This window comes from Chryseobacterium gossypii (assembly GCF_041361455.1).
Lineage (GTDB): Bacteria > Bacteroidota > Bacteroidia > Flavobacteriales > Weeksellaceae > Chryseobacterium > Chryseobacterium gossypii.
Genome location: NZ_JBGCUR010000027.1, coordinates 1 through 48,093 on the forward strand (window position 1 = coordinate 1; position 48,093 = coordinate 48,093).

The 48,093-nt window shown below is 39.3% G+C and carries 45 protein-coding genes; 29 read left to right on the plus strand and 16 right to left on the minus strand.

What is annotated here, in order from left to right:
* Window positions 1-119: 119 nt before the first annotated feature.
* From ABMQ40_RS13475 to ABMQ40_RS13485, 3 genes are all read right to left on the minus strand, one after another.
* The gene (locus ABMQ40_RS13475) at window positions 120-566 is read right to left on the minus strand and encodes a VOC family protein (protein WP_370900462.1); all 447 of its coding nucleotides are present in this window, start codon (window positions 564-566) and stop codon (window positions 120-122) included.
* A gap of 204 nt (window positions 567-770) precedes the next feature.
* Window positions 771-1,061: a helix-turn-helix domain-containing protein gene (locus ABMQ40_RS13480; RefSeq protein ID WP_370900464.1), complete on the minus strand. Its 291-nt coding sequence runs from the start codon at window positions 1,059-1,061 to the stop codon at window positions 771-773.
* 43 nt (window positions 1,062-1,104) lie between these two features.
* The gene (locus tag ABMQ40_RS13485; protein WP_370900466.1) at window positions 1,105-1,530 is read right to left on the minus strand and encodes a transposase; all 426 of its coding nucleotides are present in this window, start codon (window positions 1,528-1,530) and stop codon (window positions 1,105-1,107) included.
* 525 nt (window positions 1,531-2,055) lie between these two features.
* Here ABMQ40_RS13485 and ABMQ40_RS13490 point away from each other — a divergent pair.
* From ABMQ40_RS13490 to ABMQ40_RS13525, 8 genes are all read left to right on the plus strand, one after another.
* A complete protein-coding gene (locus ABMQ40_RS13490) occupies window positions 2,056-3,594 on the plus strand; it encodes a SulP family inorganic anion transporter (protein WP_370900468.1) in 1,539 nt (512 codons plus the stop codon).
* A gap of 174 nt (window positions 3,595-3,768) precedes the next feature.
* A complete protein-coding gene (locus ABMQ40_RS13495; RefSeq protein ID WP_370900470.1) occupies window positions 3,769-4,437 on the plus strand; it encodes an HAD family hydrolase in 669 nt (222 codons plus the stop codon).
* A 7-nt stretch (window positions 4,438-4,444) separates the two neighbouring features.
* Window positions 4,445-5,269, plus strand: coding sequence for a phosphoribosyltransferase family protein (locus ABMQ40_RS13500; protein WP_370900472.1), 825 nt, complete (start codon window positions 4,445-4,447; stop codon window positions 5,267-5,269).
* A complete protein-coding gene (locus tag ABMQ40_RS13505; protein ID WP_370900474.1) occupies window positions 5,259-5,813 on the plus strand; it encodes a TerD family protein in 555 nt (184 codons plus the stop codon). Before ABMQ40_RS13500 ends, ABMQ40_RS13505 begins: the two co-directional genes overlap by 11 nt.
* Window positions 5,814-5,819: 6 nt before the next feature.
* On the plus strand, window positions 5,820-6,905 hold the full coding sequence (locus ABMQ40_RS13510; protein ID WP_370900476.1) for a toxic anion resistance protein: 1,086 nt from the start codon (window positions 5,820-5,822) through the stop codon (window positions 6,903-6,905).
* Window positions 6,906-6,922: 17 nt separating this feature from the next.
* The gene (locus ABMQ40_RS13515; RefSeq protein WP_370900478.1) at window positions 6,923-7,870 is read left to right on the plus strand and encodes a hypothetical protein; all 948 of its coding nucleotides are present in this window, start codon (window positions 6,923-6,925) and stop codon (window positions 7,868-7,870) included.
* Window positions 7,871-7,937: 67 nt separating this feature from the next.
* Window positions 7,938-8,546: a TerD family protein gene (locus tag ABMQ40_RS13520; RefSeq protein ID WP_370900480.1), complete on the plus strand. Its 609-nt coding sequence runs from the start codon at window positions 7,938-7,940 to the stop codon at window positions 8,544-8,546.
* A gap of 100 nt (window positions 8,547-8,646) precedes the next feature.
* The gene (locus ABMQ40_RS13525) at window positions 8,647-9,696 is read left to right on the plus strand and encodes a TerC/Alx family metal homeostasis membrane protein (protein ID WP_370900482.1); all 1,050 of its coding nucleotides are present in this window, start codon (window positions 8,647-8,649) and stop codon (window positions 9,694-9,696) included.
* Window positions 9,697-9,756: 60 nt separating this feature from the next.
* On the opposite strand, the gene ABMQ40_RS13530 is transcribed toward ABMQ40_RS13525, so the two are convergent.
* On the minus strand, window positions 9,757-10,755 hold the full coding sequence (locus ABMQ40_RS13530) for a catalase family protein (RefSeq protein ID WP_370900484.1): 999 nt from the start codon (window positions 10,753-10,755) through the stop codon (window positions 9,757-9,759).
* Between the two features lie 159 nt (window positions 10,756-10,914).
* Here ABMQ40_RS13530 and bamJ point away from each other — a divergent pair, with 159 nt between their 5' ends.
* The 5 genes from bamJ to ABMQ40_RS13555 all read left to right on the plus strand — a co-directional run bounded on the left by bamJ (window position 10,915) and on the right by ABMQ40_RS13555 (window position 14,762).
* Window positions 10,915-11,349 carry a BamJ family beta-barrel-assembly machinery protein gene (bamJ, locus tag ABMQ40_RS13535; RefSeq protein WP_370900486.1) on the plus strand — a complete coding sequence of 145 codons (435 nt, stop codon included), beginning with the start codon at window positions 10,915-10,917 and terminating at the stop codon, window positions 11,347-11,349.
* A gap of 85 nt (window positions 11,350-11,434) precedes the next feature.
* Window positions 11,435-12,385 (plus strand): hypothetical protein, encoded by a 951-nt coding sequence (locus tag ABMQ40_RS13540; RefSeq protein WP_370900488.1) that lies wholly within the window; start codon window positions 11,435-11,437, stop codon window positions 12,383-12,385.
* Between the two features lie 61 nt (window positions 12,386-12,446).
* Window positions 12,447-12,857, plus strand: a complete 411-nt coding sequence (locus ABMQ40_RS13545) for an Rrf2 family transcriptional regulator (RefSeq protein ID WP_370900490.1) — start codon at window positions 12,447-12,449, stop codon at window positions 12,855-12,857.
* 40 nt (window positions 12,858-12,897) lie between these two features.
* Window positions 12,898-13,566 carry an NAD(P)-dependent oxidoreductase gene (locus tag ABMQ40_RS13550; RefSeq protein ID WP_370900546.1) on the plus strand — a complete coding sequence of 223 codons (669 nt, stop codon included), beginning with the start codon at window positions 12,898-12,900 and terminating at the stop codon, window positions 13,564-13,566.
* A gap of 17 nt (window positions 13,567-13,583) precedes the next feature.
* Window positions 13,584-14,762 carry a MoaF-related domain-containing protein gene (locus ABMQ40_RS13555; protein ID WP_370900492.1) on the plus strand — a complete coding sequence of 393 codons (1,179 nt, stop codon included), beginning with the start codon at window positions 13,584-13,586 and terminating at the stop codon, window positions 14,760-14,762.
* 37 nt (window positions 14,763-14,799) lie between these two features.
* On the opposite strand, the gene ABMQ40_RS13560 is transcribed toward ABMQ40_RS13555, so the two are convergent.
* Window positions 14,800-15,804, minus strand: coding sequence for a M23 family metallopeptidase (locus ABMQ40_RS13560; protein ID WP_370900494.1), 1,005 nt, complete (start codon window positions 15,802-15,804; stop codon window positions 14,800-14,802).
* Between the two features lie 229 nt (window positions 15,805-16,033).
* On the opposite strand from ABMQ40_RS13560, the gene ABMQ40_RS13565 reads away from it, so the two are divergent.
* The 8 genes from ABMQ40_RS13565 (at window position 16,034) to ABMQ40_RS13600 (ending at window position 24,820) form a co-directional block, all read left to right on the plus strand.
* Window positions 16,034-17,074, plus strand: coding sequence for an NAD(P)H-dependent glycerol-3-phosphate dehydrogenase (locus ABMQ40_RS13565; protein ID WP_370900548.1), 1,041 nt, complete (start codon window positions 16,034-16,036; stop codon window positions 17,072-17,074).
* Window positions 17,075-17,233: 159 nt separating this feature from the next.
* Window positions 17,234-18,739: a malate dehydrogenase (quinone) gene (mqo, locus tag ABMQ40_RS13570; RefSeq protein WP_370900496.1), complete on the plus strand. Its 1,506-nt coding sequence runs from the start codon at window positions 17,234-17,236 to the stop codon at window positions 18,737-18,739.
* A 59-nt stretch (window positions 18,740-18,798) separates the two neighbouring features.
* Window positions 18,799-19,203 carry a hypothetical protein gene (locus ABMQ40_RS13575; RefSeq protein ID WP_370900498.1) on the plus strand — a complete coding sequence of 135 codons (405 nt, stop codon included), beginning with the start codon at window positions 18,799-18,801 and terminating at the stop codon, window positions 19,201-19,203.
* On the plus strand, window positions 19,203-20,066 hold the full coding sequence (locus ABMQ40_RS13580) for an AadS family aminoglycoside 6-adenylyltransferase (protein WP_370900500.1): 864 nt from the start codon (window positions 19,203-19,205) through the stop codon (window positions 20,064-20,066). Before ABMQ40_RS13575 ends, ABMQ40_RS13580 begins: the two co-directional genes overlap by 1 nt.
* 11 nt (window positions 20,067-20,077) lie before the next feature.
* Entirely contained in the window at window positions 20,078-20,695 is a 618-nt protein-coding gene (locus ABMQ40_RS13585; protein ID WP_370900502.1) for a DUF1684 domain-containing protein, read from the plus strand.
* Window positions 20,696-20,702: 7 nt separating this feature from the next.
* Window positions 20,703-21,176 carry a GNAT family N-acetyltransferase gene (locus tag ABMQ40_RS13590; RefSeq protein WP_370900504.1) on the plus strand — a complete coding sequence of 158 codons (474 nt, stop codon included), beginning with the start codon at window positions 20,703-20,705 and terminating at the stop codon, window positions 21,174-21,176.
* A gap of 72 nt (window positions 21,177-21,248) precedes the next feature.
* The gene (locus tag ABMQ40_RS13595) at window positions 21,249-22,058 is read left to right on the plus strand and encodes a glucose 1-dehydrogenase (protein ID WP_370900506.1); all 810 of its coding nucleotides are present in this window, start codon (window positions 21,249-21,251) and stop codon (window positions 22,056-22,058) included.
* A 101-nt stretch (window positions 22,059-22,159) separates the two neighbouring features.
* Window positions 22,160-24,820 (plus strand): MGH1-like glycoside hydrolase domain-containing protein, encoded by a 2,661-nt coding sequence (locus tag ABMQ40_RS13600; RefSeq protein WP_370900508.1) that lies wholly within the window; start codon window positions 22,160-22,162, stop codon window positions 24,818-24,820.
* A 52-nt stretch (window positions 24,821-24,872) separates the two neighbouring features.
* On the opposite strand, the gene recO is transcribed toward ABMQ40_RS13600, so the two are convergent.
* From recO to ABMQ40_RS13620, 4 genes are read right to left on the minus strand one after another with little or no spacing between them, the layout of a single operon-like run.
* Window positions 24,873-25,559, minus strand: a complete 687-nt coding sequence (gene recO, locus ABMQ40_RS13605; protein ID WP_370900510.1) for a DNA repair protein RecO — start codon at window positions 25,557-25,559, stop codon at window positions 24,873-24,875.
* Window positions 25,559-27,826 carry a type IX secretion system anionic LPS delivery protein PorZ gene (gene porZ, locus ABMQ40_RS13610; protein ID WP_370900512.1) on the minus strand — a complete coding sequence of 756 codons (2,268 nt, stop codon included), beginning with the start codon at window positions 27,824-27,826 and terminating at the stop codon, window positions 25,559-25,561. Before porZ ends, recO begins: the two co-directional genes overlap by 1 nt.
* Window position 27,827: 1 nt before the next feature.
* Entirely contained in the window at window positions 27,828-28,778 is a 951-nt protein-coding gene (locus tag ABMQ40_RS13615; protein WP_370900514.1) for a bifunctional metallophosphatase/5'-nucleotidase, read from the minus strand.
* Entirely contained in the window at window positions 28,778-29,536 is a 759-nt protein-coding gene (locus ABMQ40_RS13620) for a 5'-nucleotidase C-terminal domain-containing protein (protein WP_370900516.1), read from the minus strand. The genes ABMQ40_RS13615 and ABMQ40_RS13620 overlap by 1 nt, the downstream gene beginning before the upstream one ends.
* 107 nt (window positions 29,537-29,643) lie before the next feature.
* Here ABMQ40_RS13620 and dapA point away from each other — a divergent pair, with 107 nt between their 5' ends.
* The 4 genes from dapA (at window position 29,644) to ABMQ40_RS13640 (ending at window position 32,440) form a co-directional block, all read left to right on the plus strand.
* Window positions 29,644-30,519, plus strand: coding sequence for a 4-hydroxy-tetrahydrodipicolinate synthase (gene dapA, locus ABMQ40_RS13625; RefSeq protein WP_370900518.1), 876 nt, complete (start codon window positions 29,644-29,646; stop codon window positions 30,517-30,519).
* Between the two features lie 98 nt (window positions 30,520-30,617).
* On the plus strand, window positions 30,618-31,121 hold the full coding sequence (locus tag ABMQ40_RS13630) for a GNAT family N-acetyltransferase (protein WP_370900520.1): 504 nt from the start codon (window positions 30,618-30,620) through the stop codon (window positions 31,119-31,121).
* A gap of 295 nt (window positions 31,122-31,416) precedes the next feature.
* Complete coding sequence (locus tag ABMQ40_RS13635) at window positions 31,417-31,998, plus strand: helix-turn-helix domain-containing protein (protein ID WP_370900522.1); 582 nt, start codon at window positions 31,417-31,419, stop codon at window positions 31,996-31,998.
* Window positions 31,991-32,440 (plus strand): response regulator, encoded by a 450-nt coding sequence (locus tag ABMQ40_RS13640; protein ID WP_370900524.1) that lies wholly within the window; start codon window positions 31,991-31,993, stop codon window positions 32,438-32,440. The genes ABMQ40_RS13635 and ABMQ40_RS13640 overlap by 8 nt, the downstream gene beginning before the upstream one ends.
* A 553-nt stretch (window positions 32,441-32,993) precedes the next feature.
* Here the strand turns inward: ABMQ40_RS13640 and recG are convergent.
* The 6 genes from recG to ABMQ40_RS13670 form a co-directional block, all read right to left on the minus strand.
* A complete protein-coding gene (recG, locus tag ABMQ40_RS13645; RefSeq protein ID WP_370900526.1) occupies window positions 32,994-35,078 on the minus strand; it encodes an ATP-dependent DNA helicase RecG in 2,085 nt (694 codons plus the stop codon).
* A 105-nt stretch (window positions 35,079-35,183) separates the two neighbouring features.
* A complete protein-coding gene (locus ABMQ40_RS13650) occupies window positions 35,184-35,717 on the minus strand; it encodes a thioredoxin family protein (protein WP_370900528.1) in 534 nt (177 codons plus the stop codon).
* 42 nt (window positions 35,718-35,759) lie between these two features.
* On the minus strand, window positions 35,760-37,271 hold the full coding sequence (locus tag ABMQ40_RS13655; RefSeq protein ID WP_370900530.1) for a peptide MFS transporter: 1,512 nt from the start codon (window positions 37,269-37,271) through the stop codon (window positions 35,760-35,762).
* Between the two features lie 109 nt (window positions 37,272-37,380).
* The gene (locus ABMQ40_RS13660) at window positions 37,381-39,135 is read right to left on the minus strand and encodes a peptide MFS transporter (RefSeq protein ID WP_370900532.1); all 1,755 of its coding nucleotides are present in this window, start codon (window positions 39,133-39,135) and stop codon (window positions 37,381-37,383) included.
* 133 nt (window positions 39,136-39,268) lie between these two features.
* A complete protein-coding gene (locus ABMQ40_RS13665) occupies window positions 39,269-40,924 on the minus strand; it encodes a peptide MFS transporter (RefSeq protein ID WP_370900534.1) in 1,656 nt (551 codons plus the stop codon).
* A gap of 139 nt (window positions 40,925-41,063) precedes the next feature.
* Entirely contained in the window at window positions 41,064-43,193 is a 2,130-nt protein-coding gene (locus ABMQ40_RS13670; RefSeq protein ID WP_370900536.1) for a S9 family peptidase, read from the minus strand.
* Between the two features lie 165 nt (window positions 43,194-43,358).
* On the opposite strand from ABMQ40_RS13670, the gene ABMQ40_RS13675 reads away from it, so the two are divergent.
* Both ABMQ40_RS13675 and ABMQ40_RS13680 read left to right on the plus strand, forming a co-directional pair.
* Window positions 43,359-43,832 (plus strand): hypothetical protein, encoded by a 474-nt coding sequence (locus ABMQ40_RS13675; RefSeq protein ID WP_370900538.1) that lies wholly within the window; start codon window positions 43,359-43,361, stop codon window positions 43,830-43,832.
* Between the two features lie 10 nt (window positions 43,833-43,842).
* Window positions 43,843-44,031 (plus strand): DUF6496 domain-containing protein, encoded by a 189-nt coding sequence (locus tag ABMQ40_RS13680; protein ID WP_370900540.1) that lies wholly within the window; start codon window positions 43,843-43,845, stop codon window positions 44,029-44,031.
* A 78-nt stretch (window positions 44,032-44,109) separates the two neighbouring features.
* Here ABMQ40_RS13680 and glgP read toward each other — a convergent pair whose 3' ends face one another.
* The gene (gene glgP, locus ABMQ40_RS13685; RefSeq protein ID WP_370900542.1) at window positions 44,110-45,774 is read right to left on the minus strand and encodes an alpha-glucan family phosphorylase; all 1,665 of its coding nucleotides are present in this window, start codon (window positions 45,772-45,774) and stop codon (window positions 44,110-44,112) included.
* A 202-nt stretch (window positions 45,775-45,976) separates the two neighbouring features.
* Between glgP and ABMQ40_RS13690 the strand changes: the two genes are divergently transcribed.
* Both ABMQ40_RS13690 and ABMQ40_RS13695 read left to right on the plus strand, forming a co-directional pair.
* Window positions 45,977-46,774, plus strand: coding sequence for a hypothetical protein (locus ABMQ40_RS13690; RefSeq protein ID WP_370900544.1), 798 nt, complete (start codon window positions 45,977-45,979; stop codon window positions 46,772-46,774).
* Between the two features lie 132 nt (window positions 46,775-46,906).
* Window positions 46,907-48,093: FIDD domain-containing protein (locus ABMQ40_RS13695; RefSeq protein ID WP_503128622.1), on the plus strand; the 1,187-nt coding region annotated here is incomplete at its 3' end.

A 48,093-nucleotide genomic window follows, 5' to 3' on the forward strand; every position in this document is an offset into this window, starting at 1 on the left:
AAAAGTAAATGATGGTCAATTATTTTTAAACTTCGCTTAACCCGAACTCAGGTTATATTTAGCATTAACGGAAATAAGGGGGATATTATTTCTTTTGTCTCGGTAGTATATTACAATGGTTATAGGTACTTCAGCCATTCCTCATAAGAGATCACTCCGAGCTCTGGTTTGCCGTTACCTTCGAGAATAGAAATAAACTCCAGTTGATTCCCGTCCGGATCATTAAAATAAATTGCCAAAGCAGGCATCCAGGCGAAAACCATGGGCTTATTTGTGCCGTCTTTCAAAAAGTTGTAAGGTTCCAGATTGCTTTTTTTCAGAAACTCAACGGAATAGTTCAGGATATCCTCCTTGTCGGCAGAGAAGGCGAAATGTCTGGTTTGCAAATCTTTTTTCTGTTCCCATAAGCCAAGCATGGATTCTTTATTTTTTCCGATCCATAAAAATGCTATCGGGCGGGTTTCATCCATATGGGCAAACTGTAATCCCAAAACCTCAGTATAAAATCTGATGGAATTTCCCAGGTCGCTTACCTGAACATGTGTTTCATATAGTCCTCTGATCATAGCTTAATTTTAATATAGCAAAGCTAGGAAACAATCTTCCGGGATTCCCGTACAGTTGATTCCTTTATTTAAAATAAAAGATAGAAATTTTTTATGAGCTCATTACAATGTTTGCAGGATAACTTCGTAGGTCTTTACCTGCAATAAAGAAAGCAGCCTGAATGGCTGCCTTCTACTCCTTGAAAAAATTACCTTATAAAAACTTTAGATTTCTTCTTCAAAAGTTTTCTTCCATTTAGATAGGGTAGTTCTGCTTATATTATATTTTCGTGACATATAGCTCGTTGAAAATCCATGCTTTTTCTGATATTTCAGCAGTTTCATCATGGTTCTCCTGTCATAGGTCTTCAGCTTCTGATTTATCTTCTGGCTTTCCCCGGACACTTTGAAGACCTTCTCATTGAAGCTCAGAATGTCTTCAGTGGTATTAAGGTTTTCCAGAAGCTTTTTAATTTTCGGTTCTTTTAATTTTTCCGGATTTTGCTGTTTCAGCATATCCTGAAAGATTTTCGCATAATTAGGCCGCATACATGAATTTTTATTCCGTTATTGTTATTTTTTGAAGCCAACGATGTAATGTGCTTTTAGGAATAGAGTATTCTTTGATGACATCATTTTGAGTCATTTCCCCGGACCGGATGCGTTTGATGATGAAGTCTTTGATTTCCTGGGTATAGATATTTTTTCTGAAATAAGGTATTTTCTCAGATTTCTGAGCAGTTTTGTTGACGGCAGAAGGAGGAGAATATAAAATAAGATGAGAGCTGTAAAGCCGGAAGAAATCATACTCCAGTAATTTACTCCATCTTAAAAGTAAGTCCGTATCTATTGATCTGCTGTTGTAAACCTTTTCAACGAACTTCTCATCTTTCTTAAGGAAATTACAGATTCTTTCCATTGTGATCCCCTGTTCGGCAACTCTTTCCCTGATGAATTGTCCTATGTGTATTTCTTTATATAACATTTTAATTTAAAACTAGTCTTTAAACTTAATGCATTAAAGAAACAGGATATATTGTAATTCAGGAAGCCGGATATTCCCGGATTCTATTGATCAAACATTATAGCGGTCTGAATCACTACAATTTTTATCAACATATTAAAATCGAATTTCGGTACAATCTATCATCAGGTGATAGCACCTGACTTATTTTATAGTTATTCAAACTTTTGATGATTCCTATGTCAGCAACCGTTTGATCATTCACCAGCTAAAACCATATAAATATATTGCCTGTCAAAGCCTTTTCATGCACTACTTTAACAAATGTATGCTGTTAATATCAGCATTTGCTTCAAAATTAATGAAAATAGAAATTAAACACAAAAAAATTATTAAAAATTATTACTATGAACTTATTTTGAATGAAAGATTAATACAATAAATGGATATGGGTGTGAAATATTTAATTTCAACCGGATGTGAATTTCCTGTACAGAATAAAACAATAATTGTACGAAAGCTTTTAAGTGTATACCTTTGTATCCGATGGGAAATAATACTGCATTATTCGATGTTTCGAAAAAAATAAACTTTAAAAATGAACTATTGGCCGGCCTTACGGTGGCAATGACCATGATTCCCGAATCACTTTCATTTGCAATTCTGGCCGGACTTTCACCATTAACCGGACTTTATGCGGCTTTTCTGATGGGGCTGGTCACTGCTGTTATGGGTGGCCGGCCAGGGATGGTCTCGGGGGGAGCAGGGGCCACAATAGTTGTTCTTATTGCCTTGATCAAATCCCATGGTATAGAATATCTCTTTGCAACGGTGATTCTGGCAGGGATCTTTCAGATATTGGTAGGGGTCTTTAAACTTGGGAAATTTGTCAGGCTGATTCCGCAACCTGTAATGTATGGCTTTTTAAATGGTCTGGCGGTTATTATTTTCATGGCTCAGATCGAACAGTTCAAAATTACAGATCATAATGGAGTGGTAAGCTGGCTTCACGGCACATCTCTATATATTATGGCAGGTCTCACAGCCCTTACCATAGCCATTGTATATTTCTTTCCTAAGATCACTAAAGTAGTCCCGGCCTCATTAGTAGCCATTCTGATCGTCTTTGCTGTAGTATTAGGGTTTGATATCAATACCAAAACTGTGGCAGACATTGCCTCTGTAAGCGGGCACTTGCCAGACTTTCATCTTCCGGCAGTCCCTTTTTCACTGGAGACATTGAAGATCATTTTCCCCTATGCCCTGATTATGGCCGGAGTGGGATTAATAGAATCTTTACTTACCCTTTCAATGGTAGATGAGATTATCAATTCTAAAGGAAGCGCAAACAGGGAGTCTGTTGCCCAGGGAATAGCCAATATTACCAATGGCTTCTTCGGAGGTATGGGCGGATGTGCCATGGTTGCCCAGACTCTGGTAAATATCAATGCAGGCTCGAGGGCGAGATTGTCAGGTATTATTGCATCAATTACCATTATGGTCATCATCCTCGTAGGGGCCCCGTTCATTGAGAAAATCCCTATGGCCGCTCTGGTAGGGGTAATGATGATGGTAGCCATAAGCACTTTCCAGTGGGTATCTATCCGGATTATCAATAAAATGCCGAAATCCGATATCTTTGTGGGGATCACGGTCGCTCTGATCACCATTATCCTCCATAACCTGGCTTTGGCGGTTTTGGTAGGCGTTATTATTTCGGCTTTGGTTTTTGCGTGGGACAACGCAAAAAGAATCCGGGCAAGGAAATATACTGATGAAGACGGAGTAAAGCATTATGAGATTTATGGCCCGTTGTTTTTCGGTTCCGTAACGGCGTTCACGGATAAGTTTGATCCTTTGAATGACCCGGATCAGGTGATTGTAGATTTCAGGGAAAGCCGTATTGTAGACATGAGTGCCATAGATGCTCTGGATAAGCTGTCCAAACGGTATAATGAACAAAATAAAAAACTATATCTGCGCCATCTGAGTGAAGATTGCAGAAAACTGCTTAAAAACGCAGAAACAATAGTGGATGTAAATATTCAGGAAGATCCTACCTATAAAGTAATGCCCGGAAAATAACTGGTTAGGGTACGGAAAACTTAATTAAATCTTAAAAAGTTATAAAAAAGTAGCGGTTAACTTTAAAAATTTTATCTTTGAAAAGAATTGATAAATTCAGCATTAAACTAATGATGAAAGCATGCGAATTGGAATCTTTTTCAAGAAAAGCTAAAAATTTTAACTTGTAATATTTTGAAAACAGATATCGACATCCACAATCACTCACATTTTTCCTTTGATCTATGGCTTACTCTAATCAAATCTCACCCTGAATTTAAAGCGAAAAGAGTTGAGCTGTTCACCTCATTTTTTGATGTTGACAAATCCATCGATGAAGTTGCCGGGACTGTAAAATACTATGATAATCTATGCAACCATATTAACGAGGTTACAGGAGGCAATATAGATACCTTTGAGATTTATTTATTGATTTTAGGCTCGTTGGGTGTTAATTTAGAAGATATTAACAGACAGAAGCTTAATGATTTTTATCTGAAAAGCGAAGAGCTGTTCCTGGAATACAGGCCGGTAATCATTTTTGAAAATATTCATGATTTTTTTGATGAAATTAAGAGCCGCGGAAAGACGATCAATATTCTGAGCAATACCGGCTTTATCAAAGGAAAAACCATGAGAAAGTTCCTTATTCAGGAAAACCTCGATCAATACATTGACTTCCATGTCTATTCGGATGAAATACGATGCTCCAAGCCTAATCCCGTTGCTTTTCAGGAAGTGAAAAACAACCTCAGGAACCAGGATTTGCAGCTGGACCAGGTCCTGCATATAGGGGATAATCCGGTGGCAGATTACAAAGGAGCAAGAGATTTTGGTTTCAACGCACACTTATTAAAACACTGAATATAATATGAGCAGGAGATACAGTTTACATCATATACATTCTATGGACGAATTTACGTTCTCGCCCACGGAATACAGCTATTTCAAATACGGAGACAAATCGTATGCTGAGAAGTTTGCAAGAGAATTATTCGGCGGATTCATTAAGGAGCATGAGGTGCTTTTGGATACCGGCCAGGAGATCGTGGTTTTGCCAAGCCCGTATATGGCCATTCCTACCGCTTCTAATTTCCTGTGTTTTTATTTCAAAAAGCACCTGGACTTTTATTTATTCCAGAAAAATAAAAGATCAAGTATCCTGTCTAAGATCAACCGGAACCATACCTATATCACAGATTACGGAAATCTCAATTTCGAAGACCGTAAAAATCTGATCGCCAACGATACTTATTATATTGATAAAGATTTTTTAAAAGGAAAACTTTGTATTTTTATAGATGATATAAAAATTACCGGAAGCCATGAGTACACGGTGAATAAAATTTTAAATCAATATGAGGTAAAAGCGGATTTCATCTTCCTGTATTATGCTGAACTGATGAATCTGGATATCGACCCCAAAATTGAAAACTTCTTCAATTATTACGCGGTAAAGAACGTTGAGCATATTGCGGAAGTAATGCTGAGACCCAGTTTTCAGTTCAATACAAGGATTGTAAAATATATTTTAGGGTTAGATTCAGGTAAATTTGAATATCTTTCGTCTAAAGTAAAAAAGGAACAGATGGATCACCTGCTGGAGCTGGCAATCAGTAACAACTACCATTTGATAAAAGAATATGAAAATAACATCAATACTTTAATACAAACTGAATTATATTATGGCTATTAACTTACAAAAAGGACAAAGAGAAAATATAAATGCCCCTAAATTTACAGTAGGTTTAGGGTGGGATATCAACAATACTTCTACGGGATCTTCATTTGATTTGGATGCATCCCTGTTCCTGCTGGGAGAAAATAAAAAACTTGTCTCAGACAATCATTTCATTTTTTACAATAACCTGGAATCTCCTGATAAAGCCGTAATTCATTCAGGAGACAACCTTACGGGAGACGGTGACGGTGATGATGAACAAATTAAAATCGATCTGACCAAGATAGATGCTGCCGTGAAGGAGATCATTGTAGTTGTTACAATCCATGAGGCAGAGTCTAGAAAACAAAATTTCGGGCAGGTAAGAAATTCTTTTATCAGAATTTTCAATACAGAAACCAATGAAGAGATCCTGAAATATGAACTGGATGAAGATTTTTCCATAGAAACGGCTGTAGAATTTGGAAGGATCTATAACAGAAACGGAGAATGGAAGTTTGAGGCTGTAGGAAGCGGGCAAAGAGAAGGTTTAGAGAAATTTGTATCAATGTATCAATAATTTATTATGGATATCCAACCAACACCCAATACTCCGGCTTTAGTTGACAGAGACGGAAACGTAAACCTCAGTCAGTTGCAGGGAGAAGAACGCCAGAAATATGAAGCCCTGGCCAATTCAATTGATGAAACCAATCCCGGATCTATTGTAAACTTCGGTGCTGATCTGCAAAAAACTCTGGCCAACCAGAGTGACAGTTTCTTAGGAAACGTAAGAAGATCAAATTCGGGAGAAGTGGGAGAGCTGATCAATAATCTATTGGTTGAGCTTAACTATGTAGACGTAGATGAACTGAACAGCAGCAATAAAGTAAAAGGATTCCTGAGCCGGCTGCCTTTTATGAAAAAGGTGATGACACAGGTGGAAAACCTTTTTGCAAAATATGATAAGATCATCAATAACATTGACCAGATCTCACATAAGGTAAATGCAGGAATCATTACCTCTACAAAAGATAATGCCGTATTGCAGACCATTTTCGACAGCAACGTAAACTCTATCAAACAGATTGAGGACCTCGTTATTGCAGGAAACTTGAGAATGCAGAAAGCAGAAGAGGAGCTTGCCGAAATGGAAGCAAATGCCCAGAACTATGCAGATTACCAAATTGCTGATAAAAGAGACTTTATTGCAAGATTAGACAGAAGAATGGCTGATCTTAAGGTGGTACGCCTCATTATGATGCAGTCTCTTCCCCAAATCAGACTGGTACAGAATAATAACGTCTCCATTGCCGAAAAAGCACAGACAATCCTTACCACAACATTACCGGTCTGGAAGAATCAGCTTTCTCTGGCAGTTGCCATGTACAGGCAGCAGCAGAATATCGAGATCCAGCAGAAGGTATCCTCCACAACAGAGGAAATCTTACGGAAAAATGCTGAAAGGCTCGGGCAAAATTCGAGAAACGTTGCAAAAGCCAATGAGCAAACCATCGTGTCTGCTGAAACATTGAGAGAAACAACCAATATGCTCATCAATACACTGAACGAGGTAAAACAGATTCAGAAGCAGGGTGCAGAAAACAGAAGGAAGCTGGATCAGGATTTACAGACACTGGAACATGAGCTGAAAGCCAATATCAGAGGTTAATAATACAGTAATAAAAGGTGGAGGATGAAGCTGTAACCATAATGTCCCAAAGCAAAAGAAGATTAACAAAGCTTAAACTTCTTTCCAACTTCTTTGAAAACGTTGACATCATATCGATTTATATTAGAACAGAGATTATACATAAGCTTTTCGAAGAAAATAAGACATTGGATTATAGCAAGCTGGAGCTCTTCCATCTTCAATACACAGACAGTTTGACGGAACTGCTGACCAAGATCAAAAAGAAAAAAGAAAATGATCTGTTGGCAGTAATTAATGAGATCAATATTAATAACCAATATATATCAGGCTTTGAAGAAAGAAAGGCAGATAGTTTTGAAACGGACAGGAAGATCTACAGCGGAATTTTTTCCCGACATCTGAAAAGTCTGTATAAAGATCTTACGGAAGACCAATTTTCCCTGGACTGGAACGACGTCCTGTATTTTCAAAAAAAATATGCGGCAGAGTTTTACAGGATGGAAGCTGATGAGACCAAACTTAAGCTCCCTCCTGTGCCGTCTTACCGGTACCAGGATTATTCCATAGAAAGAAAATTGCTGGGTAAGCTCAATATACAGAATTTTAAAGTACGTTTTGTGTGCGGATACCGGATCGGAAGGAACGAATATGAACTGTTTAAGATTTTTCAGACAGATGAATATTTTATATTTAATGTTGAAGAAAAAAGGATGTATTTAATTGATGATGAAAAATTGTCTTTTTTAAATACTTCCGAAAATGTATCCGACCAGATTTCAATCATTGATCAGCTTAAAAAAAGGAATGAAGAGCTGGAAGAAAACATCCATGAGAAAAAACGGACTTTGCCGGATGATGTGGGTACGGTTTTAAAAGACTATCTCCGGAATCTGGAAAATATTGATATCATGAGTAAGATATTTGATGTAAATGAAGAAACGAATATCCTGCGTGCCATGCTGAATTTAAACTTGAATAATTAAAAAAAACAAAGCCGGAAAAGGATGGTTTTGTTTGATGAAAATAATAATAACAACTAAACATACAAAAATGGCTATTAACTTACAAAAAGGTCAAAGAATCAACCTCACGAAAGAAAATGGAGCAGTCCTTACCCAGGCCTGCGTAGGAATAAACTGGGGCGCAATTGAAAAGAAAAGCTTTTTTGGCACCAAAAAAGAAGCTGTAGACTTGGACGGAAGCTGTATCTTATATGATTCCAATAAAAATGCTACCGAAGTTATTTATTTCGGGAACCTTAAGTCTAAAAATGGTTCCGTAAGACATAGTGGGGATGACCTGACAGGTGATGTGAATGGAGATGACGGTCTGGACAATGAGGTGATCACAGTGGATTTCAGCAGCCTGGAACCAAATGTAGATTATGTGGCCATGGTTCTGAACAGCTACCGAGGACAGGATTTTGGAACAATCCCCTTTGCGTCTATCCGTATTTACGAAGGTACTCCTACCAATGTGAAAGAGGTTTTTGCCAGATATGATATTGCTAATGATAAATCTTTCAGTGGTCATGTCTCTATGGTGATGGGCGTTTTCTACAAGAGAAACGGCGAATGGAAGTTCAATGCTATCGGAGATCCTACGGCAGACAGGAAGCTGCAGGAGACCATTGAAACAGTGAAGCAAAAATATTTGTAAACTGGCCTATTGACCGGCTTATCCTGAGAATTAATTAAAATCAGCAATAATTGTACTTGTACAGCTATTGCTTTTATCTTATAATAATAACACAATTAAAGTGGACAAACATCAAAGTATTTTAGAACTTCACCCGGGGCTTGTCTGGGGATTTGCGATAACAGTGATTATCATGCTGCTTCTGGATTTGGGAGTTTTCAATAAAAAAAGCCATGAGGTCTCCTCTAAGGAAGCCACAATCTGGTCTATTGTATGGATTTCTCTATCCATGGTTTTCTCTGGTGTGGTGTATTGGGTCTTCAATACAGACGGAAGCCCTGCCAGTCATGCACTGGCCGTGGAAAAGTTTACACAATATCAGGCTGCTTACTGGATCGAAAAGGCCTTGTCTGTAGATAATCTGTTCGTATTCATTCTGGTTTTCAGCTTCTTTAAGGTTCCCAGACATCTTCACCATAAAGTATTGTTTTGGGGGATCATAGGAGCCCTTATATTCAGGGCAATATTCATATTCGCAGGGATCGGGATCATCAATCTGACCTATCTGCCTGAGATGAATATTTTCGGATCACCGGTTAAAATCAATGTAGTGATGACTCTTTTCGGGCTCTTCCTGGTTTATGCGGGAATAAAATCCTGGGGAGAAGGGGACGATGATGATGACGAAGATTTCAGCAATTCTGCGGGGGCAAGGCTGATAAAGAGCTTTTGGAAAGTTTCTCCCAATTATGACGGAGACAAGTTCTTTACCATTCAGAATGGCGTTAAAATGGCAACACCGCTTTTAATGGTAGTTGGGGTCATTGAATTTACGGATGTTCTTTTTGCGGTAGATTCCATTCCTGCGATCTTTGCTATTTCAAATGATCCATTCATCCTGTATACATCGAACATCTTTGCCATCCTCGGGCTCAGATCCCTGTATTTCCTGCTGGCGAATTTTATTTATATGTTCAGCAAACTACCTTACGGGCTTGCCATTATCCTCTCATTTATCGGGATCAAGATGCTGATTGCACCGTGGATCCATATTCCATCCCCGATATCATTGGGAATTGTTGGGGGAGTATTGGTGATCTCGGTACTCTTATCAATTATGTTTCCGGATAAAAAGGACACTGACAAAAAAGAAGAACTAGAAGACAATTAAGATAATATAAGGCTGCCCAAAGGCAGCCTTATTATTTAAAATTTGTTTCAAAAAAATATCCTATTTATATTTCCAAAGCGTATTGATCTTTAGCCGAGTCTGTAAAGACACCTTATAAGCTTCATCACGCAGCTTCTGGATCTTACCTACAGGCTGGAAAAAAGGCCTGCTTTCAAAAGGATTGAAAGAAAGCTGTTCATTGTCACACCCATGAGGCTCAAGAAGAGATCCTTTGGCAATTTTTAATTCTCCGATTTTTATAAAAGGAGAACGCCTCCATTCCACATTAAGCTTGTTAATGGGTTGGTCTTTGAGATTATAGCAGATCTGAATCAATACGTCAGCCACAAAATCATTAGTTTTAAAATAGCTTTCGATGGCTTCTTTAACGCTGACATTTCTTCCGAAATTTTTATCAAAGATTTTTGGGACCAGCCTTATCTTGATCATATTTTCCCCCAAACGGTAGGCTCCCACGGAATGGTAATCAAAAGACAGAATGAAATCTTTTCTTTTAGCTGTCAGCTTTGTGATATTCTTTAAAAAAGATATCGTAAAGAGATATGGAACCGCTTTCAGCATTTGTGCCATTACCGAAAACAAGCTCCATTTTTTAAGGAAAGACCGGTTGATTGAGGTGAATAATTTCAGGAAAGTACTCACCGAATTAATAGGGAATAGCGGAAAGTTGACCAAAGGATAATTGGCAAGGGTATCCCCGCTTTCGTCTTTTATCTTGACCGCAAAGCCATAAGCCGGGATATCTTTTACCGTATTTTTTATTTTCAAATGAGCGTTGGAGAATCTGATGATAAGATCATAGCTTTCTCTGTCAAAAAATTGCTGTAAGTCCTCCGGAATGTCCCGGGCGATGATGAACTGCCCCTTGGCTATGGCATAGGTTTTTGCATGGGCGTTTCTGGTGGCGTAGTTTACATCACTTATTGCAGGAGATTGCTCCACAAAATCAGCAATACTTCTTTTGTTGATTTCAAGGAGTTCTTTTTCCTTTTCTGTCAACTTATCAAACTTCTTATTATATTTTAATGGATTTGGCATTAGTTTTTAAATCCAATTATAGAGCCAACTTTCGAGATTTACGTTAAAATAATATTAAACTTGTTTGAATTTTAATTTAGCGAAAAGTGGCATGGTACGCCGGAACTTATCAGATTGGATACTTCCGTTTACAACACTTATCTTTGTGAAAAAATAATTATGGGAGTAGCAGATTTATTATTCAGACGCAAAAAAGAACAGGCAGAGAAAAACCTGAACGAAGGAAAAGCGTTCATGGAAGAGAACGGTAAGAAACAAGGTGTGATCACATTACCCAGTGGCCTGCAATATGAAATTCTTACAGAAGGGAGTGGTGAAAAGCCCAAAGTGACCGATACAGTGAAATGCCATTATCATGGTACAACCATTAAGGGAGACGTTTTTGACAGTTCAGTAAACAGGGGTGTTCCGGCTTCTTTTCCCCTGAACAGGGTCATCCAGGGATGGACGGAAGCGCTCCAGCTCATGCCGGTCGGCAGCAAGTGGAAATTGGTAATTCCCCCTCACCTGGCCTATGGCGAACAGCAGATCAGTAAAGAAATCGGTCCAAACAGTACACTGATCTTTGAGGTGGAACTATTGGGTATCATCTGATCCCTTGTGAAATATCTGAAAAATTTATCCGGAAACGGGTAAATTTTTTATTTGTATTAAATTAGTACTGGAAAATTATTGATGAATGAAAAAAATATTTTATTTCCTTATCGCTTCATGTCTCTTCATGTCTTGTGTTTCAAGAAAAAACCAGGCCATCAAACAAAACATTCTTACACTTAAAGACAGCTATTGCAAAGCCCCTTTCAAATATAATTATAATGAAAGGCTGCCCTCTTATAATTCAGATTCCATTTTATTGGCCAACCAAAGCCTGAGAGGGATATTTTCTGATCAGAGTATATTGATTCTAAATGCTTTGGGAAATCTGGATGAGGTGCGGCAGATAATAGAATACAAAAAAGACTCTTCAGTATCCTCACAGCTGAAAGTATTACAGCTCAAAAGTAAAATCAACAGTAAAATAACCATTGCCCTTACCGAATTGGATGCTGTAGCTGCAGAATTTGACTGTGAAGGAGAAAGAGTGGCCCAGATCGGGAACTATGTGGATAACCTTAATGACTCAAGGAATAATAAGCTTATTCTGTATTCCATTGTTGCGGGGGCGGCGGCTTCCATTGCCGGAGGAATTGTAAAAGACGAAGGATGGAGTAATGCGATAGATATCAGTGGGGGAGCCTTGGGAGCAGGCTTGGGACTGGCTACCCTTAACCCAAAAGGAAAAAAAGTGGAATTTATCCATCAGAGAAATCTTTTGCGCGATATCTGGCGTGAAAAACTGGAAGCCCCGAATTTTCCACCATTTGTATGGTATATGTACACTGAAAAGAAATTTTCCGCTAAAGAAGACAATTCCATTATCCAGGGAATCAAAAAAAGGTGGCTGCACTTCCAGTTCGATAACAATAAGGAAGCGGCTGATAAATCCATAATTTTTAGTGACGGAGGATATTACCATGCCGATGATCTGCATAACAGGGCTGCCATGCTGAATCAGATGCAATCGGCAACACGCACGATTAATCAGAGTATCAATTATCTTCTCCTGGATCTGGATAAACTGATCTTGTAAAAAATAAATGTAATAAAATTTGTTACATTTAAAAAAAGTCTTATCTTTGTATCAGATTACAATGAACAATACAAGATTTGCTACGGCAATACATATTATGACATTATTAGCGAGAAATCCGCAGGAATGGCTGACTTCTGAATGGATTTCCGGAAGTATCAATATCAACCCCGTGATTGTCCGTAGGGAGGTCAGAGTATTAAAAGCAGCGGGATTGATCGTAAGCCGGCAAGGAAAGGAAGGAGGAAGCCAGCTCGCAAAAAAGCCGGAACAGATTAATATTGCCGATATATATATTGCAGTAAAGAATACGGAGGCTTTAGGAAAGAAAAATCAAAACCCTAATCCCGATTGTAGCGTAGGGAAAGAAATCAACCTTCATCTGGAAAGACTATTCGGAGAAACAGATCAGTTAATAAAAGATTTTCTTGGAAACAGGTCGCTGAAATCGTTCAGTGATCAGTTTGGGTAAATTTTTTTAAATATAAATATAACATAATTTATTACAATTAATTCAAAAAAACATTCTTATGAAAAAAGTAGCAGTAATCGGTGCAACAGGATTTGTAGGCTCTCACGTAGTAAAGGAGCTGGAAGACAGAGGATACCAGGTAGAAGCCATTGCAAGAGATGCCTCTAAAGTTCAGCAAAATGCAAATTTAACAGCAAAAAGCATTGATATAAACAATGTAGATGAGCTGGCAGAAAGCTTAAAAGGGAACGATGCCGTAATCAGTGCATACAACGCGGGCTGGACAAACCCTAATCTTTATAATGATTTCCTTACAGGATCAGAAAACATTGAAAAAGCGGTTGAGAAATCCGGTGTAAAGAGATTTATTACCGTTGGGGGTGCGGGAAGCCTTTATATTGACGGAAAACAGCTTGTAGACTCTCCTGACTTTCCTGAAGCATATAAAGCAGGAGCCACAGCAGCAAGAGATTACCTGAATAAAATTCGGGAAAATAAAACTTTGGACTGGACACTCTTCAGCCCGGCCATTGAAATGAATCAGACAACAGCGGGAACCAGGACGGGGAAATACAGAACTTCATTGGAAACACCTGTTTTTGATGAAAACGGAAGAAGCATTCTGTCTGTAGAAGATGTAGCTGTGGCTTTGGTAGATGAATTAGAACAGAATAACCACATTCGTGAGCGTTTTACTGCGGCATATTAATCTAAAAATAAAAATAAATGATGATAACAAAAAAATTATTACAGATTATGACCGTTTTAGGATTTACAGGGATTTTATTGGCCGGAAACTTAAAAATAAAAGTTTTCAATCCGGGTGCAAAAGCAATTTTCCCGATTACGTCAACAATTATTTATGGTGAAAAAGATGCAATGCTTGTGGATGCACAATTTCAGAAGCAATATGCTCAAGCGCTTGTACAAGAAATAAAAGCAACCGGTAAAAATTTGAAAACAGTTTTTATTTCCAACAGCGATCCCGATTTTTATTTCGGATTGGATGAGATTAAAAAAGCTTTTCCTAATGTAAAGATCATATCAACAGCTCAAACGGCATACCTGATCTCAGCTTCTAAAGACGATAAGCTGGCAGTATGGAAGCCTCAGTTAAAAGATGATGCCCCTTCAGAAATTATCATTCCGGAAGCAGTCAATACAATTCCTGACCTGGAAGGAAATAAAATAGAAATCAAGCAAAATCCTGATGATCCTGCACACAGCTTTCTTTGGATTCCATCCTTAAAAACAGTTTTAGGAGGAATTTCGGTTTCGGTAGACTCCCACATCTGGCTGGCAGATACTCAGAATAAGGAAGCAATCAATAAATGGATCGGACAGATTGATGCCATGAAATCTCTGAATCCGCAACAGGTAATACCTTCACATTTTATAAAATCAGATTTTTCTCCAAAATCATTAGATTTCGTTAAAGGTTATCTTGAAAACTATAAAAAGGCAGTTTCCGAATATAAAACTTCTGATGAAATCATAGCTTTTATGATTAATAAATATCCTGATCTACCCGGAAAGAGCGCGTTGGAAATGGGTGTAAAAGTATTCTTAGGAGAGATGAACCGGGATTTAAAGTCGCCATACCCGGCAATCGGAAGAAAAGTTGAGGTAGATTTTGGCGGAACTAAATTTGTTCTGGATTTTAAAGATAATAAAACAATGTCCTTTGTAGGAACCGAAGGAAGTTTTAAAGGTATCACAGATACCGTTCAGTACACTGCTGTGGAAGTGGCTAAAAATGTTTTCATGGTTTACTGGCATGAACCGAAGTATGGAAGTAATGTAACCCATGTTCAGGATTATAACAAAAATATAGTTTATACCAATATTGCAGGAACCGACGGATCATTCACACATCTCAAAGGAAAGCTCAGTATTGTAAAATAAAAAAAGCCCCGGCTGTCGAAGACAGCCGGGGCTTTTTTTATAGGCTCATAAACAACTTCGGATTCACCGGAGTGTTGTTTCTGTGAACTTCATAATGAAGGTGTGGGCCCGTAGAACGCCCGGAATTTCCGGATTTGGCAATAACCTGTCCCACTTTTACCTTATCGTTTACCTTAGCAATAAGCTCAGACAGGTGGCCGTAAAGAGTAGCCAGACCGTTGCCATGTGAAACAATTACACAATTTCCGTATCCTCCCTTTTGGCCGGAAAAAATCACAGTCCCGGCAGCTGCAGCCCTTACATCAGAACCGTAAGGAACCGCAATATCCAATCCTTTATGGAACTGCATCTGGTCTGGTTCCGCAGGAGGATTATTCTTTTCGGCAGGGATTGTTTTAGAGACTGTATTGCCGGCAACAGCCTTTGCAGAACCGGCGGAAGGATTAGGAGCTTTTGGCGTTACCATTACTTTTACCTCTCTTTTATTCCCATAACTGTCCGTCACTTCAATGATCTTCTCAACAGGTTCTGCTTTTACTTCAGGTGCAGCAGCAGGAGCCTTGGATTCGGCAGCAGTATTTTTTACCGAAGCATACGTGGTCTTAAAAGGGATAGGATTCTTTCTGATCCCGAAATTCGATGAGATATATCCGTCTGTAGGCATTCCCAATGGAACCTGCATCAGTTTATTCTGCAAATCCATCAGATATTGGCTGTATCTGTTGGCCTGCTTCGCCAGATAAACCGAATTTGAAATACTATCTTCGCTCAGAGCCATCAGCTTCACATTCGGAATATTTTTAGACTTCAGGAAAGAATTAAGCTGTGCTACCGTCTGATCTACCAGGCTGAGATCCGTTTTCATTTTTAAATAATCTACACTGTCTTTCTCCGTATTTATCTTTACAAGGTTTACTTCATACTGTTTATGATCCCTTTCGGAAAACAGTTTGGCAATGAAAATACCCTGTATAAAAACTATCAGCGAAAGACCACCGATGAGAATATTTACATTCTTTTTACTGCTTAGAAATTTCTTCATTTTTTCTCTTAGTATAGTAATATTGGGGATAGTTCTTAAGCCTGCAAATTTAATTAAAATAAACTTTATGAGTTTTTTTTAACAAAACTTTAGTAATTGCTGTATTTAACGGATAATTAAATATTTAATTGTGTTGAAGTGTTAATTTTTTTAAAAAATGACTGAGATCATTACTTTAAAAAGTACTGCTAAATCATTGTTTTATATATTTGCAGTTCATATTTCAATTATGGCCAAAAAGAAAACGATTTCAGAATCTTCGAATCCGAAAAAGAATAAAAAGGATATTGCTGTAGGGGTGGTAGGAAGCGGAAGTTTTGCAACCGCCATTGTAAAAATGCTTGTTGAAAACTGCAAAATAGTACACTGGTGCGTTAGGAATGAGTTTGTGAAAGGAGCCATAGAGCTTCGGGGCCATAACCCCACGTACCTTACCGCTGTAAACTTCAACCTTAAACACCTGAAACTGACTACGGATATTAACGAGCTTGTTTCCGCCTGTGATGTGATAGTACTTGCAACACCATCCATTTATCTTTCCGATACTTTGGATAAGATGAATTGCGACTATAAAGACAAAATTTTCGTATCAGCCATTAAAGGGATCATTCCTAAAGTGAATGATGTGGTTGCCCATTACCTGAGAGATGAGTTTAAAATAGGCTTCAGGCACCAGGCTGTTATTGCCGGGCCGTGCCATGCGGAAGAAGTGGCTATGGAAAGACTTTCTTATCTTACCATTGCAACCGTAGAAGATGAGGTTTCTGAAAAACTGGAGGCAGTTTTCAGTTCAGACTTCATTAAAGTACATTCCAGTAAAGATATTCTGGGAAATGAATACAGTGCGATCCTTAAAAATATCTTTGCGATCGGTGCCGGAATTGCGAGTGGTCTGGGATACGGAGACAATTTTACGGCTGTCTTTGTTTCCAATGCCATACGCGAAATGGAAACGTTCCTGGAAGCTATTTACGAAGCGCCCAGGGATGTGAATGAAAGCGCTTATTTGGGAGACCTGCTGGTAACAGCTTATTCCCTGTTCTCAAGAAACAGGAATCTGGGGAACCTCATTGGTAAAGGCTATACCGTAAGATCCGCAATCCAGTCCATGAACATGGTAGCAGAAGGATATTATGCTGCAGACTCCATTTATAAAACAGCCAGGCAAAAAGACCTTAAACTTCCGATAATAGACACCATCTACGGAATTTTGTATGAAGGGAAAAACGCGGAAAAACAATTCAGGAAGCTTACAACAAAATTGAATTAGGAAAATATCGATATGATCCGGAAGACATCAGTATAACCTGCTGATGTTTTTTTGGTCCCGGCCTTGATTTTCCATCTAAAATTAACATGTTAAAAAACCTAAAAAAGGCTCTTATTTTCAGAACTTTTCCCGAAATTTGGTTTAATTAAATCTGAAACTATGTCACAATCGCTTATAAGCAGAACGCCGAAACCTAAATATGATGTGGTGTTGATAGGTGGCGGAATCATGAGTGCCACCCTGGCCACATTATTACATGAATTTGATCCCGATCTTGATATTGCTATTTTTGAAAGGCTGGGAAGATTCGCCAAAGAAAGTACGGCAGCCTGGAATAATGCAGGAACAGGACATTCGGCTTTTTGTGAGCTTAATTATACCCCGGAAAAACCCGACGGAACCATTGATATTTCTAAAGCGGAAAGCATTGCGGAGCAATTTGAAATTTCAAAACAGTTCTGGTCTTACCTTGTGGATAAAGGATATATCCAGAACCCTAAAGATTTTATCAATTCCTGTCCCCATATGAGTCTGGTATTTGGAGAGAAAGATGTTGAATACCTGAGAAAACGACATAAAAAAATGACGGAATCCGTTTTGTTCTCCAGAATGGAATTTTCAACAGATCATGAAAAGCTTAAAGAATGGATACCTCTGGTGATGAGCAAGAGAAACAAATCCGAAATAATGGCTGCCACTAAGATGGACCTGGGAACCGACGTGAATTTCGGGACACTTACCCGGAAAATGGGAAGGCATCTCCTGGAAGACTCCAACGTTGAAGTTTTCTTATACCACGAAGTAAAAGATATTGACCCAAGAGAAGACGGAAAATGGGAAATGAAGGTGAAGGACAGGATCCATAACCATAAGCAGGAAGTGGTTGCCGATTTTGTATTCATCGGAGCGGGAGGCTATGCCCTTCCTTTGCTGGAAAGTTCCGATATTAAAGAAAGTGAAGGCTACGGAGGCTTTCCGGTTTCAGGGCAGTGGCTGGTGAGCCATAACCAGGAGCTGGTGGAAAAACACCATGCAAAAGTCTATACCCAGGCTACTGTAGATGCGCCCCCTATGTCTGTACCGCATTTGGATCTCAGAATTATCGATGGTAAAAAAGCCCTTCTTTTCGGTCCGTTTGCCGGATTTTCTACCAAATTCCTGAAAGAAGGAAGCTATCTTGATCTTCCTGAAAGTATCAATACCAAAAACATAAGATCACTGTTCGGTGCCTGGTGGCACAATATTCCCTTAACCAAATATCTGATCCAGCAGGTTGCCATGAATAAGGCCCAAAGGATGCAGCATTTAAGGGAATTTATCAAAGATGCCAAAGAAGAGGACTGGGAGCTGAAAGTTGCGGGGCAGAGAGTCCAGATCATTAAAAAAGATGAAAAAGAAGGAGGAAAGCTGGAATTCGGGACTGAGGTCGTGGTCAACAAAAAAGGAACGATCGCTTCATTGCTGGGAGCTTCTCCCGGAGCATCCACCGCAGTGTATGCCATGCTGAACGTTCTTGAGAAATGTTTCCCTGAAAAGCTTCACGGCGAATGGAAAGAGAAGCTGTTGGAAATGGTTCCTTCCTATGGCCAGAAGCTTGCCGGAAACCCCGAGCTTACAGAAAAAATGAGAAATTATACAAAAGAGAAACTGGAATTAGAATATTAAAACCGAACGGTGGATAGCCAGATGAGATAAGATCCGGCTGTTCACTACTGACCTCCACCATGCCAGAAACAATAGAAAAGCCGGTTATCGCAAAAGAACTCCTCGAAGCTCTTCAGACAATGACGGAGGAAGAGAAACAGGTGATTGTACATTGCTGCTTTCCTGCATCCCCCTTTTTAGGAAACCTGATCAGGATCTGGCATTCAACCTATCTCTTTGACAACGGGTCAGGTCACAGAAGTAAATTGATACATGCCGAAAATATAAGTGTTTTTCCGTATTGGACCCCTGTTCCTTTTATGCAGGACTTCTGGTTTACATTGATATTCTCAGGTCTTCCGAAGGATTGCAAAAGTTTTGATCTAAAGGAAGTGATCCCCGAAGAGGGCGGTTTCTATGTATCATCTATCAAAAGAAACTCTACGGACGTTTACCGGGTAAAACTATCAGAATCCTATGAATAATGAAAGCAAGGAAAGAAAAACTGGAACAGATTATCCATTGGGCGGAACGTAATCCCGATATCCGTGCTATATTGCTGACCAGCTCGCTGGTGAATCCCTACGCGCCAGTAGATGATTTCAGTGATCTCGATATAGAGCTTGTGTTCAAAAGCAGAAATGCTTATGAGACCCATAATGATTGGATCCGTATTTTTGGAGAACCGATAGCTATGATCGAAGAAGACGATAGCGTTTTCAATGGAAAACACGCCATGAAGATGGTACTGTACAAAGATCATGTAAAAGTTGATTTTAAGCTTTACCAGTCTTCCCAATTTGTTGAAGAAGCCCGGGAAGAGTCTCTGCCGGAAGATTGGGATGTAGGTTATAGCGTTCTGGTCGATAAAGATGGTCTGACAAAGGATCTGAAACCGCCTACTTACCAGTCTGTCATGATTACCAGACCTACAGAACAAAAATTCAGGCAACTGATCAATGATTTCTGGTGGGATACGACTTATGTGGCGAAATGTCTTAAACGCGGAGATATTTTTTATGTCAAATTCATGTCAGAGAACATTATAAGAACGGATTATGTGGTGCCTTTGGTTGAATGGTATATTGCAGACTCTTACGGTTGGAAGAACATAACTGCCAATAAGCATGGAAGGCTTTTTAAAAAATACCTGCCCGAGGATTTGTGGAGAAAAATTGAAACTACTTTTTCGGGAAGTGATATTGAGGAGAACTGGAGTGCATTGTTTGCCTGTGCTGATCTGGTAAACGAATTAGGAACTGTCTTGGCAGGGAAACTTGATTTTCCTTACCCCGTTAAACTTGAATATGATGTCAGGAACTATCTCCGTGAGGTAAAAACTAAATAAATGAGAATCTTATGAAAAAATACATCATTATCTTTTTGATTTTTCCATTATGGGCCTTTGCCCAGAAAATGGTTTCAAAGGAGATCAGGGAGGTTAAGAAATTTCAGGAAAGCCTCAATGCCGAATACCTGGACCCTAAAACCACTCCTCTACGCGGAGACCACTTTAAACACTTTAAAGGACATCCTTTTTTTCCTTTCAACACAAAATACAGGGTCGTGGCAAAGATAACAAAAGCCGAAGATCCACAGCCATTTGAAATTCCAACCTCATCAGGAAAAACGAAAACCTACCGGGAATACGGAAAGGCCACTTTTGAACTGGACGGGAAAACTTACCGGTTGACTTTATACCAAAGTCTGGATCTCATCAGACAGAAAAAATATAAAAACTACTTGTTTCTGCCTTTCCGTGATGCTACTAACGGCAAAGAAACTTACGGGGGAGGAAGGTATATGGACCTTACGATTTCCAAAGAAGATACCATGATTCTGGATTTCAACAAATCTTATCAGCCTTATTGCGCATACAATGCTCATGACTATAATTGTCCCGTTGTACCGGAGGAGAACAGATTGCCGGTAGAGATCCGGGCCGGGGTAATGTATGACGATATCTATCACAATTAAAAATTTTATGGTAAACTTGAAGTTTTTCAGGAAGGAAGATCTTCCGGAAGTCAGCTATACTTTAGACAAGGATCAGGCACAATATACCTATACTGCTGACCAGGCGTTGAAAAGAATTAAGGAACGGAATGACCTGCAGGCCTTTCCGGTGACTATTTTTCAGGATGATCGTCCGGCAGGGTTCTTTGTGCTGGATTTCGGAGAGGACAAATTTGACCTTACGGATAATCAGAATGCTGTTCTCTTGCGGTCTTTATCTGTGAATCCTGATCTGCAGGGAAAAGGCGTAGGAAAGTCTGCAATGCTGAAAATTGATGATTTCATAAGGGAAAATTTTAAAGACTGTGATGAGATCGTCCTTGCTGTCAATCATAACAATATGGCTGCCTATGATCTTTACATTAAAACAGGATACAAATACGAAGGCAGGTCAAGGATGGGCAGAAATGGCCCCCAATACCTGATGTATAAAAAACTTTAAGAAATTTTATTCCAAAATTTTAGTTTGGTGTGATACTTTCCTTTAATTTTGAATAACATCAAATAACAAATTATGGAAATATCACTTCATAACCAGGTAGCCATCGTTACCGGGGCTTCCAGTGGAATAGGTACAGGAATCGCAAAATCAATGGCTGTAGCAGGTGCCGCTGTTGTTGTTAATCATTCTTCTGAACGGTCTCTGAAAGAGGCTGAATCTGTTTTAAAAGAGATCACTGATGCAGGAGGAAAAGGGATCACCTATCAGTGTGATGTATCCAAAGAAGACCAGGTTGTGAAAATGTTCCGGGATGTAGTGAAAGAGTTCGGAACAGTAGACATTTTAGTGAATAATGCCGGAATCCAGAAAGATGCGAAATTCACTGAAATGACCCTGGACCAATGGAATGCCGTGATCGGGGTAAACCTTACCGGGCAGTTTCTCTGTGCCAGGGAAGCGATTAAAGAATTTCTCCGCCGGGGCATTGATCTTTCCCGTTCCGTAGCCTGCGGTAAAATTATCCATATCAGTTCAGTTCATGAGGTGATTCCCTGGGCGGGGCATGCCAATTATGCTTCCAGTAAAGGTGCTATCAGAATGCTGATGCAGACCCTGGCTCAGGAATACGGTGCTGATAAGATCCGTGTCAACTCAATATGCCCCGGAGCCATCCAGACCCCGATCAATACCAATGCATGGGATACCCCCGAAGCGCTCAGGTCGCTGCTTACCCTGATCCCTTACAACAGGATCGGAAAGCCGGAAGATATAGGAAATCTGGCCGTATTTTTAGCCAGTGATCTGTCAGACTACATTACCGGAGCCAGTATTTTCGTGGATGGTGGCATGACCACCTTTGAGAGTTTTTCAACTGGAGGATGATTGTAAGTTATGAGTGATGAGTGAGAAAAGCTTTCATGACTAGATCAACCCGCTTATAATAATATCTTATCTATAATTCATTAATTTTTTAATCAGTTCTTATGACCGAAAAGCAAAGACTTTCAGATATTTCATGGAAGAAGTGGGGGCCTTATGTCAGCAACCGTGAGTGGGGAGTGGTGCGGGAAGATTATAGTCCGGACGGAGATGCATGGAACTATACCAATCATGATATTGCCGAAGCGAAGACGTACAGATGGGGAGAAGAAGGGATCTGCGGGATTTGTGACGACCTGCAAAAACTGGTTTTTTCGGTAGGATTCTGGAATAAAAAGGATAAAATGGTGAAAGAACGTTTCTTTGGACTGTCGAATAACCAGGGGAACCACGGGGAAGATGTAAAGGAATATTTCTATTACCTGGATTCCACTCCCACGCATTCATACATGAAAATGCTCTATAAATATCCCCAGAATGCTTTTCCCTACGAAGATTTACTGAGAACCAATGCGGAAAGGAGCAAAAATGAGCCGGAATATGAGCTGATTGATACCGGTATTTTTGATGAAAATGAATACTTCGATATTTTTATAGAATATGCCAAAGAAAGCCCTAACGATATCCTGGTGAGGTTAACCGTGGTAAACAAAGCCGAGAAGGATGCACCGCTTGTTATACTTCCCACGGTCTGGTTCAGGAATACCTGGAACTGGGGATATGATGACTATAAGCCACAATTGAATTCCCAGGAGGCAAATAGCATTACGGTGGTACATAAAGACCTGGAAATAAAAAAAATATATGCCGGGCAGTCCTCAAAAGTATTGTTTTGTAACAACGAGACCAATAATGAAAAGCTGTACCAATCTCCCAATATAACGAAATATTGTAAAGATGGAATCAATGAATTTGTGGTGCATGGTAATTCGCAGGCGGTAAATCCTCAGGATATAGGGACAAAAGCTTCTTTTTTAATTGACGGGCAATTCAGGGCCGGGGAAACCAAGATTTTTGAATTCAGAATCTCGGATAAAGACCTCGCCCTGCCTTTTGAGGATTCAGATGCGATATTTGCTGCAAGAAGGCGTGAAGCAGATGAATTTTATGCGGAGCTTCAGAAAGGAATAAAAACGGAAGATGAAAAATTGGTTCAGAGACAGGCCTTCGCAGGGATGCTCTGGAACAAAATGTTTTATTGCTACAACGTTGAAAAATGGCTGAAAGGTGATCCTGCCGGAATAAAGCCGCCCGGATCAAGGGAGAGAATACGGAATTATGAATGGAAACACCTTAACAATGAGCATGTCATTTCCATGCCGGATAAATGGGAATACCCGTGGTATGCTACCTGGGATCTGACATTCCATGCAATAAGTTTCTCATTGATTGATCCGGAGTTTGCAAAACACCAGCTGAAACTTTTTCTGTTTGAGTGGTATATGCATCCGAACGGTCAGCTCCCTGCCTATGAATGGAATTTCAGCGATGTGAACCCTCCCGTGCATGCCTGGGCGGTTTTCAGGGTCTTTAAAATTGATGAATACTTTAAAAAGAAACCCGATCTGGAATTTCTGGAAAGCGCCTTTCAGAAACTGCTGATGAACTTTACCTGGTGGGTGAATAAAAAGGATAAGAACGGAAACAATATTTTTGAAGGAGGATTTCTGGGACTTGATAATATAGGGGTCTTCGACCGCAATTCTGCGCTTCCGGACGGGGAGCAGCTGGAACAGTCTGACGGAACAAGCTGGATGGCCATGTTTGCGCTGAACATGATGAGAATTGCCCTGGAACTGGCCCTCTATAATAATGTTTATGAAGAAATGGCTATGAAATTTTTCGAACATTTCCTTTCTATCGCCAATTCTCTGGATAATATGGGAGATGAAAATTTCAGTCTCTGGGATGAGGAGGATGAATTTTTTTATGACGCAATCGCATCCAGGGATGGAAACCATATGTATCTGAGGATAAGAACAATTGTTGGCCTGATCCCCATGTTTGCCGTAGAGGTGATAGATGATGAAATGATCGAGAAGCTTCCGAACTTCAAGAGAAGAATGAACTGGGTTCTTGAAAATAAGCCTGAATTGGCAGCTCTGGTTTCCCATTGGGAAGTAAAGGGAAAGGATTCCAAACATCTGCTGTCCCTGCTAAGAGGACACCGCCTGAAAAGATTGCTTCACAGAATGCTGAACCCTGATGAGTTTTTAAGCGATTACGGTGTCCGGGCCTTATCTAAAGAATATGAAAACACCCCTTATACCATAAAGCTGAATGAGACAGAATACTCCGTAAAATATACGCCGGCAGAGAGCGACAGCGGGCTGTTCGGGGGAAACAGTAATTGGCGGGGTCCCATATGGTTTCCGGTTAATTTCCTGATCATAGAAAGCTTGCAGAGATTTTTCTTTTATTATAGCCCGGATTTTTTGGTGGAATACCCTACAGGCAGCGGGAATTATTTGAACCTGGATCAGATCGCCGATGCTTTGAGCAAAAGACTGACCAGGATATTCCTGAAAGATGAGAATGGAAACCGTCCGTTCAACAGCCAGTATCCCAGATTCCAGACTGACCCCGACTTTAAGGACTATATTTTATTTTACGAATATTTCCATGGAGATAGCGGACGTGGGGTAGGAGCTTCCCATCAAACAGGCTGGACGGGACTGATAGCCAAAATACTTCAGCCAAGATTCTCCAAAAAAGAAATTGCCGAATCTGAAACCGAAATGCCGGAAGAAGAAAAGCAGGATTGAACAACCGCAAACTGTTAATCAGCAGATTTATTTCGCTGCTTTACTTTTGGATTTATTCAAAAATTTGTTGGATTACTTCCAATGAAGCCGGAATTTTGAAATCCGTGATATGGTAATGATAATACACCAAAAGACTGTCCAAAAAATCTTTTCTGAACGGCTGGTGAATCTTTACCTGATATGGATTTTCTGAAGAAATGATATTTTTCCAGATGTTCGAGATATCTTCGTTAAATAACTGATGCGTCAGCCCATGAGAGAAGGTTCCCGTTTCGGGGTCCAGATACTTTCCATTATTGATCAGCGGGGCAACGCCCTGAATTTTTAATAATTTAATTAAAAATATAAAATGAGACTGATAGTTATGCCGGCTGAGCTCGTCAATAAATTCCTCGATACCCCGGAATATATTAAGGTTTTTATTCTCCTGTTTCAGGACCTGGTTTAAAAAGTCCGAAATGAAAAAGACGACGGTATTGGTTTTAATATCCGTATAAATGTCATTATTTTTCACGAGTTCAAACTTGGAAACGGTTTGGATGCCGTTCCCTCTTACGGGATTCACGGAAAAGTTAAGTTTGCTCAAAGGGAGAAGCAATGCCTTTTTTTTATTCTTCCTGGAATAAAGCCCTTTGAGGAAATATGCCTGAAAGCCGTCCTCTTCCGTAAAACAATGCAGAACAGCATCATTTTCCCCGTATTTTATAAAAGAAAGTAAAAAACCGTTTTGTGAATTCATTAATTAACTACGGCTATTTTCGCGGTAGCTTTGTCAGAGCCGTCTTCATTGGTCATCAGGACAAAATAGATGCCTGAAGCCACCCGTTTACCCCTTTCATTGTTCAGATCCCATTCATAATAGCCTCCGCGGGCAACTGCTGAATGTACCACATTGCCGGCAGCATCCGTAATTCTGATATTCGTTTTTTCTGCCAGTCCTTTAATTGTCACTTTACCTTTAAAATTGGAATAGACAACAGGATTAGGGTAAACCAGAACATTCCCGAAGCCGGAAGTTACATCGGCAACATCACCCTGATAAGTGACGATTCCGTCATACGATACAAAATATACTTTTCCTGTCTTTCTGTCTACCTTAATGTCGGTAATACTGTTGGTAGGCAATGGTGAGTTTTCTTTTGTAAAATGTTTTATGGTTTGCTGGCCGTCTGAAGAGAGGTAATATACGCCACCGCCATCTACGGAAACCCATTTGTGATCTCCCGCATCTACTTCAATCTGTAGAATCTGCGCATCTCTGAAGAGCTCCTCGCCAAGTCCGTTTTGCTCGATAACTATAGGTTCCACCACAGCATTTGGATCTTTGATGGCATTTACGGCATTAGACAATACCCTGAGGCCGCTGTCCGTTCCTATCCATGCATCCCCGGATTTATCAATGGCCACGGAAACCGTTCCGTTTCCGTTTGCGGAAAAGCCGTTTGACTGGTTCAAAACATAAGTTTCATCATCCGAAACATTAGTGGGAGTATTTTTATAATCATAAGCCATGAAAGTATTGGTCCGTGGAAGCGGAACCCAAAGTAATCCTTCATAGAACAAGGGTTTTTGGGTTGTAATACTCACTCCCGTGTTTTTAATGACAAACTGATCGGCTGTTTTATCATAAGGGGCGATCACGGCATCGGTATTGGCACCGAAACCTGCGGAAGCATATAAGTTGTTCTGATCATCATAAACAAAGCCTACAGGCCTGAAATGAAAAGCATCCGGAGAGGCAAGATCATAATATTTTACGAAATCAAAATCCTTATTGGTGGGATTATAGGCCATCTTATAGATTCCGTGTCCGCTGGCATTGTTATAATTGGCAAAAAATACCTGGCTGGGATTGGCTGGGTCTGCAATAACGTCCAGTACATTGAATGTGGTAGTGTTCCCGATAAAATATGAGGGATAGATCCACTGCATGCCATTAAAGAAGTAAAAACCCGGATTTCTCGGATTGATGATCGGAGGATTAAACCTTCCGTCCCTTCCGCCGCTGGATACCAGGATCTGATTATCACCATACAGGCTTATTTTATAGGCATAATTGAAATAAGGGCCATCAGGCCTGAATACATTATTGTTTTCATCCTTGATTCCGGACAGTATGGTTCCTCCATAAGCCTTTCCACCCATGGTGACTGCCGTATTGCAATCTTCTCCGAAACTTACGGTGCCCGTATAATTTCCGTTGGTATTGAAAAGGTAAATTCTGCTTTGATCGGTTACGACAATATTATTGGCATTTACTACAACATCACGTACGTTGGTGAACGTTTGAGACAGGGGAGTTGCCGTACCATTATTGTAAATATAGACCGAGGTTGGTGATGAAAAGCTGAGTACAGGCTCGGAATCGATGTTTGTGAAAGTGCCGGGCATTTCTGTTGTCCAGGTGGAGAACACAGGGAAAGTAGTATTCATTTCATGGCTTTTCAGTCCCGTATTGGTTACTGAGAATACTTTATTGCCCACTATGGCAGCTTCATTGCTGGCTTCGTAAATACCGCCAGTCATAAAAAATGCGGAATCTCCGAACTCTTTTTTCTTCAGGTCAAAGATGGAAACCCCATATCCTACGGAAATCACCGCTTTGTCGCCGGTAATGGAAATATGATTAATTTTTTTGCTTCCGTTATAACCTGTTGCAATGGGAATATCCACAATATAGGTAATGCCGTCCGGGGTTATTACATCCATGGAACCGTTCTGGTATCCTACAAGTGCGGTCTTAGTTTGCGGATTATAATCAAAAGCGGATATCTTTACCTCATGCAAGCCGTTGGCTTTAGATAGCTTGGTAATCTCTCCGGTTGAAATGGTATAGTAGAAGACTCCGTTTTCTGCAGCTGCAACGAGCCTTCCGTTGTCCTCCTTCAAAGCCAGGACATTGTTATACGAAAAGAGGTCCGCCCATTTTTTTGAAGAGATGACCTGAGCATTAACCCATGACAGGGATGCTAAAATACCAAGAGAGATGAGAGATAATTTTTTCATATTATGCTGTTATGCTGCTATCGATTACCTGATTGTTCCAGGAAATATGCTGTACGTTTTTATTTGAGTCAAAAAAGAAATCTATTCTTCCCAGGAGGAGTCCGGCCCAGCCTACCTGGTTTACCAGTACATTTTTGCCCTGCCTGTTTTTGAAAATCTGGGGCTCCGGTAGAAAAGTATGGGTATGCCCACCCAGAATAATGTCAATATTCTCGGTACTGGCAGCCAGAATTTTATCACTTACCTTGCCGGGATCCTCTTTATAATCATATCCGATATGGGAAAGGCAGATGATAAGATCACACTTCTGATCCTTTTTCAGGAAATTGGAGTAATGCTGGGCGACATCCACGGGATCCGAATATACTGTTTCTCCGTATTGTTTTTTCCCGACAAGGCCTTCCAGCTGGATCCCTACACCAAAGATTCCCACTTTAATCCCGTTTTTATTAAAGACCTTATAAGGAGAGGTTTTTCCGTCAAGAACCGTATTTTTAAAATCATAGTTGGAACAGATAAACGGGAACTTCGCGTTCGGGAGCACTTTTAAAAATCCGTCCAGTCCGTTATCGAAATCGTGATTTCCCATAGTAGAGGCATCATACTTCATCATAGACATCAGTTTAAACTCCAGCTCACCTCCGAAAAAGTTAAAATAAGGTGTTCCCTGGAAAATATCCCCGGAATCAAGCAATAAAACATTTTTCTCCCGATCTCTGATTTGCTGGATCAGCGTTGCTCTTCTGGCAAAGCCTCCCTGATTAGGATTTTTTGTATAGCTGGAATCAAAAGGTTCTATTCTGCTGTGCTGGTCATTGGTATGAAGAATGGTCAGCTTATTTGTAGATTTCAGGATGTTGTGATGCAGTTCCTCCGCCATCATCAGATTAGGGGTTAAAGCCATGGCCAGGGTTCCGCCACCTACTGTTTTTAAAAAACTTTTTCTATCCATTACTTTTTACCAATAAAATTGAGTCGAACATCCGTATTTGGGGTTATCTCAGCGTTCTTTCTGAAATAATCAATGAATAAATCCCTTAGCTTGATTCCTGTGGAGATCAGCTCCCCTTTTGCAAAGAACTTCATGTTATCTCCGCCTAAAGCCAGATAGTCTGAAGTGGCGATATAATAATCCTGTCCGGGATTTACAGTTTTTCCGTTAATTAGGGTTTTGGTTATCTCTCCGTTGTTAGTTTCGATATATAGATGGGAAACAGGATTGTTGACCTGCGTTTTGGCGTAATAATCAAAAAGCCCCTGCAAATCTGTTCCTTTCATTTTTACAATGATCACTTCATTTTCGAAAGGCATTACCTCATAAACACTTTTAAGTAAAATATCACCTTTCCCGATGGTTGTCCGTATTCCTCCGATATTGATTAAAGCGGCATCAATATTTTTCTTCAGATTGGCTTTTGCCCACTCATTGGCTCCGTCGAAGGTATAGTCTGCTAAAAGATTTCCCAGATTGCTGTTGTCTCCCTGCTTCGTAAGATCTACACTGGTATGCGAGATTTTCTGGCTCATCTCCCGGTCCAGTTTCTGTTTATAAGGCTCAATCACCTTTATAAACTCCTGATCATCCTTCAGCTCTTTATTAATAGAAATATTTTCCCTGGTCTCTACATTGGCTACCTGCAAAGAGCCTGTTGTTTTACAGGCGGTAAGCGAGGCCAGAGCAATTCCTAATAATAAGAATCTATTTCTCATAATTTCTTTTAGTATATGCAAATATAATTATATGTATAATAAAACATTGTCATTTATTACAAATTCTTAGTCTAAATTATTAAATTTGACAAAAATAATTCTAACAGATGAGCATTTTAAAAGGAGTAGGTGTTGCGCTGGTGACGCCCTTTAATGAAGATTTATCCGTTGACTTCGACAGCCTGACCAGGCTTGTTGAATATAATATCGAAAACGGAACTGATTATTTAGTGGTACTGGGAACTACAGCAGAGGCTGCAACGCTTTCTGCAGAAGAGAAAAAACAGGTTACGGATCACATCATTAAGGTGAATAATAAGCGTCTTCCTCTGGTATTAGGAATCGGTGGTAACAATACTCTTGAAGTAAAAAAACAGATAGAAGAAGCAGATCTGTCAGCCTTCGAAGCGGTACTTTCTGTATCCCCTTATTATAATAAGCCTAATCAGGAAGGCCTTTATCAGCATTATAAAACTTTGGCCTCCACAGGTAAGAATATTATAATTTACAACGTTCCGTCAAGAACGGGACAAAACATTGAAGCAGATACAACCCTGCGTCTGGCAAAAGAATTTCCAAACCTGTTTTTAATTAAAGAAGCGGCACCTAATATTCTACAGTATTTTGACATCTTGAGAAAGAAACCTGAAGGGTTCTCTTTGGTTTCGGGAGATGATGAATATACATTACCGGTAACCCTGGCAGGAGGAGACGGAGTGATTTCCGTGATCGGGCAGGCCTATCCAAAAGAATTTTCCACCATGGTACAGCTGGCCTTTGAAGGAAAAGTGAAAGAAGCATATGAAATCCATAACAGACTTGTTGATATCACCCGTCTGATCTTTGCGGAAGGAAATCCTTGCGGAATCAAAGCTGTTTTAACGGAAATGGGAATCATTAAAAACTATCTGAGGCTGCCTTTGACACCTGCTTCAGACGGGCTTTATGCCAAAATAAAGGCGGAAATGGCGAACATCCGGTGATCAGCGGTAGCAACAGCTGGTAACAGTAAAATTCATCTATCAACATATGAAGTGAAGAGCTTACCGCTTTTCACTTTTTTTAATCATTAGGTCATATTATGAAACTGATAAAAGCAACAGAAAAAGATATTCCCCTCATTCAGGATCTGGCAAGAAAATCATGGGAAAATGCCTATGCGGAGATACTTTCAAAAGCTCAGAGGGAATATATGCTTATTACCATGTATTCCAGGGACGAAATTTCAAGTCATATGAAAAACCCGGATTATCATTATTATCTTATCCAGGATGAAAACCATCAGTCCTATGAAGGTTTCCTGGGATATGAAAATCATTATGAAGCCCGAACAACCAAGCTTCACCGCATTTATCTGATACCCGAGAGTAAAGGGAAAGGGCTGGGCAAAAAGGCATTGGAGTTTTTAAAAGAAAAGGCTTCGGAAAGCGGTGATGTAAGAATTATCCTGAATGTGAACAAATACAATTCTGCAAGGAAATTCTATGAGTCTCAGGGATATAGAGTATATGATGAAGGGATTTTTGATATTGGCAATAACTTTATCATGGATGACTATCTGATGGGACTTATATTTCACAAATGATTGACTTAAAATTTTGTAACATTTCAGTATAATTCTATAACGGGTGACCTACTTTTTTGTTACATCTTTGTGCCAGACCAAATCACTTTTATAAAAATACATTCATATGCTTGGTTTTAAGCTGTTTTAGCTTTTTATCAGTATATTTTTTTCATCCTTAGTGTTTAAATTCCTGTATTCAACAATGCAGGAATTTTTAGCTGTTAGAAAATATTTTAAAAAAAAGTCTTCCTAATTCACTTTTTAATGAAATAAAATATTATATTTACTAAAAATTTTTACACACTAACTTAGGATGAAATTGTATGTGAAATTTGATTTCAATGCTCTTTGTAAAAAAGTATTGGATGAAAAGCTAAAAGAACAGGGCTTGAAGTACCGGCTGCTGAATTTTGGGGAAGTTGAGTTTTATGAGTCATTTACCCAGGAGCAGCACAAGGCTTTCAAGAAAAACCTTGAAGATTATGGTATTGAAATCATAGAAAACCAAAAGACCACCTTGGTACAAAAGATCAAGGATGCTATTGTGGAGCTGGTTTTCTCTGATGAGGTTATTCCGGTAAAGGCTTCTATTTATATTGCTGAGAAACTCAACCACAGCTATGGGTATTTATCGAATCTGTTCTCGGAAGCGGCCCATATATCCATAGAGAATTTTATTATCCTGCAGAAGATTGAGCATGCCAAAGAGCTGATCATCAGAAACAGGCACAGTCTAACGGAAGTAGCCCAGAAACTTAATTATTCCAGTGTAGCTCATCTGAGTTCCCAGTTTAAAAATACAACGGGAATCACGCCTTCACAATTTCAAAAGATCGTTGCCAAAAGAAGGAAAGTGCAAAGTCTGGTAGTAAATTCTAAAATGGTATATGACTAGGGAGTATCTGAATGTTTTGCTTGCGGATTCAAATGAAGGAAATCTGGTATTGATTAAGAATATACTTCAAGACTTAAAAATAGAAATTAATGCGCGGGATTTTTACAATGGGAAAGATTTAATGGAATATCTGAACGGCAGAGAAACTATTGTTCCGGAAATTATTTTTATGAGCTACGACCTTCCTGGAAAGAATAGCCTGGAATGCCTGGATGCCATTAAGGCGGATCTGAGATTTTCCAATATCATTCTCCTTGTTTATTCCGAATTTCTGCCGGAAGAGCTGATAGAAGAGATCTTTATACGGGGTGCCAATATTTATATGAGAAAGCCGGATAACTATCAGGAGCTGAAAAAAGTAATATCTGAAGCCATAACCGTTAGCTGGCAATACCATACATCAGGCCTGAATAAGGATTATTTTATAATGAAAGTTAAATAAGATAGCCGGGTATTGTACTGTTGCAGGATACTCTTCAGTACATAATATTCACATGAAAGTGAAAATTATATAATTAATGATTAAAATAATATAAAAAAGAATTCAGACCATATCATCATTTTTGTAACATAAAACTTAAAAACACAAATTAAATATATTAAACAAGAATGAACAAAAAATAATTGTTTCAGTCTGGTAAAATTATAATCACAATGTTAGTTAAACAAAATGAATTATAATAATTTCCAATTAAAAAGCGTAGAAGATCTTTAAACAAACGGTACAATCATGAAAACTCATAGTAATTAGAGGAATTCACTTTACTAATCCTTTAATGAAAAACACAGTTAGTTTTTATAATAAGCAAGTTGGAAACATAATTCATTTTGTTTTTTATTTATATAGTAATTAAACTTCAAATAATATTAATATATCACCATTTCACAAAATATTAATCATGTTAAGCTTAAGCTATTAAACAGGAACAAAAGTAATTTCTTCTAAATAACAGTTTTATAAGGGGGCCGCGTAAAGATTTTCTTTTCGCGGTTTTTTATGAAATTTTACTCCATTTGTTTTTCCCTTTGTAATATTTCAGATAATAATTTTTGATAAGCTGATGATCAGGATTGCTTAGCAGGGGATCCGTTGTAAGTATTTTTTCTACGGTAGCCTTCGTTACTTTTATAATTGCTGAATCATATACAAGATCCAGCCTTTTGAAATCCACAACACCGCTCTGCTGGGTTCCCAGGATATCCCCGGGACCGCGCAGCTGCATGTCTACTTCCGAAATTTTGAAGCCGTCATTCGTTTCTGTCATTGTTTTAATACGTGTTCTGCTTTCTGAAGACAATTTATCGGAGGTCATAAGGATGCAATAGCTCTGTTCCGCCCCCCGTCCTACACGTCCACGCAGCTGATGGAGCTGTGACAGGCCGAACCTTTCGGCACTTTCAATAACCATAACTGACGCATTAGGTACATTCACACCCACTTCAATCACCGTTGTTGCAACCATGATCTCCGCTTTTCCGGAAGCAAAATAGTTCATGGCGGCATCTTTTTCATCCGGCTTCATCCTTCCGTGAAGCATGGTTACGTTATAATCAGAAAAAGCATTCATTATATGATCCAGGCCTTCCATCAGATTTTTATAATCTAAAGTTTCTGACTCTTCGATCAAAGGATACACAAAGTATACCTGCCTTCCTTTCCTGATCTCATCCCGGCAGAAGTTGTAAACAAATACCCGGTCTTTTTCCCTCCGGTGAGCGGTGATAACCGGCTTTCTTCCCACAGGCATTTCATCGATCACTGAAACATCGAGATCAGAGTAGAAGCTCATGGCCAGGGTTCTCGGGATGGGAGTGGCGGTCATTACCAGGATATGCGGCGGGATTCTGTTCTTCGCCCATAATTTTGCTCTTTGGGCAACGCCGAACCTATGCTGTTCATCAATAATAGCCAGGCCTAGATTTTTAAATTTAACCTTATCCTCCAAAACAGCATGGGTTCCTACGAGAATGGGAAGTTCACCACTTTCAAGCTCCTGATGAATGATTTTTCTTTCGGAGGCTTTGGTAGACCCTGTTAAAAGCCGGACAGCAATACCGGTTTCTTTTAATAAGTCTTTTATTCCGTTATAATGCTGTTGTGCCAGAATTTCCGTAGGTGCCATCATGCAGCTCTGGTATCCGTTATCCATGGCGATCAGCATGGTTAATAAGGCAACCATGGTCTTTCCGGAGCCTACGTCTCCCTGCAGGAGTCTGTTCATCTGTATCGGCTTTTTCATATCCTGCCGTATTTCCTTTAATACTCTTTTTTGTGCATTGGTAAGCTCAAACGGAAGATGGTTCTTATAAAATTCAGTAAAATGATCCCCCACAATAGGAAACGGATTTCCGTATGCCTGGGTTTTATGATGGAGCTTTTTCAAACCATAGCCCAGCTGGAAAAAGAAGGATTCTTCAAATTTCAACCTGTAATTGGCTTTTTCATAATGTTCCAGATCTTTCGGAAAGTGTATGTTCAGATAAGTGTGCTGTCTTGTCAGAAACTTGAATGCTTTCATCATATAGCCCGGAAGGTTTTCCTGGATCAGGTTAGGGATTTCCTTGCAGATATTCCTTATAATAGTCTGAAAGAATTTTTGGTTCAATCCCCTTTTGGTTAGCTTCTCCGAGCTCGGATAAATAGGCTTCAGCCTGTTGTCACTTTCTTTCTTTTCCTCAATTTCTATCTCGGGATGGGGCATGGAAAACTGTCCTTTGAAAAGATTCACTTTCCCGAAAATATAAATTTCCCGGTTTATGGGAAGCTGTTCTTTCATCCATTTGGAATACTGGAACCACACCAGATCTATCGTTCCTGTATCGTCATTGAATTTGGCGGAGAGCCGTTTGGTTTTTCCGGTCTGGATTTCCTGAAGCTGTGTGATCTTGCCCTTCAGCTGTATCTCAAGGTTGTTTTCCTGAAGCTGTGCTATTTTATATACCTTGTTTTTATCCAGATAACGGATGGGGTAGAAGTTCAAAAGATCTTCTACCGTAGAAATTCCCAGTACATTTTTGATCAGTTTGGCTTTTTCAGGACCTATGCCCTTAACGTATTCTATAGATGTTTCTAAAGTCATTATTCGGTAAAATTAACCTTATCCCGTATGGTAGAATGAATTTAAAGCTGAATTTAAAAAAATAATCTTTCACAAAAAAGACTCCTGTTCAGAGCCTTTATATATTTAATCTTTAATTTTAGATTTGAATCTTTTCTGGTAATCTTCCCATTGTTCTCTGGTCGTGATCTTTTTAAACCAGTCTTTGGAAATCAGTTCCAGATAAGGTTCCAGTTCTTTTGCAGAAAGTTCACCCTGTAAAATAGTGATCGGGTCACCTCTTTCATCCAGAAAAACAGTGCTTGGCACTGCCGCTACATTCATATACTGAGTGAATTCATGAAGCGAATGCCTGCCTTTTCCCTGCTCAGTGTTAAAATTCGAAAACGTTCTCCCATAGATCTCTACCGCTTTTTTTTCTTCGGCATCGAATTTTACGGGATAAAAGCTCTCATTGATAATTTCTGCAATGACGGGATGCCCGTAAGTTTTTTTATCCATAATCTTACAAGGGCCGCACCAGTCGGCATAGAAGTCAATCAATATCTTTTTCGGGGTCTGCTTCTGGGCTTTCAGGGCATCCTCAATGGTCATCCATTTTATCTGGGCGAAGCCGAAGCTAAGCCATAAGAGGCAGATTATGCTTATAATTTTCTTCATGACTTGGTATTTAGAGTAAAAATAAGCATAATTTGCTTATTTTTATTTGACGTCTTGCATTAATCTTTTCACATACGGGGATATCAAAATTAATATAATACCGGCAATTACAGCATATAATCCTAATTGTTTATATCCATCGGTATAAGTGATCAAAGCTTCATAATTGCTGGAATTTTCTTTTGTAGTAGCCATTCCTGCCCCAATAATTCCTGCTACGTATTGGCCATATGCGGATGCCAGGAACCACATTCCCATCATCACTCCCTGAAGTTTGTTGGTGGAAAGTTTCGTCATGATAGAAAGCCCGATGGGAGACAGGCACATCTCACCTAAGGTAATAACAAATAATGCGATCGTAAATATACTTAAAGAGGTGATCCCTAGACTATTGGCAAAATATCTTGTGGCAAAGATTACATAATATCCTAATCCCAGAAAGAGGAAGCCTAATCCGAATTTAATAATGGTATTCGGCTCAATTTTCCTGTTCCCAAGCCATATCCAAAGAAGCCCGAGAGGAACGGCCAATAAAAGGATAAAGAAAGCTCCGCCTGAATTATTCACGCCATTTGGGTTAAGGTTAAGCAAATCCCTGTTAAGGTTTTTGGCGGCAAAAATACTTAAAGAGCCTCCGCTTTGCTCGTAAATCCCCCAGAAAATAACGGAGAAAATAATAAAAACCAGGGCAGCTATTAATTTCTTTCTTTCGGCGGTAGTTACCTTGGACATTTCGTAGAAAAGGTAAAGCAGGGTTAAAGGGCCAACAGTATACATAAAATAATTGGTATACTGAGGAATGGAAACCATAGTCATGATCAAAGGGATGAAGATCAAAGTACCTACATACACTGCAATTTCCTGCCATTTTTTAATTTTTTTATGAGGTTCGTCAGACAGGGGATGTCCCGGTTGCAGACCTATGGGGCCCAGCTTTTTCTGGGTGAAGATAAAATTGATCAGACTGATCATCATAACAATGGCTGCCAGGCTGAATGCTATATTCCATGTCTTATCATGAGGGATAGAAGACGAAAACAGATCACCCTGTCCGATGGCCACGCACAGATAGCCTCCGAGAAGAGCTCCCAGATTGATGCCTGCATAAAATAATGTGAAGCCGGCATCGGTCCTGGTATCCCCGGATTTATAAAGCTTTCCTACCATGGTAGAGATATTGGGCTTGAAAAAGCCCGTTCCGATAATGGTAAATGATATCCCAAAAAAGAAATAATCATGAGGATTAAGGGAAAGAATAATGCTTCCGGCTATCATTAAAAGTCCTCCCCAGAAAAGAGATTTTCTAAAGCCCAGAATCTTGTCGGCGAACAGTCCTCCAATAAAGGTGAAGGCATAAACGAATGCCTGAGTGGCCCCATATTGAAGATTGGCTTTCTCTTCCCCAAATCCAAGCTGGGAAATCATGAATACGACAAGCATACCACGCATGCCGTAAAAGCAAAACCGTTCCCACATCTCAGAAAAAAAGAGGTTCCAGATCTGATTAGGATATTTTCCTTTAAAATTTTGTATTTCGTCTAAAGTCAAGCTCATAGCGATTGATGAATTAGTTTAATTAGCGTATATCGGGATTGATAAGAACATACGAAAATAAAAAAAACCTCTGACTTGGCAGAGGTTTTAATGTATTTATTGATGCGGATCAGCTTACGCCATGCATCATTTTCTTTAATAACGGGGAAATTAACGCCAGAATAACGGCAGCAATACCACAAAGAACCACGAATACCATGAAGAATTCAAACAGATTGTGGATTTCAAATCCTGCAAAGGTTGGGTTCTGTAATGGCAACTGTGCCTTTTCAAACGCTGTAACCTGGGCAGGTGTTAATGTTACTTTTTTGTCTAATACATCTTGTAGGTTTACTCCTATCTCTTGTGCTTTTTTAAATTTATCACCTGTAGCCGGAATAAGTGCTCCCAGTGAACCTGCTAGAGCATAACCTGCCGCGTTAGAAATAAAGAAAACACCATACAATAAGGAAGCAAATCTTTTTGGAGCTAGTTTACCAACCAATGATAAACCGATTGGTGATAAACAAAGCTCACCGCAGGTTTGGATAAAGTAAAGAAGCATTAGCCATTTGATGGCTAATAATCCAGAGTTTCCTAAATCTTTTACATTATGTGCGATAATAAAATAGCTTAAGGCTATTAAAGCCAGACCCATCGCTTGCTTCATCGGTGAAACTGGCTCTTTTCCTCTTGCCCTTAATTTATCCCAGGCCAAACTGAATGGTACAGCTAATAATACAACAAAGATTCCGTTGAAAATCTGAACCATTGAAGGTGGCATGTTCCATCCCAAAATATTTCTGTCAGTTTGGTTGTCCGCGATAAACGTTAATGAAGATCCTGCCTGTTCGAAAGCTGCCCAAAAGAAAATAATAAAGAAAGATACAATGTAAATAACCCAGATTCTTTGTTTTTCAATTTTGTTCTCTGCAGAGCTCATAATTAAGAAAGCCAAAGAAATACCAGCTGCATAGATGAAAGGGTAAATAATCCCTTTAATTAATTGTCCCATTTCCACAGAGTTAAACCCAAACTCTCCTACAAGTAAATACCTGAAAGCAAAGAATAGGACAACAAATAAGAAACCTGTAATACCCAGAGCCTTTCCTGAGAATTTAGCGGTCTGAGTTTCTCCTTCTTCAAAGTCCGCACTTGTATTATGTTTTGGCAGCCCACCGATAGGTCTTCCTTCCGGAGTTACTACATATTTGTTTTTGAGGATAAAGAAAGTTACGGTTCCGATAATCATGGCAATTGAAGCCGCTAAAAATCCCCATTTAAATGCAAAAATATCCCTTACTCCGGTTGTAGCGTCCTTTACATCTCCTAAGTAAGGACAAATAAATTGACCTAAAAATGCCCCAATATTAATTCCCATATAGAAAATCGTAAAGGCAGAGTCTAATTTTGATTTTTCTTGCTTTGGATAAAGGCTTCCAACCATGGAAGAGATATTCGGTTTGAAGAATCCGTTACCGAAAATGATAATGAACAAAGCCAGCCACATGATAAGTTTAGCACTGTCTAGGCTCGCAGAAAAAGTTGAAGCACTGATGAAAAGTAAAAATTGGCCAATTGCCATTAATGAACCTCCAATTAAAATCGCATTTCTGTTCCCAATATACTTATCTGAAATAAACCCTCCCAGAAGTGGAGTTAAATAACATAAAGCTAAGAATCCACCATAGATGATCGCAGCATCAGCTTCTTTAATTAATAAGGAATTAACCATAAAGAGCGTCAAGAGAGCCCTCATTCCATAAAAGTTAAAACGCTCCCACATTTCTGTTCCGAAAAGAACCCATAACCCTTTGGGATGTCTGGAACTCTTATTCTCTACAAATTCATCCGGTTTCGGACTTAATGCTTCAGTATTATCCATTCTATTGTTAATTTTTGTTAAGACTGACAAATATAGTTTTTTTTGTGTTTTCAGCAAGATTTTAATTTTATATTTAAAGAAAAAAGCTGCAGAATCATTCCGCAGCCCGATATTTTTCTAAAAAAGACCTAAATTAATGCCCTTTTTCTTTCATGATTCTATTTAACCTTTTTAACATGGAAAGTCCTAATAACGTTGCAAATATCAATAAAGCGAAATTTACAAGAAAATAATTCACTTTATTATCATAATTGTACCACGTACTGGCAAGGATCCCCGATAGCTTATTACCAACGGAATTGGCCAGGAAAAAGCCTCCCATCATTAAAGCTGTTATTCTTGCCGGAGAAAGTTTGGAAACAAAAGATAGCCCCATAGGAGACAGGCATAATTCTCCAACGGTAATAACCCCGTAACCGGCTACCAGCCACCACGGTGAAACCTTAACAGCACCGTTATCTCCTGCCATCACCGCAGCTACCATTACTAAACAGGATAATCCTGAAATGAACAATCCCAGAACGATTTTTGTGGGGGTAGAAGGCTCCTTTCCTTTCTTCCGCAGCATAGCCCAAAAGCCAACTACAACCGGCGTAAGAACAATTACCCAAAACGGATTGATTGATTGAAATAACTCTGTATTGTACAGATAAACCTGTTTCTCAGGATTTTTTTCCAGTTCAGCACGCTGTCCGGGAGCAATGTTTTTAAAATAAACATCTTTTCCTGTTTCCTTAATGATATTTCCGTCCTTATCCTTTTGAGACTGAAACTGATCGTCATATACGGGAACTTCTTTATCCAGGTAGCTTTTTCCGTCAACCATATAGATGCTTTCCAAAGGTTTTTCCACAGAAGCCGGAACGCTTCTGTCCGTATAATAATTTGCCCACCTGGTCAGAGCTGTTCCGTTCTGTTTGAAAACGGCCCAGAAGAACATACTGATCATAAATATCGAAAGCAGGGCGCCAATGGATGTTTTTTCCTCAGGCTTTGCTTTAAAATACAGGGAGACATAAAAATAAATGACCGGAATACAGGCAAAAATAAATGCATCCGTACTATCACTGCCAAAAATATTGGAAGGAATGAACCATCCTATCGCTCCGGCAATAATTGCAGGTAAAAATACTTTGATCAATATTTCTGAGAGCTTAGTATCACCTTCCTGTACCGGCTTCATTTGTGCGGCGTGAATATAGTGCTTGCGGCCTATTGTAAAAATAATAAGACCTATCAACATACCTACACCGGCGGTAATGAAGGCTTCTCCCCAGCCGAATTTATTACGCATGAAGGCTGCAATGATATTGCAGATAAATGCCCCGATGTTGATCCCCATATAAAAAATATTATATCCCGAGTCCTTATTTGCTTTATATGGCTCTTCAGAATAAAGGTTCCCAAGTAGAGTGGAGATAGTAGGTTTAAAGAAACCGTTTCCGATGATAATCAGAGCTAAAGAGGTATAAAATAAAGGTAAATCTTTGAAAATACCCAGTCCGATATATCCCGCAGCCATTAATATGCCTCCTAAATAGATGGACCTGATATAGCCTAAAACCCTGTCCGCCAGAAAGCCTCCGATAAAAGGTGTCAGGTAGGTAAGCGCGATGTAGGTTCCGAAAATATCATCGGCTGTTTTATCCGGAAGTCCCAGACCTCCTTTCAGGCCGCTGGGTTCAATAACGTAAAGTACAAAAATTCCGAGGATAAGATAATACCCGAAACGTTCCCACATTTCCGTGAAAAAGAGGAAAGGCAATCCTTTAGGATGTTTAGTTTTCATATGTTCAGATTTCGAATTTTCCAAAAATAGGTTTTTAATTTTAATTGGTAAAATGGTTGAACTCCGTTAATGCACGGATGAGGTCATAAAAAATCCCTTCCGGGTGTCGAAAGGGATTGATCCATATCTATTGAGGATTCTATAAATTCTCTAAAATGAAATCCGTCATTTTCTGGTATAGCTGGGGCCTTGTATATCCGCCGTAAATACCATGGTTCTTATCAGGATAAGCCATAAAATCAAATTGCTTCCTGTTTTGGATCAGAGCCTCGGAGAACTCCATGGAGTTTTGGAAATGAACATTGTCATCAGCTGTTCCGTGGATCAGCAAAAACTTTCCTTTCAATAAACCGGCATACTCGGTAGGTGAGTTTTTATCATATCCTTCAGGATTTTCCTGCGGAGTTCTTAAAAATCTTTCCGTATAAACGGTATCATAATACCTCCAGTTGGTAACCGGCGCCACGGCAATCCCGGCTTTAAAGACATCCGCACCTTTTGTCATGGCCAGGCTGGCCATATATCCTCCAAAACTCCAGCCGAAAATCCCGATCCTGTTTTTGTCTATATAAGATTGGTTGCCAAACCATTTTGCCGCTGTAATCTGGTCTTCAATCTCATATTTGCCCAGATTCATGTAAGTTACCTTTTTGAATTTGGAGCCTTTATAGCCGGTTCCCCTGCCATCCACGCAGGCCACAATATAACCTTTCTGTACCAGAAGGTTGAACCACAGGGTGTTTCCGTTATCCCATGAGTTGGAAACCTGTTGAGAGCCCGGGCCTGAATATTGGAACATAAACAGCGGATATTTTTTGTTCGGATCAAAATTTTTAGGCTTCATAATCCAGGCATTCATCTGATCTCCTGCTGTATTGGGAATTGTGAAAAATTCCTTATCAACAAAATTGTCTGCTTTCAGTTTCTGAAGCTGGTCATTATTATTTTGCAGTTCCTTCACTATTTTCCCGTTTCCGTCCTTCAAAACATAGGTGTAGGGTTTAGAGGCAGTAGAAGAAGTTTCGATGAAGTAATTGTAGTTTTTACTGAAGTTGGCGGAGTTATTCCCCTCTGTATTGGAAATCAGCTGAGATTTACCATTCTCAATGTTGACTTTGGAGACTACTTTGTTAACGCTTCCTTTTTCGGTGGTCTGGATATAAATTTCCTTGGATTTCGGGTTATAGCCGTAATAATCTGTCACTTCCCAGTTTCCTTTGGTAACCTGTTTTTTCAGCTTACCGTCTTTATCATACCAGTACAAATGCCGGTTACCGTCCCTTTCAGAGGCCCAAAGGAAAGAATCATCATCCAGAAATTCTATGGTAACATTATCCGTATCGATCCATTTGTCATCTGTTTCGGTAAATAGTTTTTGCACTGTCCCTGTCTTTGTGTTTACCTTCAAAATATCGGAAGCGTTCTGGATTCTTTCGGAGGTAATTAAAACCATTTCATCCGGTTTAGCGGTCCGGATGATATTCGGGATGTAATAATTCTTAAAAGAGTTCAGGTTCAATGGTATCGTTTTGCCTGCATCCAGACGGTACAGCTGTGCGGTGACCACAGAGTTTTTCTCTCCTGCTTTCGGGTATTTATAGCGCATTTCAGCAGGGTACAGGTTTTTACCGTAGATCGGGATATAAATTTCCGGAACCTCACTTTCGTCAAATTTTACAAACACGATGGCGTCAGAATTTTTTGTCCATTCATATTGCCTTGCATGGCCGAATTCTTCCTCATACACCCAGTCTGCCAAACCATTGATGATAGAGTTTTTCTTGCCATCATTGGTGATCTGTATGATCTTTCCGGAATTTAGATCCTGGTAATATAAATTGTTGTCTGCAACAAAAGCCGCCTTTGTGGCATCAGGGGAAAATCTCGGTTCCTGAACGGGTTTACCGTCATTCAGGCTGATCACTTTTCCGGATTTTAGATCTTTTACATCAAATTTTCCAAGGAAAGAATGCCTGTAGATCGGCTCGCTTTCCTTCAATAAAAGAATTTTAGATTCATCATCGGAAAACTCATAGCTTTCGAACTGTCCGTCAACAATATTTCCTTCTTTTTGAGAAGTTTTATAAGAGTATTTTGCAATTCCGGTAGGTTCAATGACCAGATAGTTCTCACCGTTTTTCATGGAAGTGATTCCTGCAATACCTTTTCCGAGGTAATATCCTGAATATATTTTATTAAAAGTAATCTCCTGTGCTGCCACGCCCTGAAAAGCTACAGCAACCGTAAGCGTTAGTAAGAATTTTTTCATTGTAAAAATCGAAGTTTCATAAGATGCCAAATATAGTGATTTTATAAAAAAGCCGGCAGAAAATGATCTGTATCCGGGCTGATTGAACGCTATTATTCTAATGTATAGTATTGTTTGGCAAAAAAATTGAATATATTATTTCAGAATCCGATTAAAGTAATAATTATGGAAACGAATGCATACAACCAAAAGCTGAACCGTTATGTTTTGAACGACCAGATTGTATATACAGGTTTTTCAAGTTTTAAAGATGCAGAAGAATATGCGCAAAAGAAAGGGGGAAAATTGGTGGAAGTAGCTTTTAAAGGTGGAAATGATAATCCCGAAATTACAGATGAAGCCAACCTGTTTGAAAAAAAACTTCATTACTATGTGTATGCAGGTGATGAATACAAGTTCATCCATTCCTCTGATCCGGGTTTCAGGAAATATGCGGATGAATTGCAGAAAATAAAAGCAAAACTAAGGCAGGATGCACCGGATGAAAGATATCTGGCCAACTTTGAGATTGAGAATGCAGAAGACCCGATCATTGTGATCAAAAACGACCGCTTTGAATCGGTAACTTCCAGAGAGCGCTCCAAATATCTGAAGCACGCTCAAGTTTATGAAATAGGGGTGTCCCTACAGAAATCTTAAAAAAAGTATTATGAGCAAGACAAAATATTCAGAAAAAGCTCAGGACAAAGTAGGAAAAGTAATGCATGAATTCAAGGAAGGGAAGCTTAAGTCCTCTTCCGGAAAGAAAGTGACAAGCAGGAAACAGGCAGTAGCCATTGGTATTTCTGAAGCCAGAGAAAAAGGTTTAAAGGTACCGAAAAAGAAAAAGGATAATTAACAATAAAGCGGCCTGAAATTTTTCAGGCCGCTTTATTGTAGGCAGGTCAGTGACCGTATTGCCATTATTCTTTAAAAGTTATTGCTGATAATTATAAAGATTCTTGTAATATTCATCAGCCATTCTGTCGCTGTTAAACTGATCTTTTACATCGTTCATTGAATTGTACTGGATCTTTCTCCATTTTTCGGGATGATCGTAATATGTAGGGAGAATTTCGTTTTCCAGGATCTCGTATAATTGGTTCAGGTCATAATTATCCTGTTCATAGATGCTCATGTGCATGTAATCCCCTTTCGGGACCACAAAAGAATTTTCTCCGTGTTTGGCAAATTCAGGGACCCATCCGTCATCCGTAGAGAGATTTATGGAGCCGTTCATGGCGGCGGTCATACCTGAGGTTCCCGATGCCTCTCTCGGCACTCTGGGATTATTCAGCCATAAATCAGAACCCTGCTTTAGCAATTTGCTCAAGGCAAGCTCATATCCGGTTAAAACGGCCATGCTTTTATGGTTTTTGCTTTCCTCAACCAGGGAATTGAAGGTGGAAATTGCCGAATAGTCCATCGGGTAAGGCTTTCCAGCCCAGATGATCTGTACAGGGTATTTGGGGTTGTTCAGCAATCTGTAAAACCTTTCCTTATCATGCAGTAAAAGGTCCGCACGTTTATAGCTGGCGAATCTTCTTGCCCATACAATCGTGAAAACATTTGGATTGAACAGATTTCCTGTCTGGTCTGCCACAACTTTAAAAAGCCTTTTCTTCAGATGCTTCTTCCGGTAATCAAAAACCGTTTCGTCATTTTCATCTTTGGCATTATAGAGAGGTTTATCCGCCCAATATTTAAATTCCTGTGCATTAGTGATGGACGTGATTTCGCAGATTCCGGGATATTTGCTCCATATGGCTCTGGAAACAACGCCGTGAAGCTGGGAAACCCCATTGGCTATCTTAGCCATTTTAAGTGCGCATAATGAATGGTTGAAGCGGTCATCATCCGATCCTTCGATACTTTTAACATCTTCCATGCTGAAGTCTGAAAAGTAGGACATATCATAGCATAGCCTCAGGTTGTGCTTTTCATTTCCGGCTTCTTCCGGGGTATGTGTGGTGAAGACAAGCTTTTCCTTCACTCTGTTTAAATTACCGTCGTACTTTTTTAGCAGATGGAATGCTGCCGGAAGACCGTGAGCCTCGTTAAGGTGGTAGATATCCCTCTCCAGATTCATCTCATCGAGCAGCTTTGCGCCTCCTTTCCCCAGTAAGATGTATTGTGCCAGTTTTGTAGCCTCATTGGCATCATATAACTTATGGCAGATGGTCTTTGAAACATGATCGTTTTCAGGAACATCGGTCGAAAGAAAAAACAAAGGAGCAGTATGGAATATCTCAGGATCCAGGTACCATACCTTTACCCATACCGGTGCACTGTGAATCTCGATCTGAAATTTTATGCCCGTATCTTCAAGGAAACTGTATATTTTTCTGGTCCACACCGGTTGTAAGGTCTGATCGTGATTCCTCGCCTGATCATAATAGCCGAATTTCCATAAGATACCAATACCTATAAGGTCCTGCTTCAGATTATAGGCACTTCTCATATGGGACCCTGCTAAAAAGCCAAGCCCCCCGGAATATATTTTTAAAACCTGTTCAATGGCAAATTCCATTGAGAAATAGGCAACTTTTTTGGAATATTGGGGATTAACGCTATAAGGTATTTTAAAATTTTTAAAATCCATCAGTCACAGTTTTATATTAGAGGGGCAAAGGTATTAATTATGAAAATAAACTTTACATTAATTATTTGATAAATTAATTTTAAAACTGGGCATTGAATTGTTTTTTTACTTAACTTTAAGTATAAATTTTTGATAATCAAAAGCTTCATGATATGAAACCGTAGGTTTCATGTGTATTTGGGGATAAATAAAAAGTAAGCACATGAAAAAGGCATTTTCTGATGAAGATTTAATCAAGAATCTAAGTTTATATTACCTCAACCGGCACCTGAAAAAAAAGCCGATAGAAAAGTATCACCGTAAAATAGATGAGTCTTCCCTTCATGACCGTGAAAAGTATAAGAAGAAGTCTGAAATTTTACTGCTTAATTCCTTTATGCATCATTTTCCGGATGTTAAATTTGAAGACCTTACCTGCGAGAGCCCGGACTTTATCGCCAAATTCAACGACAAAAAAATAGGAATAGAGCTTACTGAGGTTATCAATCATCTCGAAATGAAGAAAGTTGAAAGTAATTTAAATAAAATTTTCCGTCAGGCTGAAATATTATTGGAACAAGAAGACACTACGAGATATCGTGGTGTTTATTTTTTGGAATTTCACTCCAATCTTAAGTTAGATAATCCGGAAAAACAGCAGGAAACCATTCTTTCCATTTATAAAAGCATTAAAAAAAATAAGCCTGTAGGGCATGTGAAAAGTCTCAGGAAATCTTTTCATCGCAGAAATGTTTTTATTACACATGAATATAACATGAATCTTTTTGATGAGCTTTGCTCGGAGAAGATCCTGGAACTGATCGAAAAGAAAAATGAAAAGTTCCCGTATTATGATACGTCTGTGGATGAATGCTGGCTGGTGATTGTTTCGGATATGAATTCCATTGCTTCCCGGTATACCTTTATTCAGGATAAGGAACATCTGAAAGAGGTAAAAAGTCCTTTTCATAAAATTTTTCACATTGAGAATCTTTGTGGAAATATTACGAGTATAAAGTAATTATTGTTAAAAATTCATTGTATTGGCTTTTTTATTGAATTTATTTTTTCAAATTTGTTATTATTGATGTAAAATGCTTATATTTGGTAGGTGCAGTTTTACATCACTTATTTAATAACCAATTGAAAAAATATGAGAAAAAGTTTACTGTTTTTCTGTTTATTGATATCACAATTATTTTTTTCACAGGCAGATTGCTCTACTGCGCTTCAGGTTTGCGGAAATTCAAATATCACTTATGCTCCTACGGGAATTGGTGCCGTTAATGAAAATTTAGGAGGATGCCTGATAACAGGTGAGCATAATTCCATATGGTACAGAATTACCATTGCCAGTAGCGGAACGCTTACTTTCGATCTTGTTCCCACAGATCCTGATGCGGATTATGACTGGGCAATTTATGGACCTAATGTATCCTGTGGAAGTTTAGGATCACCGATACGTTGTAATGCCGCCACAGTTATTGGGGTAGGAGCATCAACGGGATTAAATATGACCAGCACCATTACCAGTGCAGCCGGAGGTTCGCTTACCCCTTATTGTAAATATATGGATGTTCTGGCAGGCGAGACTTATTATTTATATATCGATAACTGGGTAGGAGCCGGCAGCAATACCATGGCCCCGTTCTCCCTGACCTGGGGAGGAACCGCAACATTGGCTTCACCATTCACAGATCCCAATATACAGATCCATCCGTTTAATCCGCCCGGAATCCCTGCGGCCAACCCAACGGATCCGAGAGAAGTAATCATATGTGAAGACCCCACCATTTTTGATTTCAATACCTTATCAGCAGGTATTTTAAACGGAAATCCGAATTTCCTGGTAAGCTATCACACCTCTTCCAATGATGCCCTTTCAGGGATAAATCCCATTCTGACACCTCAAACAGTAAGTACTACCGCTATCTATTACTACAGCATACATTACCTGGATCCCACGAATCCCAACAATCCTATCAATTCATGCAGGCAGGTAGGGCCTTTTAAATTTAAACAGGGAAATATTACAGGAACCGATGTCGTCCTTTACAGCTGTAATAATAACAATGACGGGGTAGCGACGTTTGATCTCACATCGGCAGGCGTCTTTTCTGACCCTACTGCTACCAAAAAGTATTATAATACTATGGCGGACCTTAATGCAGGAGTTAATGAAATTACGAATCCTACAACATTCGTATCCGCTGAAGGCACGGTTTATGTAAAAATCACTTCCCAGTATGGATGTACGGCAACAGCGAAAATCTCTCTGAAATTTTATCCTGTTGTTACGGTAACGGAAGCTACATTAAGATCCTGCTTTATTGAGTCTAA

What these genes read in the sequence shown, in the direction of transcription:
- ABMQ40_RS13630 (WP_370900520.1), top strand. Translation starts at nt 30,618, where the DNA reads ATGAAACTGATAAAAGCAACAGAAAAAGATATTCCCCTCATTCAGGAT.
- bamJ (WP_370900486.1), top strand. Translation starts at nt 10,915, where the DNA reads ATGGGAGTAGCAGATTTATTATTCAGACGCAAAAAAGAACAGGCAGAG.
- ABMQ40_RS13595 (WP_370900506.1), top strand. Translation starts at nt 21,249, where the DNA reads ATGGAAATATCACTTCATAACCAGGTAGCCATCGTTACCGGGGCTTCC.
- ABMQ40_RS13520 (WP_370900480.1), top strand. Translation starts at nt 7,938, where the DNA reads ATGGCTATTAACTTACAAAAAGGTCAAAGAATCAACCTCACGAAAGAA.
- ABMQ40_RS13670 (WP_370900536.1), bottom strand. Translation starts at nt 43,193, where the DNA reads ATGAAAAAATTCTTACTAACGCTTACGGTTGCTGTAGCTTTTCAGGGC.
- ABMQ40_RS13665 (WP_370900534.1), bottom strand. Translation starts at nt 40,924, where the DNA reads ATGAAAACTAAACATCCTAAAGGATTGCCTTTCCTCTTTTTCACGGAA.
- ABMQ40_RS13555 (WP_370900492.1), top strand. Translation starts at nt 13,584, where the DNA reads ATGATGATAACAAAAAAATTATTACAGATTATGACCGTTTTAGGATTT.
- mqo (WP_370900496.1), top strand. Translation starts at nt 17,234, where the DNA reads ATGTCACAATCGCTTATAAGCAGAACGCCGAAACCTAAATATGATGTG.
- ABMQ40_RS13540 (WP_370900488.1), top strand. Translation starts at nt 11,435, where the DNA reads ATGAAAAAAATATTTTATTTCCTTATCGCTTCATGTCTCTTCATGTCT.
- ABMQ40_RS13565 (WP_370900548.1), top strand. Translation starts at nt 16,034, where the DNA reads ATGGCCAAAAAGAAAACGATTTCAGAATCTTCGAATCCGAAAAAGAAT.
- ABMQ40_RS13650 (WP_370900528.1), bottom strand. Translation starts at nt 35,717, where the DNA reads ATGAAGAAAATTATAAGCATAATCTGCCTCTTATGGCTTAGCTTCGGC.
- ABMQ40_RS13615 (WP_370900514.1), bottom strand. Translation starts at nt 28,778, where the DNA reads ATGGATAGAAAAAGTTTTTTAAAAACAGTAGGTGGCGGAACCCTGGCC.
- dapA (WP_370900518.1), top strand. Translation starts at nt 29,644, where the DNA reads ATGAGCATTTTAAAAGGAGTAGGTGTTGCGCTGGTGACGCCCTTTAAT.
- ABMQ40_RS13575 (WP_370900498.1), top strand. Translation starts at nt 18,799, where the DNA reads ATGCCAGAAACAATAGAAAAGCCGGTTATCGCAAAAGAACTCCTCGAA.
- ABMQ40_RS13585 (WP_370900502.1), top strand. Translation starts at nt 20,078, where the DNA reads ATGAAAAAATACATCATTATCTTTTTGATTTTTCCATTATGGGCCTTT.
- ABMQ40_RS13635 (WP_370900522.1), top strand. Translation starts at nt 31,417, where the DNA reads ATGAAATTGTATGTGAAATTTGATTTCAATGCTCTTTGTAAAAAAGTA.
- ABMQ40_RS13530 (WP_370900484.1), bottom strand. Translation starts at nt 10,755, where the DNA reads ATGCCAAATCCATTAAAATATAATAAGAAGTTTGATAAGTTGACAGAA.
- ABMQ40_RS13675 (WP_370900538.1), top strand. Translation starts at nt 43,359, where the DNA reads ATGGAAACGAATGCATACAACCAAAAGCTGAACCGTTATGTTTTGAAC.
- ABMQ40_RS13475 (WP_370900462.1), bottom strand. Translation starts at nt 566, where the DNA reads ATGATCAGAGGACTATATGAAACACATGTTCAGGTAAGCGACCTGGGA.
- ABMQ40_RS13490 (WP_370900468.1), top strand. Translation starts at nt 2,056, where the DNA reads ATGGGAAATAATACTGCATTATTCGATGTTTCGAAAAAAATAAACTTT.
- recO (WP_370900510.1), bottom strand. Translation starts at nt 25,559, where the DNA reads ATGAATTCACAAAACGGTTTTTTACTTTCTTTTATAAAATACGGGGAA.
- ABMQ40_RS13640 (WP_370900524.1), top strand. Translation starts at nt 31,991, where the DNA reads ATGACTAGGGAGTATCTGAATGTTTTGCTTGCGGATTCAAATGAAGGA.
- ABMQ40_RS13500 (WP_370900472.1), top strand. Translation starts at nt 4,445, where the DNA reads ATGAGCAGGAGATACAGTTTACATCATATACATTCTATGGACGAATTT.
- ABMQ40_RS13485 (WP_370900466.1), bottom strand. Translation starts at nt 1,530, where the DNA reads ATGTTATATAAAGAAATACACATAGGACAATTCATCAGGGAAAGAGTT.
- ABMQ40_RS13580 (WP_370900500.1), top strand. Translation starts at nt 19,203, where the DNA reads ATGAAAGCAAGGAAAGAAAAACTGGAACAGATTATCCATTGGGCGGAA.
- porZ (WP_370900512.1), bottom strand. Translation starts at nt 27,826, where the DNA reads ATGAAAAAATTATCTCTCATCTCTCTTGGTATTTTAGCATCCCTGTCA.
- ABMQ40_RS13620 (WP_370900516.1), bottom strand. Translation starts at nt 29,536, where the DNA reads ATGAGAAATAGATTCTTATTATTAGGAATTGCTCTGGCCTCGCTTACC.
- ABMQ40_RS13680 (WP_370900540.1), top strand. Translation starts at nt 43,843, where the DNA reads ATGAGCAAGACAAAATATTCAGAAAAAGCTCAGGACAAAGTAGGAAAA.
- glgP (WP_370900542.1), bottom strand. Translation starts at nt 45,774, where the DNA reads ATGGATTTTAAAAATTTTAAAATACCTTATAGCGTTAATCCCCAATAT.
- ABMQ40_RS13590 (WP_370900504.1), top strand. Translation starts at nt 20,703, where the DNA reads ATGGTAAACTTGAAGTTTTTCAGGAAGGAAGATCTTCCGGAAGTCAGC.
- ABMQ40_RS13545 (WP_370900490.1), top strand. Translation starts at nt 12,447, where the DNA reads ATGAACAATACAAGATTTGCTACGGCAATACATATTATGACATTATTA.
- ABMQ40_RS13660 (WP_370900532.1), bottom strand. Translation starts at nt 39,135, where the DNA reads ATGGATAATACTGAAGCATTAAGTCCGAAACCGGATGAATTTGTAGAG.
- ABMQ40_RS13690 (WP_370900544.1), top strand. Translation starts at nt 45,977, where the DNA reads ATGAAAAAGGCATTTTCTGATGAAGATTTAATCAAGAATCTAAGTTTA.
- ABMQ40_RS13510 (WP_370900476.1), top strand. Translation starts at nt 5,820, where the DNA reads ATGGATATCCAACCAACACCCAATACTCCGGCTTTAGTTGACAGAGAC.
- recG (WP_370900526.1), bottom strand. Translation starts at nt 35,078, where the DNA reads ATGACTTTAGAAACATCTATAGAATACGTTAAGGGCATAGGTCCTGAA.
- ABMQ40_RS13600 (WP_370900508.1), top strand. Translation starts at nt 22,160, where the DNA reads ATGACCGAAAAGCAAAGACTTTCAGATATTTCATGGAAGAAGTGGGGG.
- ABMQ40_RS13655 (WP_370900530.1), bottom strand. Translation starts at nt 37,271, where the DNA reads ATGAGCTTGACTTTAGACGAAATACAAAATTTTAAAGGAAAATATCCT.
- ABMQ40_RS13560 (WP_370900494.1), bottom strand. Translation starts at nt 15,804, where the DNA reads ATGAAGAAATTTCTAAGCAGTAAAAAGAATGTAAATATTCTCATCGGT.
- ABMQ40_RS13480 (WP_370900464.1), bottom strand. Translation starts at nt 1,061, where the DNA reads ATGCTGAAACAGCAAAATCCGGAAAAATTAAAAGAACCGAAAATTAAA.
- ABMQ40_RS13505 (WP_370900474.1), top strand. Translation starts at nt 5,259, where the DNA reads ATGGCTATTAACTTACAAAAAGGACAAAGAGAAAATATAAATGCCCCT.